This is a genomic window from Nonomuraea sp. SBT364 (genome assembly GCF_001083785.1).
In the GTDB taxonomy this organism is placed as follows: domain Bacteria; phylum Actinomycetota; class Actinomycetes; order Streptosporangiales; family Streptosporangiaceae; genus Nonomuraea.
Window position 1 is genome coordinate 1 of record NZ_LAVL01000059.1, and the last position, 48,152, is coordinate 48,152.

Genomic DNA, 48,152 nt, shown 5'->3' on the forward strand with positions numbered 1-48,152 from the left:
CTCCCGACTCCCACTCCGGCCTCCACACCGGCCTCCACGCCCACCCCGGCTCCGACGCTCTCACCGGCCGCGAAGGGCAAGGCGGCGGCCCAGCTCTTTTCGCACAAGGCGAAAGGGAGCAGCAAGACCACGGTGTGGGAGCCGCTGGTCCTCAATGTGTCCGGACATTTCGTTATCCACCATGAGTTGAGGCTCTTCGGCTTCAGCGCCACCGGCAAGAAGAAGTGGCAGCGCGAGATCCCCGAAGGGAAAGGCGACGACAACCAGTCCGCCCACACCGTGAACCTCAGCACGCCCTCCGATACGTTGATCGTCACGTACAAGAAGCCGGTCGGCAAGTCGTCGATCTGGCCCGCGCCCCGTGTGGTCGAGGCGCTCGACCCCGCCACGGGGCGGACGCTCTGGAAGGCCACCTCCTCGTGGGGCGCCACATACGGGCACATCGGGCTGGACGACACGGTCTACACCTCGGCCTGCCGAGGCACCCAGACCGGGAAACGGGACGAATGCCGGCTGAGCGCGCGGGACCCGCGGACCGGGCGGGTGCGCTGGACGGTCCCCACCGGGCAGGTCCCCTCCATCGTGACCGGAGACGCCACGACACTGGTGCTGACCACCCTGCCGCGGGGATACAGGGGGAATTCCTGGCTGACCGCGCTGGACAAGAGAACCGGGGCACGACTTGGGCTCCACGTCGCGATCCCCCGCTTCGCGGGGCGCGCGGTGACGGACTACTCGTCCAGGACCTATCTGAAGGGCCGCACAGTGGCCGTGACCCTCAGCCGTGCGAACGCCGAGGCCGAGCGGTGCGACTACGTGGCCGCCGGTCGCGACGTACGCACCGGCGACCGGGTCTGGCGCGCTGCCTGGCGGGACCCCGGCTGCGACCACGACAGGTTCAGCGGCAGCAGCGCCATTCCCGCCGTGACCGCCGACGGCAAGCTGACACTCCGTGACCCCGCCACCGGCAAGATCGTCTGGAAGGGCGCGGTCTCCGGCCGAGTCGTCACCCTGGACGGCCGGGACGTGCTGGTGGATTCCAGCGAGGGGCTCAAGCTGTACGGCAAGGCGCGTACCTGGACGCTGCCCGACCGTCCCCCTGGCCTGCCCCTGCTGACGCGGCGACGGGTCCTGCTGGCGGGTCAGCAGGAGACGCTGGTCCACGACCGGCGCACCGGCAAGCTGATCGCATCGGCCAAGGGCGACCATGCTGGGGCCGGCGACGGCTGGGTGGCGACCTTCGGCCACAACGGCGACGGGACGACGACTTTCGTGATCTACCGGGTGTGACCTCCGTCCCCGGACCGGACGGACGCCGGTTCTCTCCCTCTGACCAGGCATGACGCCTGCCTTCACAAGGGCGTTGCAGTGATCTCCAAGTGAGTTGCCAGGCGGGATCGCGACGATCTCCCCTGTCCGAGCCGCCGGCAGGGAACGGGCGGCGGATTCACAGGTATGCGTCCACTGGGGGGAGCATGACCATCAGCGCGGAGGAGACGCGTCCGGGCACGGGCCCGATGAGCGTCTGCCTGATCGGGAAGTACCCGCCGATCGAGGGCGGGGTGAGCGCGCAGACCTACTGGGCGGCGCGGCTGCTGGCCGAGAGGGGTCACCACGTCTACGTGGTGACCAACGCCGACGAGGTCGAGGAGCGGTTCCGGCTGGGGCTCGGGGACGAGGACGCCGCCGCGTACGAGCCGCGCTTCCCCGGCGGCGGTTTCGTCCGGGTCTTCCGGCCGGAGCGGTTCGGGCGGCGCATGGACCACATCCCCCAGGGCAACCCGTTCGTCAGCAAACTGGCGGGGCTGGCCCTGCAGGTGGTGCGGGAGTTCGGCTGCGACGTCGTGGTGGGCTCCTACCTGGAGCCGTACGGCGTGGCCGCGCACCTGGTAAGCGGCTGGACCGGGCTGCCACTGCTCGTCCAGCACGCCGGCAGCGACCTGGATCGGCTCATGCGCGTCCCCGAGCTCGGGACCGCGTACCAGGAGGTGTTCCGCGCCGCGCACACCGTCATCACCAAGCCCGGCCTGGTCGGCAGGTTCCTCGGCATGGGAGTGGCCCGCGACGCGATCCGCATGTCCCCGCCGTACGCGGTGCCACCGTGCTTCCACCCGGACGCCGTGCCGCTGTCGGCCGAGGAGATCGGCGCCCTGGCACACTCGCTGCCCGGCGCGCCGCCGATGCCCGCCTACGACCCGTCCCTGCCCACCATCGGGATGTACGGCAAGCCGGGCGAGTTCAAGGGCACCCTCGACCTGATCGCCGCGCTCGGCCGGGTACGGGCGTCCGGCAGGTCGTTCAACCTGCTGCTGATGTCCGGCCGCTCCCGTACGGCCATGTTGCGCGACGCGGTCGCCGCCCACGGCCTGGAAGACCGCGCCTGGCTGCTGCCGTTCGTGCCGCACTGGAAGGTTCCGCGTTTCATCCGGGCCTGCACCGCGACGTGTTTCCTCGAACGCGACTTCCCCGTGGTCATCCACGGGCCCGTGGTGCCGCGCGAGGTGCTGGCCTCCGGGACGTGCCTGGTGCTGTCCGGCGAGATCCACGACAAGCAGATCTACCGCGACACGCTCGGCGACGGTGACAACTTCGTGCTGGTCCCCGACCCCAAGGAGCATGACGTCCTGGCCGACCGGCTCCAGGGGCTGATCGACCGGCCGCAGACCGCCGCCGAGATCGGCGCGCGCGGGCGGCTGGTGGCCGCGGACTTCCCCGGTCCGGGCCCGTTCGCCGAGGCGTGGGAGGCGCTGCTGGAGGACGCCGCCGGACGCGCGCCGTCCGCCGGCCGGGCCGTCCCGCCCGCGCGGGGGACGTTCGCCGAGTGGGTGGAGGGGCGACTGCCGTGGGCCCGCGAGGTCCTCGGCGACGCGCTGGACGAGCTGACCGCCGGCTTCACCGCGGACCACCCCGGCTGCGGCCCCGCCCCGGACGGCGCCGCCGGACACGCCGACGGTCACGATCTGGCCGTGCTGGACGCGTACTGCGAGCACCTGGACAAGCGGTACGACGGTCCGGCGCTGCGCCAGGTGCGCGAGCTGGTCCGCTACCAGCGGGCCCGGCTGTGGGCGCTGCGGGCCGGCGAGACCCGTCCCGGCCCCGTCCTGTCCCCTGCCCCGGACGCGCTCGCCGGCCTGCCCATCACCGCCGAGTCGGTGGGCCCGCTGCATCCGCTGCTGAGGGCCGAGATCCGCCTCGAACACTTCGACGGGGAGACCGTGCGGCGCTTCTGCCGGACGGGCGACGCCTACGCAGCACCCGGTCGCGGCCGCGTCGTGGTGTGCTTCGCCCGCCTGGCCAACCTCGCCACCACCGAGCTGCGCATGAACGAGGCGACCGCCATGCTGCTGGACGCCTGCGACGGCGGCGTGCCGACCGCCGCGCTGGTGGAGCGCCTGGCCCGGCGCGGCGGGGTGGAGCCGGCGGAGCTGACGCCCCGGCTGCTGGCCACGCTGGCCAAGCTGTATCGGGCCGGGGTGCTGGTGTTCACCCGGCCGCCCGCGCCGCAGGACTGACCGGCGCCGTCGCACGGAGCCGGGCTCTCGCCACGCCGATCGAGCCCGGCCGTGCCCCCATGCCTCGGAGCGCGTACGGCGGGGCGCCCGCCCGTGTCCGGCGCGCCCGGCGGAGAGAAAGGAAGACACCGATGACCACCACGCAGTCACCCGCGCTCGCGGGCCTGGAGTTCGAGCTGGAGCAGCTCGCCACCCGGTTCGCCGCGGCCGAGCCGGAGGTCTCCTGCGCGGGCTGTTCCAGCTGCAAGGCCTAGCGGCCCGCGCCACCCAGGCTCCGGCCGGGGACAGCCCGGCCGGCTCCCGGACGGGTCTTCCGTCCGGGAAACCCACCTCACGAAGAGGAGAGTCACGATGAGCACCATGACCATGGAGGGCCTCGCCCTCACCGGGGCCGCGCTGGAGTTCGAGCTCGAGCAGCTCGAGTCGAAGATCGTGATGGCTCAGCCGCAGGTGTCCTGCAGCGGTTGCGGCAGCTGCTCGGGCTGCGCACACAGCGGCTGCTCCGGCTGCGCCCACTAGGCGCCGCGCACGGCCTGCCGCCCGCCCGGCGTACCGGGTACGCCGGGCGGGCGGCTGTCACATCCCCGTCCACCATGAGGAGTCACGCATGTTCGACGAACTACCGGAGCTCGGGGCCGGGCTCGGCTACCGCATGCCGCTGCACGAGCAGACGATGGCCGCCGCCGATGAGATCGACTTCCTTGAGATCATCTCCGACCAGTACCTGTACGCGGCCCCCGACAAGGTGGACCGCCTGCTCGCGCTGCGGGAGAGCTTCCCGCTGATCCCGCACGGCGTCGGCCTGTCGATCGGCACCGACGTGCTGCCCGATCCGAACTACCTGTCGCGGCTGGCCGCCCTGGTGGAGCGGACCGGCGCGCCCTGGTTCAGCGACCACCTGAGCTTCACCAAGACGCCGGAGACCAACATCGACCAGCTCACCCCGCTGTGGTTCACCGAGGAGAGCCTGCGGATCGTCTGCCGCAACGTCAAGGAGGTCACCACCAGGATCGACGCGCCGTTCCTGCTGGAGAACATCACGTACTACGCCGAGCTGCCCGGCGGGGAGATGAGCGAGGCGGAGTTCACCACCCGCGTGCTGGAGGAGACCGGTGCCGGCCTGCTGCTGGACGTGAACAACGTCTGGGTCAACTCCATCAACCTGGGCTTCGACCCGTACGAGTTCCTGGACGCCATCCCGCTGGAACGCACGGTGCAGATCCACATCGCCGGCGGCAAGGAGATCGGCGGCATGCTCGTCGACACGCACAGCGAGCCGGTGGACGAGGAGGTCTGGAAGCTGCTCGGCCACGTGCTCGACCGGGCGCCGGTCAAGGCCGTGCTGCTGGAGTGGGACCAGGGCTGGCCGGAGTTCGGCGAGATCGTGGACCACGTACGGCGGGCCAGGGACCTGATGCGCCGGGAACGGCCGGTCCCCGGCGGGACCTCCGCATGAGCATCCTGGACATGCAGCGGGCCTTCGGCAGGATGCTGACCGACAAGGCGTTCCAGCGCATGTTCCTGGACGGCGACCCGGCGGCGACCGAGCCGTACCGGCTCACCGAGGCCGAGCTGGCGAGCCTGCGCGGCCTGGACCGGGGACGGCTCGCCCTGCAGGCGGAGCTGCTCGCCAACAGCAGGCTGGAGCTGGCGCTCGGCGCGCTGCCGCTGACCTCGCTGCTGCTGCACCACCAGTTGCACGACCACGTGGACCGGTTCTGCGCCGAGTTCCCGCCCGTGCCGGAATCCCTCGGGGCGATGATCGTGGAGGCCGAGCGGCTGTGCGAGTTCGCCGTGCGGCTGCTGCGGGAGGGCACGCTGGAGCCGGTCTGGGCCGAGGACGTCGTCGCCTACGAACGGGTGCTGCTCGACCTCAGCACCAGCGGCGAGGCGTGGGCGGGGGCGGCGACGATCGCCCTGCTCAACGACGGTATCGCCGCGCCCTCCGCCGAAGATTTGCCGGGCCTCGTCCCGGTCACCGCCGCCAACACCAGGATCGTCCCGTTCTTCCACGATCTCGCGGAGCTGGTGCCCCGGCTGGAGGACGGCGAGATCCCCGCCGGGGTGACCCGGCTGGAGCGGCCGCAGCTTCTGCTGTTCGTCAAGCGGCCGGGCGCGGTGTTCGTCCGCCGGATGCGGGTGAACGCCGCCACGGCCGCGCTCCTGGAGGCAAGCGACGGGCGTCGTACCGTCGCCGAGGTGTGCGCGGCCGTGGCGGGCGCGTCGGGCCCCGGCGCGCTCAGCCCGCCGGCGCGGCAGGCCGCCCTGGACATGTTGCTGCTGCTCAGAGACCACGGCGCGATCGGCCTGCGCCCCCGAATGGACGACGCGTCCACGGAGTACGACGGGGCCGCGGCGAGCGACGGAAGGAACGGCTGAAGTGTGCGGAATCGTGGCTGTGATCGGCGAAGGTGTGGCCGGAGGGAGCGCGCCCCTGGTGACGGAGATGACGCGGACGCTGGCCCACCGGGGGCCGGACGACTCGGGCACGCACCTGTCCGGTGACGTCGGGCTGGGTTCGCGGCGGCTGAGCGTCATCGACGTCGAGCGTGGCCGTCAGCCCATCGAGTCGGCCGACGGGCGGCTGCGCCTGGTCGCCAACGGCGAGATCTACAACCACCGCGAGCTGCGCGAGAGCCTGCGGGCACGCGGCCACACCTTCGCCACGGGCTCCGACAGCGAGGTCATCCTGCACCTGTACGAAGAGTACGGCGACCGGTGCGCCGAGCATCTGCGCGGCATGTACGCCTTCGCCATCGCGGACGGCGACCGGGTGCTCCTGGCCCGCGACCCGCTGGGCATCAAACCCCTGTACCACGCCCGCCTGCCCACCGGGGAGCTGCTGTTCGCCTCGGAGATCAAGGCGCTGCTGCGCGCCCCCGGGCTCGACGCCGGACTGGACCCGCAGGCGTTCGCCGACACCCTGGTCCTGGGCCACCCGGCAGGTGACCACACCTACTTCCGGCACATCCGCAGCGTGCCGCCCGGCCACACGATGACCGTCTCCGCCGCCGGGCCCGGCACCCCGCTCCCCTTCGGCGGCGGCGAGGAGGCGGCGGCGGCCCCCGCCTCCTTCGACGAAGCGGTGGACCTGCTGATCGGCCGCCTGCGCCACGCCGTCCGCTCGCATCTGGTGGCCGACGTCGAGGTCGGGCTCACGCTGTCGGGCGGGCTCGACTCCGCCGTGCTGGCCACGCTGATGCGCCGGGAGCGGGGCGGGCCGTTCCGCGTGTACAGCGTCGCCGACTCCGACGGGCACCCCGACCTGGTGCAGGCCCGCGGCCTCGCCGCCTCGATGGGACTGCCGCACCGGGTGAGCGTGCTGGACTTCGACACCTACCTGGAGACCGTGCCCGCCTACCTGTGGTCGGCCGAGGCGCCGATCGGCCTGGGCGGGCTGCCGCTGTACCACCTGGCCGGGCTGATCGCCCACGACCTGAAGGTGTGCCTGAACGGCGAGGGCGCCGACGAGCTGTTCGGCGGATACGCGGAATACCTCGACCGGGGCACCCGTGCCCGCTACGTCGCCGCGCAGTTGCCGAAGCTGCGGCGGCTGGCCGCGTTGCCGAGCCCGCGGGCGCGGGAGATCCTCGACGGCCTGTCGGGCGAGCATCCGTTCAGCGGCTACCTGGAGCGGGTCCTCGCCGACAACATGCGCGATCAGCTCGTCCGGCTGCACCTGGAGCCGCTGGACAAGTCGTCGATGGCGGCCGGTCTGGAGATGCGGGTGCCGTTCATGGACGACTCCCTCGTGCGGTTCGTCACCTCGCTGCCGGCCGCGTACAAGGTGGACGCGCGTTTCGGGTTCCAGAAGCACCTGCTTCGGCGGGCCGCCCTGCGGTTGTGCGGCGGCGACGGACCGCTGGCCGACAGCGTCCTGCGCCGCAAGATCGGCGCGCCGTCGTCGGGGATGCGGCTGCGCGGCCGGCTGGAACGGCTGTGCGAACGGTCGCTGCCGGCCGGCTACCGCGAGAAGCACGAGTTCGGCTTCTGCTTCGACAGCAACCTGGAGCTGCTGGTGTTCGACCTCTTCACGGAGATCTTCGTGACCGGGCGGGGCGCCTACCCGCACGGCCTGTCGCTGCTGGACTTCGTCGCCGAGCGCGCGGGACGGCCGGTCGCCTCGCTCGTCACCGCCGATGCCGGCTGACCGGCCCGCCGGGCCCGCCCCGCGCACGCTGCCTCGGCTGCTCGGGCTGCTGCGGCCGTACTGGGCGCGTACCAGCGTGTCCTTCGGGCTCGGCGTGGTCATGATCGTGGCTTCTGCGCTGCTGCCGCTGGCCATCAGGGCGGTGATCGACGACGCGATCGTGCCGGGCAGGCCCGGCCTGGTCGCCGTCGGCGTCGCGGCGCTGCTGGCGCTGGCCGTGATCCGGTGGGTCTGCGGCTCGGTGCGGCGCGCCGTCGGCGGCCACGTCGCGCTCGACGTCGAGTACGGCCTGCGGTCGCGGCTCGCCCGCCGGCTCCTGGAGCTCGAACCCGCCTGGCACGACGGCGTCGCCACCGGGCAGGTGCTCTCCCGGCTCGGCTCCGACATGGCCGCGATCCGGTTCTTCCTCTCCTACGGGTTCATCTTCGCCATCCTGAACGCGCTCACCGCCGTCGCCGCCCTGACCCAGATGGTCGTCCTGTCCCCCGAGCTCACCGTGGCCGCGGTGGCGATCCTGCCGCTGTTCGCGCCGGCCGCGGTGCGTTACGACAGGACGCTGGGCGGGATGTTCCGCGGCCTGCAGCGCAAGGAGGGCGAGCTGGCCGCGGAGGCGGAGGAGAGCGCCGCGGGGATCCGCGCCATCAAGGCGCTCGGCCTGCGGCGGCAGCGCCAGGCCCGCTTCGACGACGTCAGCGCGGGCCTGATGGCGGAGAACCTGGCCATGGCCCGCGTGCGCGCCCGTTACGGTCCGCTGCTCGGCGCGCTGCCCGCCGTGGGCCAGGCCGCGATCCTGTGGTACGGCGGCCGGCTGGTCATCCAGGGCGAACTGACGCTGGGCACCCTGGTCTCCTTCACCGCCTACCTGCTGTTGCTCACCGGTCCGCTGCACGCGCTCAGCTCCCTGTCGGCCATCACCCGGCGGGCGACTGCCGCCGCCGAACGCGTCTTCGAGGTGCTGGACCGGCCGCCGGCCATCGCCGACCAGGCCGCCGCCGTACCGCTGCCCGCGCTGCCGCGCGGCGCGCACATCACGTTCGAGGACGTGAGCGTCCACCACGCGGGGGCACGGCGGCCGGTGCTGGAACGGATCGACGTGAGCGTGGCGCCCGGCGAGCGCGTCACCTTCACCGGCTCCAGCGGGACGGGCAAGTCGACGCTGCTGGCGCTCCTCCCCCGCCTGGCCGCGCCCACGTCGGGACGGATCCTGCTGGACGGGCACGACCTCGCCGACCTCACGCTCGGCTCGCTGCGTTCCCAGGTCGCGCTCGTCACCCAGGAGCCGGTGCTGCTGTCCGGCACGCTCAGGGAGAACGTCGCGCTCGGCCGCCCCGGCGCCGGCGACGACGAGATCCGCGCCGCGCTGCACGCCGCCGCGGCACTCGATCTGCTGGAGGCCCTGCCGGGCGGCTTGGACGCGGTGCTCGGCGAGCAGGGGCACAGCCTGTCGGGCGGGCAGCGCCAGCGCGTGGCCATCGCCCGCGCCCTGCTGCTGCGCCCGCGCGTCCTGCTCCTGGACGACGCGCTGTCCCAGGTGGACGCGGCGACCGAGGCGGCCGTGCTGGAGCGGCTGCCCGCCGCGCTCGGCGGCGCCACCGTGCTGGCCACCGGTGACGGCACGGCGCGCCGGTTCGCCGGCCGCGTGATCCGCCTCGGCGACGCCCCGGCCGCCGGCGCCGGGGACGAGTTGGTCACGACGATCGTGGAGGGTGCACGATGAACGATCCGTCACCGGCGGCATGGCTGCGGCCGATGCTCGCCGTCCACCGGCGGGCGCTCGCCGCCGGCTGCGCAGCCGTACTGGCGCGGACGGCCGCCGGGCTGAGCCTGCCGTACCTGGTGAAGGTCGGCATCGACGAAGGGGTGGTGCCCGGCGACCCGGACGCGCTCAGCTGGGCGGTGCTCGGCTGCGCCGCCGTGATCGCCGTGCAGGCGGCGGCCGCGCGGATCGAGACGCTGGCGCTGGCCCGGGTGGCCCAGCGGATGCTGCACGCGGTGCGCTCCCGGCTCTTCGCCCATCTGCAGCGGTTGTCGCTGGACTTCCACGAGCGCGAACGGGTCGGCGGCGTGGTGGCGCGCATCACCGGCGACGTCGCCTCGATGCAGCCGCTCGTCGCCGAGGCCCTGGTGAACCTGGTGACCAGCCTGGTGACGATGGCGGGGGTCGCCGTCGTCCTGGTGGTGCTGGACTGGCGGCTGGCGCTGGCGGTGCTGGCGGTCGCGCCGTTCCTGGCGGTGCTGGTCGCCTGGTTCAGGCGGCGTTCGGCGACGGCGTGGCGGCGGGTACGGGAAGCGTCGGCCGCCGCCTCGGCCGAGGCGAGGGAGAGCGTCGCGGCGGTGGCGGTCCTGCAGGCGTTCCGGCGCGAGGAGGTCACGCTGGGGCGGCTGGCCGGCCGCTACGGCGAGGAGCGGGTCGCCAATCGCCGGCCGATCGACCTGGCCTCGATGTTCTTCCCCGCCGTGGAGTTCGGCGGGGCCGCCGCCACCGCCATCGCCCTGGCCGTCGGCGGCCACCGGGTGATCGACGGCGCGCTGGAGATCGGCACGCTGGCCGCGTTCCTCATCTACCTGCGGCTGCTGTTCGACCCGGTGTTCCAGCTCAGCGAGCTGTTCGACAGCGTGCAGTCCGGGACGGCGGGGGCCGCGCGGGTCGCCGGCGTGCTCGCGCAACGGCCGTCGGTGCAGGACCCGCCGGCACCGGTGCCACTGCCCGCCGCCGGTGCGGAACTGCGGATGTCCGGCGTGCGCTTCGCCTACCCCCGGGCGGACGGCGAGCCGGGCCCCGAAGCCCTGCGCGGCGTGGACCTCGTCGTCCCCGCCGGTCACACGCTGGCGCTGGTGGGGGCGACCGGCGCGGGCAAGTCCACCATCGCCAAGCTGCTCACCCGCTGCTACGACCCGGACGCGGGTCAGATCACCCTCGGCGGCGTCGACCTGCGCGCGACCAGCGAGGACGAGCTGCGCCGCGCGGTCGCCTACGTCCCGCAGGAGCCGTTCCTGTTCGCCGGCACGGTGCTGGACAACCTGCTCCTCGGCAAACCCGGCCATGACCGGGCCCGGGCCGAGGCCGCGCTGGCGGCCATCGGCGCGGAACCGGCATTCCGGCGCCTGGACGGCGGCCTGGACACGCCGGTCGGCGAGCGCGGCGAGCAGCTGGCCATGGGCGAGCGCCAGTTGCTCGCCTTCGCCCGCCTGTGGATCGACGCCCCCGGGGTGCTGGTTCTCGACGAGGCCACCGGCCACCTGGACGAGGAGTCCGAGGAACGGGTCCAGGAGGCGCTGCGCAGGCTGCGGCGCGGCCGTACGGTCGTGGTCATCGCGCACCGGCTGACCACGGTCACCGAGGCCGACCAGGTGGCGGTGATCGACGGCGGCCGGGTGGCGCAGGCGGACCCGCCCGCCGAACTGCTGGCGGCGGGCGGCCCGTTCGCCGTGCTCCACGACCGCTGGCTGCGGAGCGCTGCCGCCGGCTGACCAGGGCCGGCCGGGGGCAGGGCCCGGCCGTGCGGAGGGGTGACGCTCGCTAGTGCTGTGATCGGAAACGATCACCGGGTTGGCGCGTAAGACGGTCCTGCCGGTTGGATGGTGCTGATCACGTTCGATCGGCAGTCGGGAGGCCAGGTGACGCAACCGGTCAAGGTCCGCAGGCTCACAGACCAAGAAGGGCAGAAGCTGCAGCGGATCGTGCGGCGCGGCACGATGAGCACGGTGCGCTATCGGCGGGCGATGATCCTGCTGGCCTCGGCCGGCGGCAACACCGTGCCGGTCATCGCGCGGCTAGTGCAGGCCGATGAGCGACTGGACATCGGAGCCGCCGCCCGGGTCGCTGCAGCCGAACGCGATTCAGCTCTGCGTAGCCGCGGGGCTCTGCGTGTTCTCGGAAATGAGCCAGCTCCTGGCACTCCCGGGTCGCCGCCACTGTCAGTACAGGTCGCAGGCCACTGACGTTTCCGGCCGCCGAGCAGGACCATCCCGGCGGGTGGTCGCGGCTGTGCCCGGAGATCCGCCGCGCCGCTCGGCCTCACGCCGAGCAGCGATCATCGCCTCCACATCGGCCACGTCGCAACGTCGAGCCCGCCCGCATCCACCACGAGCTTGACCTGTTCGCCGGCGAGCAGGCCGCCGCGGGCCTGTCATCGCCGTCCTCGGCCGGCCCCGGGCGGGCCGCGATACTTCTTCGTATCGAAGGACGGACGCATCACCATACGGGGGATGTGGGCGCCCTTCAGGTGGCGCGGAACTCGCCCGCGTGGTCGCTCGCCCAGGTGCGGAACGTGCGCGCCCGGGCTCCGGTCACCTCTCCCACCGTGGCCGTGGTCGCTCTCGGCTCGATCACCATCTCGGCCTGAGCCCGAAGGATGCCGTCCACGGCCGCGGGTGGCCAGCCCCGGGCGAGCATCTGCTGCCGCGCGGTCTGCGACGAGGTCTCCTCCCAGCGCACCGGGCGGCCGATCACCTCACCGATGATGCTCACCTGTTCGGCCTGGGTGAGGATCTCGGGCCCGGTCAGCTCATAGGTCGCGCCGATGTGCCCGTCGCCGACGAGTGCGTGCACCGCGACCGCAGCGAGGTCCCGCTCGTGCAGCGGGGGCATGGCGGCCGCGCCGTACGGCTCACGCACGACCGCCTCGGTACGGATCTGCTCGGCCCACCGCAGGGCGTTGGCCGCGAAGGCGTGCGGGCGCAGGAACGTCCACTCCAGCCCGGATCGCCCGATCAGTTGCTCGGCCTGACGTTCGTGACCGCGTACGGCCGCCGAGGACAGGTAGACGATGCGACGGGCCTGCGCCGCGACCACCTCCAGGACTGCGGGCATCCCCTCGGCCGTAGCGAACGGCCAGATCAGGAACACGGCCTCGACTCCCTTCAGGGACGCCTGCAGGGAGTCCGGATCCGTCAGGTCACCCCGCACAACCTCGACGCCGTCCGAAAGGCCGGCCGATTCGGAGTCGCGGGTCAGCGCACGAACCTCCGCCCCCGTCTCCAACAGCTGCGCCACGACCTGCCGGCCGACCGTGCCGGTCGCCCCCGTCACCAGAATCCTGCGTTGCCCCGGCATGAGAACTCCCAACGGTTGATCACTTCATGTGGGCTCAACCGTATGGGGACCAAGAGATACCATCAATGCGTATTAGTCTTGATTTTATATGCGTAAGTCTTCCGTAGGCTGACAATGTAGACTTTCTCTCTGTGGACGTACTCAGCGATGTGGTCGCCGCGATACGTGCCGGAGAACCCCGCTCGGCGCGCGTTCAGTGGCACGCCCCCTGGGGGCAGCAGTTCCCCACCGTGCGCGGCTCCGCCGGCTTTCAAGTGGTTCTGCAGGGATCATGCCGGCTGATCCCCCTGGACGGAGGAGGTGCCCCCATCGCGCTGAATGTCGGCGACGTGGTGTTCCTGCCCCACGGAAGCGGCTACGCGCTCGCCGACAGCCCGAGCACCCCGCTGACCGAACCCGTCTGCGACCCGCTGAACGACCCTCGATTCGAGGACCGCTATGCCTCCGCGTCCGTAGGGAGAACCGGGCAGGACGGTTCGCAGGAGGTCACCGTGACTCTCTGCGGCGGATATCAGCTCGACCCCAGCCGGGCTCATCCGCTCCTGGCAGACCTGCCCGAGATCGTCCACCTTCCCGCCCGCCTCGGGCACAGCCGCGAACTACGCGCCGCCGTCGACCTCCTCGGCGGCGAACTCGACAATCCCCGCCTCGGCGTGGACACCATCGTGCCCGCCCTGCTCGACATGCTGCTGCTCTACATCCTGCGCGCCTGGTTCGACGAACAGTCCGAACGCGGCACGACCAGCGGCTGGGCCGCGGCGCTGGGCGACAAGGCGATCAGCGCCGCATTGCACGCCCTCCACCGTGACCCCGCATTCCCCTGGACGGTCGAAACACTCGGCACCCGGGCGGGGCTGTCCAGAGCCGCGTTCTCCCGGCGCTTCGCCACCCTGATCGGTCAGCCGCCCCTCACCTACCTGACGTGGTGGCGCATGACCACCGCCGCCCGGCTTCTCCGCGAGTCCGACGCCTCGATCGGCGAGGTGGCCACCCGGGTCGGCTACACCTCGGAGTTCGCCTTCGCCGCCGCCTTCAAACGCGAGTACGGCACCGCACCCGGCAAATACCGGCGACAGAACTGAGCCGAACCCCGAACAACGAACTCGGCTTGATGGCACCACGACCAGCCGTCCGCGCCTGACGCAACACCGTGCCGGCCGCCGCCCACGCCACTCGCACCTGATGAGTACTGTGATCCAGGCATCGACGGATTCGGATCGGCAGCCGGTGGCCCGGCTGGTCGATCAGGCCCGCGCCAGGCCGGCGAACCCGCGGACGTCGTGACCGGGTGTCTGCCGGAACGGACTTCGAGCAGATCTGTTCTCGAAACTCCGTCTCGTCCGCTTCAAGAAGCGTGCAGATCTCCGCTGGTGCGCGGTCAGCCGTATCGTTCGACGAGCGCGTTGCCGATCGAGGCCAGGTGGTCTCGCACGCCCCGAGGGCCAGTCACCTCGAGCCATTCGACCAGCCAGGCGAGCTCACCGGCGAGCATGTACTCGTTGTGGCCGCGGATCACGACCTCGATGCGGCCGTCGGTCGTGGAACCTCCCACGTCGAGCCGATCGCCGAGCATCATTCGGAGCAGGCCTATCCCGTGGGGCGTGCATATCGCCTGGATCTCGAGGGGCGTTCGCCTGCGGTCGACCTCGTCGGCGATCTCGCGCCAGGTCTCGGCCAGGTCGAAGTCCTCGGGCCGGTGCACGGGATCGTCGGTCGGGCCGGCGGACGACACGCGGTCGATCCGGAAGATCCGCCGGCCGGCCTCGGTGTTGGAGACGAGGTACCACGACGGACCTTTGGCGACGATGCCCAGCGGGTGGACGGTTCTCTCGGTTTCGGCGCCTTTGCCGTCGACGTAGCCGAGCCGCACCTGGACGCCGCGGATCACCGCGTCCTGGAGTTCGTCGAGGAAGCGAGGTGGCCGGTGCTCGACGGGACTCGACCCCCATCGTTGCGGGTCCATGACCAACGACGACGCCGCTGCCTCGGCCTGCACCCGGAAGGGCTCCGGCAGGGCGTGGACGAGCTTGCGCAGAGCTGCTTTCACGGCCGGCGTCGCAGCCGAGGCCGGGCCGACAACCAGGAACAGGGCGCGGGCCTCACTCGCGGTCAGCCCTGACAGGTCGGTGCGGGCGCCGCCCACGAGGCGCCAGCCGCCCCCTCGGCCCTGCATGGAGTACACCGGCACCCCGGCCATGGCCAGGGCGTCGAGGTCGCGGCGGGCGGTGCGCTCGGAGACCTCCAGTTCCCGGGCGACCTCTGCTGCCGTCACCTGCTCGCGCCGCTGCAGCAACAGGAGGACGGCCACCAGCCGGTCGGTTCGCACGCCGACAAACTCTCACATGAAACCGGTCGCAGGGTGACCGGTTTCGGGCGACAGGATGGCGACATGACCTCAACCGGCGAGGTCTGCCGCCGGCGAACACCCCCGGCCCTTCAGGGGTGCGCCGACGCCATCTTCGGGAACCTTCGCCGCCCGATCAGCCCGAAAGACAGAGGAAACACAATGCCCAATCCAACTGATTTTCCCGAGCCCACCCTTGTTCCGGTCAACGGGGTGGAACTTGAAGTCTTCGAAGCGGGCCGGGAAAACCTGGGAAAGCCCGTCGTGCTCTGCCACGGCTGGCCGGAGCACGCCTTCTCCTGGCGCCACCAGGTGCCTGCCCTCGCCGCAGCCGGCTACCACGTCATCGCACCGAACCAGCGGGGTTACGGCAACTCATCACGTCCGACCGAAGTAACGGACTATGACATCGAACACCTGTCGGGTGACCTCGTCGCGCTCCTCGACCACTACGGGTACGAAGACGCCACCTTCGTCGGTCATGACTGGGGCGCAATGGTGGTCTGGGGACTGACCCTGCTGCACCCGAGCCGTGTGAACAAAGTGATCAACCTGAGCCTGCCTTACCAGGAGCGCGGGGAAAAGCCCTGGGTCGAATTCATGGAGGACGTGCTTGGCGGCGACTTCTATTTCGTCCACTTCAATAGGCAGCCAGGCGTCGCGGACGCCGTGTTCGAAGAGAACACCTTCCAGTTCCTTCGCAACCTGTACCGGAAGAACGAGCCCCCCAGGGAGCCTCAGCCGGGAATGGCGCTGATCGACCTCGCCAGAACGGAAACGCCGCTCGGCGATCCCGTCATGAGCGACGCCGAGCTGGCTGTTCTCGTCTCCGCTTTCGAATCGTCGGGGTTCACGGGCAGTGTGAACTGGTACAGAAACTTGGACCGCAACTGGCGCTTGCTGGCGGACGTGGACCCGATCATCCAGCAGCCCACCCTCATGATCTACGGCGACCGCGATATGGTCTCGAGGTCTGAAAGACTGACGGAATTCGTGCCGAATGTGGAGGTAGTCAGCCTGGATTGCGGTCATTGGATCCAGCAGGAAAAGCCGGAAGAAACGAACCGGGCCATTCTCGATTGGCTGGACCAGCGGGATGCCGGCTAGGTGAGGGTCCATTTCTGGTTGGCGCCGGTGTGGCAGGTCCACAGGTGCACGGGGGTGCTGTCGGCCGGGTTCGCGCCGCTGACGTCCAGGCATTTGCCGGAGGCGGGGTTGACGACGGTACCGCCGGCTTGCGGGGACCACACCTGCGCGCCGGTTCCGTTGCACGTGTAGAGCTGGATCTTCGTACCGTCGGCGGTGGCAGCCCCTGCCACGTCCAGGCACTTGCCCAGCGCGCGCAGGGTGCTGCCGTCCCGGGTCCACATCTGCGCCGCGCTGCCGTTGCAGGTGTGCAGTTGCACCTGCGTACCGTCAGCGCTCGCGCCCCCGCGCACGTCCAGGCACTTGCCCGCCAGCCCCACCACCGGGCCGGAGCCCGAGGATCTGGCAAAGGTGAAGTCGTCGACGTCGAACAACCCGGAGCCGGTCCCCGTGAAGGTCAGATGGACGTTGGCGGTACCGGCCGGAACGTTCGACAGGCTCGTCGAGACGTCCGCGAAGGTCGTCCAGCTTCCGGTGTTCGGCACCGCCACCGAGCCCAGGACCGGGCCGGTCGGTGATCCCGTACGGATCTGGATCGTGCCGCCCGGCCCGCCCGAGACCACGCGCGCCCGGAACGCGGTCGCGCCGTTCAGCGGGAGCCCGTTGTAGGCGGCCCAGTCACCCGGGTCGATGTGGCCGAGGGTCTGCCCGTTGTGCGCCCCTGCCTTGGTGAACGGCGCCACCCCGCTCTGCGCCGAGTACGACTCCGCCTGCACGGTGCCGGTGGTGGCCGACTCCTTGATCCTGATGTTGCGGAACGACACCTCGTCGCCGTCACCGTGGTTCTGGATGCCGATGTGCCCGGCCAGGCCGCGCGTCGGATCGGTGTTGGTGAAGTCGTTGATCTTCGTTCCGTTGAGGAAGACCTGGAGCCGTTCGCCCTCGACGAGGAGCTCGTAAGCGTTCCACTCCCCCGGCGGGTTCAGTGCCGCGTCCCTGGCGGCGGCGTCGGGCCCCTTGAAGCCGTAGACGGAGCCGGTGGTGCGGTCGGGAGTGTCGGTCGCGTCGATCTGGATCTCGTAGCCGTTGTTCACGGCCGACCAGGGGTCGCTCGATGGCGGGAAGCCGATGAAAACGCCGGAGTTGTCGTCGCCCGCCATCCGCCAGTCGAGCTTCAGCGAGTACGACGAGAACTGCTTCGCGCCGTACCAGAGCAGGCCGAGGCCGCCCGTCGAGGTCAGCGTGGCGTCGGCGTCGGCGAAGGAGCCCGGCCCGGCCTGCGACCAGCCGGAGGTGGAGCCGTTGTAGAGGGAGGTGTACCCGGACTCCGGCCGGCAGTCGGCCTTGGCACTGCCGGCCGCGTACCGGATGCCGCCGAGAAGGTGGCCGCGGAAGGCGGGGTCGGTGTAGGAGGCCGCGGTGTGCCCGCCGCCGGTGTAGAACGAGCGTCCGCCCTGGTAGGTCTTGCACCAGATGTGCGGATGGTCGGCTCCCATGCCGCCGCCCGTGTACGACGACTCGTCGAGGGTGGCGAGCACGCGCGCGGTGGATCGCGGGTTGGTGCGGTAGTTGTACCACTCGTCGGTGCGGGTCCAGGTCTGCGGCAGCGCGGCGGTGGCCGCGTGCCCCCGGTTCTCCACCTTGACGGCGGCCTGCTGGATGGCGGGGTGGGAGGCGAAGTAGGCGCCGACGAGCTCGCCGTAGAAGGGCCAGCCGTACTCGGTGTCGGCGGCGGCGTGCACCCCGGCGAAGCCGCCGCCCGCGCGGATGTAGCTCTCGAAGGCGCCCTGCTGGGTGTTGTCGAGCACGTCTCCGGTGGTGTTGAGGAAGACCACCGCCTCGTACCCGGCGAGGTTCGAGGCGGTGAAGGCCCCGGCGTCCTCGGTGGCGGTGACCGAGAAGCCGTTCGCCGCGCCCAGGTCGCGGATCGCCTGGACGCCCGCCGGGATGGCGTCGTGCCTGAAGCCCGCCGTCTTGGAGAACACGAGCACGTCGAAGGGGATGTCGGCGGCGGCTGCCGGGCTCACGGGAACGGAGCATCCGAGCACCACTGCGACGACGACGGCTGTGCGGAGAATTGTGGGCATGTCACGCTCCCTGGGGGGAGCGGGGACGCCGGACGCGTCCCCGCCGGGTCGCTAGGTGAGGGTCCATTTCTGGTTGGCGCCGGTGTGGCAGGTCCACAGGTGTACGGGGGTGCTGTCGGCCGGGTTCGCGCCGCTGACGTCCAGGCATTTGCCGGAGGCGGGGTTGACGACGGTACCGCCGGCTTGCGGGGACCACACCTGCGCGCCGGTTCCGTTGCACGTGTAGAGCTGGATCTTCGTACCGTCGGCGCTGGCAGCCCCTGCCACGTCCAGGCACTTGCCCAGCGCGCGCAGGGTGCTGCCGTCCCGGGTCCACATCTGCGCCGCGCTGCCGTTGCAGGTGTGCAGTTGCACCTGCGTACCGTCAGCGCTCGCGCCCCCGCGCACGTCCAGGCACTTGCCCGCCAGCCCCACCACCGGGCCGCCCGTGGTGAGGGTGAAGGCGTCCACGTCGAACAGCGCTCCGCCGGAGCCGCCGGCGAAGGTGAGGTAGAGGGAGGTGGTCCCCGCAGGAGGGCTGGAGATCGCGCCGGTCACCTGGACGAAGTTCGCCCAGCCGCCGGTCACCGGCACCGTGGCCGAGCCGAGCACCGAGCCGGTCGCGGAACCCGCCCGGATCTGCAGCGTGCCGCCCAGACCGCCAGAGGAGACGCGGGCGGAGAACGTCTTCACATCGTTGATCTTGTAAGGGTCGAAGGAGATCCAGTCGCCGTTGTGGACATCGCCGACGGTCGCGCCACCCTCCGCGCCGGACTTGGTGATCACCGAGACGCCGGAGGACGATTTGTAGTGCTCGGCCTGCCGGTGCTTGGGCTGGAGGATGACCTGCTTGTGGGTCGTGAGGCCGGCGCTGTCGGCGTACTGGGCGTCGAAGACCGCGAAGATGTTGGCGGCCTCGTCGTGCTCGCCGTCCTCGGGGACGAGGATCGCCCCCGAGCAGCCGGTCTGCGAGGTGATCTGGTGGCCGTGGCTGTCGTGCCCGAGCACGTACGTCATTTTCGCGCGGGCGCAGTCGATCGCGCCGTCCTCGGGGTCGGAGGCCGAGATCTGGAACGGGACCACGTCGCCGAAGGCGAACAGCTGCCCGTTCGCGGGTTTGGCCACGGTGACCGACGGGGCGGTGTTGCCCACGCCCACCATCGCGTTCGCGCTGCCTGTGGCCCCCTCGGAGTCGCGTACCGTCAGGGTTGCCGTGTAGGTGCCGTTCGCGGTGTAGGTGTGCGTCGGGTTGGCCGCCGTCGAGGTTCCGCCGTCGCCGAACGTCCACGCGTACGTGATCGCGTCGCCGTCGGGATCGCTCGTGCCCGCCGAGGAGAACGCCACGGTCAGAGGCACCTGACCGGAGGTCGGCGTGGCGCTCGCGACCGCGACGGGAGCGCGGTTGCCGCCCGCGATGTAGTCGAATCTGTAGAGGGCCGAGTTGACGTCGCCGTGGAAGTAGCCGGTGCCGTAGTCGAGGACGTACAGGGAGCCGTCCGGACCGAAGGCCTGGTCCATGACCTGTTTGCCGACCCAGGGGAAGGTGTTGATCTCGCCGGGCGAGCCGTCGGAGGCGACGTGGATCGGCTTGATCCAGCCGCGGCCGAACTCGCCGGCGAAGAAGTGTCCTTCGAAGCTCTGCGGGAACTTGGTGGCCGACGGGTTCGCGGCGTTGTAGCGGTAGACCGGGCCGGCCATCGGCGACTCCGAGCCGCTGCCGAACTCCGGCGGGCTGCCCGCGTCCCCCGCGTACCGGATCCAGGCGGGCTTGGCCGCCGGAAGGGTCGTCAGGCCGGTGTTGCGGAAGGAGTTGTTCGTCGGCCCGCCCGCGCAGTTGTACTTGGCCCCTCCGGTGTTCGTCGCGAAGTTCCACTCGTTGTAGGTTTCCGCCGAGGTGTTGGTCCCCGTGCAGTACGGCCAGCCGTAGTTGCCCGGCGCGGTGATCCGGTCGAACTCCACCTGACCGCTCGGGCCCCGGGTGGCGCTGGACGAGCCGGCGTCCGGACCGTAGTCGCCGACGTAAACGGTGCCCGTGGCCTTGTCCACGCTCATGCGGAACGGGTTGCGGAAGCCCATCGCGTAGATCTCCGGGCGGGTTCCCACGGTCCCCGGCGCGAAGAGGTTGCCCGAGGGGATCGTGTACGTTCCGTTCGCGTTCACCTTGATCCTGAGGATCTTGCCCCGCAGGTCGTTGGTGTTGGCCGAGCTGCGCTGCGCGTCGTAGGCCGGATTCTGATTCGTACGCTCGTCGAGCGGCGAGTACCCGGCGGAGGCGAACGGGTTGGTGTCGTCCCCGGTGGACAGGTAGAGGGTGCCCGCCGCGTCGAAGTCGATGTCGCCGCCGACGTGGCAGCAGGTGCCCCGGTCGGCGGGCACGTCCAGCACGGTGACCTGGCTGGCCATGTTCACGGTGTGATCGGCGTTGAGGGTGAACCTGGCCAGCCGGTTGACACCCTTCCACGCGGTCCAGTCCGTGCCCGTGGCGGGGGCGTCGCCCGCCGGCGTGGACAGCGGTGGTGCGTAATAGAGGTAGATGTGGCGGTTCGAGGCGAACCCGGGGTCGACGCCGACGCCCTGCAGACCCTCCTCGTCGTGCGTGTACACGGGGATGGTGGCGATGACGGCGGTGTTGCCGGCGGCGTCGGTGCGTCGCAGCGTGCCGTCGCGGGCGGTGTGCAGCACCGATCGGTCGGGGAGCACCGCGAGCGACATCGGCTCGCCCATCTCGGCGACGCCCTTGGCGAGGGTCACCTGCTGGAAGTCGGCCGCGTTGATGGGGTGCGCCCGGGCGGGGCCCGCGATCACGGAGAGCGAGGCGGCCACCAGTGTGAGCGCGGCGGCGACTCGCAGACGTAAGCCTGAGGGCTTCGAGGCTGGCATGGAGAAGATGCCCCTTCCTGACAGTGCGGCGCCAGGCGGAAGCGCGTGCGGGCGCAAAACGCTCGGGCCGATGGGATGGGTCAGGGAGACGCGTGCGCCGATCGCGTCGATGGATGTGCCGTGTCCCCGGCGTGCCACCGCCGTCAGCTGAGACGACGTCAACGTGTCACGCGGACCGAAGGCCGTCAAGACGCGCGACCGCCCCGATTTTCATGATCATAGGAAGTTGAGATACGACGGGACGCATAGAGGCTTTTGCTTGACGGTCGAAATAACTTCGTTCTATCATGCCGAAATATCAGCCTGTTAAGTCGAAATTCGTCCTAAATGCTGATTTATGGTCGGGTGGTAAACCTGCAGCGGTCAGGTCCTTCACCGACCGGCGGAAAGGATCGCGCCAGCTTTCGGGGCGCCCGGCGTTATTCCGCCGCCCGGTTCACTTCGGTCCGGTCGCCGGATCGCCCCGCCGCGCCGAGGCGGGTCGTGCTCGCGAGTGCCACCCGGGCAGCATGTCCGGGCGGCGGAGCACCTCCGCGAATCTCGCCATGATCCCGCCTCTTCCGCACCTGCCGCCTTTGTGGCAGCCCGCAATGCGAATGGGGTGACCTCACCGGCATTGTGCAGATTGCGCGCATTGGTCGGCGAGCCGTTTGCCAGGCAATAGGTCAATATCTTATGGACATTCCGGCGACCGTTCAGAGAGAGCGCTCTCTCACCGTAAGCCCTTACCCCACCGCCGTCAACAGGTCCGCGGCCATGCTCGGCAGGCCCTCTCTCCCGCACCGTGCTCCACCAGCCAATCCTCGACCCCCAAGTGACACTGCCGACTACTCGGACGCATATCTTCACATTTCCTGTTGACAAGCAACGGCGCTCGTCCGACTATCCGAGCAACCCCCCGTAGACAACGTTGTCTACAGTTCGGCGCACAATGGTCGCGCCTGAAGAACGTAGGAGGCACATTGTGCGTGCCCTTATTTCGTTCGCCATCCCCCTCGCCTTCTTCGGGGTGGCGGCTCCCGCTCATACCGCCGTCCCGGCATCGAGCGCCGTCGATGATCCAGCCCAGTACGTCAACGCCTTCGTCGGCACCGAACCGGGCGGTCCCGACTTCGGTCACGGTGGCGGCGGGGGCAACACCTTCCCCGGCGCCGACGCCCCGTTCGGCATGCTGCAGTGGAGCCCGGACACGGTGACCCACCAGCACGGCGGATATCACTACGACGACAACCGGATCAGGGGATTCAGCTTGACCCACCTGTCCGGCCCAGGGTGCAGCGACTTCGGCAACATCCCCTTCATGCCTGTCGCGGGGGCGTCTCCGGTCGCCTACTCGACCTTCACGCACGCCAACGAGTCCGCCTCTCCCGGGTACTACTCGGTCAGCTTCGACAACGGCCTTCGGACCGAACTGACCGCGACCGCCCGGTCAGGGATGGGCCGGTTCACCTATCCGGCGGGCCGGCGGGCCTCGCTCTCGGTGGACGTCGCGAAGGCGTTCAACGCGGCCAGCGGCTCGCTGACGATCGGCACCGACACGCTGTCGGGATATAGCGACGGCGGCGGCTTCTGCGGTACCGGCAACCGGTATCGGCTCTACTTCCACGCCTCCTTCGACCGCCCCTTCAGCTCCGCGGGCGTGGCAGGGGTGGACGGCAAGGTCGACTCGGGCCGGCGGACGATCGAGGGCAGCAGCCCCGGCTCGGCCCCGCCGGCGGCGAAGACCGCCAGGCAGCGGAGCACACCGCGGCCGGCCGCCACCGTGGAGGACGTCCGGCCGCTCGCCGCGGCGGCGTTCGTCTCCTTCGACACCAGCACTCAGCGATCAGTCACGGTCCGGGTGGGCATCTCGTTCGTCAGCCTCGACGGCGCCAAGGCGAACCTCGCCGCCGAGCAGGGCTCGCGCTCATTCGACGAGGTCGAGGGCGAGACCAGGAAGGCCTGGAACGGGCTGCTCGGGCGTATCTCGGTGACCGGCGGGACCGACCCGCAACGGCGCACCCTGTACACCTCGCTCTACCATTCACTGTTGCACCCCAACGTGTTCAGCGACGTGGACGGCCGCTACATCGGCTTCGACCGGCAGATCCGCACCGTTCCCTCCGGCCGCGCGCAGTACGCCAACTTCTCCGGCTGGGACATCTACCGGTCCCAGGCGGCTCTGATCGCGTTGATCGCGCCGAAGGAGGCTGCCGACATCGCGCAGTCCGCGATCAACCAGGCGGCGCACGGCGGCTACTTCGATCGATGGACCGTCGCCAACGGCGGGACCGGGGTGATGAACGGCGACCCGCTCCCGATCATCGTCTCGACCATGCACGCCTTCGGGGCAACGGGGTTCGACGCGGCCGATGGCCTGCGCAGGATGGTCGCCGGCGCCAAGGACGTGCGCGAGCGTCCGGGCTGGCTGCAGTACGACAGCTACGGGTACGTGCCGACCGGGCTCGGCGACGTCTGGGGGTCGGCGGCGACCACCCTTGAGTACTCCAGCGCCGATTTCGCCATCTCACAACTGGCCGCCAGGCTCGGAGACACGACGACCGCTGAGACGTTCCTGCGGCGGGCACAGAACTGGCGCAACTTGTTCAACTCCGGCAGCAAGTACCTCCAGCCACGCAACAGCGACGTCTCGTTCCCCGCGTTCGACCCCGTGCAGCACAACGAGTACGTCGAGGGCAACGCCGCCCAGTACACCTGGATGGTGCCCTACAACCATCGCGGCCTGTTCGACGCGATGGGCGGCAACGCCGCCGTCCTGTCGCGGCTGGACGACTTCTTCACCGAGCTGAATGCCGGGCCGAACAAGGCGAAGGCCTATCTCGGCAACGAACCGACCCTGAGCACGCCGTGGGCGTACGCCTACGCCGGAGCCCCGTACAAGACCCAGGATGTCGTGCGTCGCGCGCTGACGACGATCTTCAAACCGACGCCGGACGGTCTGGTCGGCAACGACGACCTCGGGCAGATGTCGTCGTGGGCGGTCTGGGCCGCGCTCGGCATGTACCCGCAGGCGCCGGGAAGGGCCGATCTGGTGCTGGCCAGCCCGCAGTTCCCGGCGACCACCATCAGCAGGGGCAACGGCACGACGATCACGATCACCGCGGCGAACGCCTCCGACAGCGCCAGATACGTCCGGAGTCTCCGGGTCGATGGGCAGATCTCGACCCGGGCATGGCTGCCGGAGTCGTTCGCGGTCAATGGCGGAACGCTCGACTTCACCCTGGGCACGGCAGCGAACCCGGAATGGGGCAGCTCGGCGGCCGACGCGCCGCCGTCCTACGATGTCGGCCCTCAGCCGTCGCGGTCCGGCGCGATCAGGGGGCTGGCCGACAGGTGCGTCGACGGCGATCCGAGCACCGGCGCGAACGGCGCTCCCGTCCGGCTCTGGGACTGCAACGGCTCGCCCGCGCAGCAGTGGACGTTCGCATCGGACGGGACGATCCGCGCCCTGGGCCGCTGCCTGGATGTCAACCAGAGCGCGCGGACGAACGGCACGAAGGTGCAGTTGTGGGATTGCAACGGTACGGGCGCACAGCAGTGGTGGCCGAGACCCGGCGGCGTCCTGGTGAACCCGCCCTCAGGTCGCTGCCTCGATGTGCCGGGCGCCGATCCCGCGCTCGGCATCCGGTTGCAGATCTACGACTGCAACGGCACGGCCGCCCAGGCGTGGCGCGTGCCGTGAGATGTCGCAGCCGCTACCGGTGCCGATCTGACCGGTGAAACCCTCCGGCGAGATACATCCCTACGGAAGTCACGGCAGGCCGCTCAAGGTCAACCCGGCCCCGGGGCCGAGTAAAGCCGATCGGATTCGATCGTAGATTGACATTGTTGGTCTCGAAGTATTCACTTTTGGTCATCACCTGTTGTCGGGCGCGAACCACGCCGGCGCATGGCAGGCGTTCGCGGCGCACGTAGTAGGGAGACCGCCGTGGCAATGGAACGTCGAGACTTCCTGCCCGCCATCACCGCCGACCACCTGTGGCGCTTCCGCCGACCCGCCACTTCGCGGACAAGCACGTCGGGATGCCCTCGCCGAGGATTCCACCACCCGCCTCGAAGAACGCCACACCATCCAAAGGAGATCCCGTGCAACGATTACGTCCTCGACGGCTGCTGACCTGCGTCGTCGCCGGCATCGTCGCCATCGCGGCGTTCGCCGTCGGCACGCCGCAGGCGAGCGCCGCGCCCGCCCGGCCCTCGCCGCTGACCACCCCCTGGACGGCCCAGGCGCTCGACGGCACGCCGCTGCCGGAGTACCCCCGCCCGCAGATGACCCGTCCGGACTGGCTGAACCTCAACGGCGAGTGGCAACTGCGCCAGTCGGCCACCAACGACGCCCCCGTGTTCGGCCAGACATTGCCGGAGCGGGTGAACGTCCCCTTCCCCGTCGAGTCCGCCCTGTCCGGGATCAAGCGGGCAGCCGATGACACGCGCTACTACCTGTTCTACCGCCGGACGTTCACCGTGCCGGCCGGCTGGAACGGCCGCCGCGTACAGCTGCACTTCGGCGCCGTCGACTGGCAGGCCACCGTATGGGTGAACGGCGTACAGGTCGGCGGGCACACCGGCGGCTACGACCGGTTCGAGTTCGACATCACGCCGCAGCTCAACGGCGGCACGAACGAACTGGTCGTCCGCGTCTTCGACCCCACCGACTCCGGGGCGAGCGGGAGCGGTCCCGCCCGGGGCAAGCAGGTGCGCAACCCCGGCGGGATCATGTACACGCCCTCCTCGGGCATCTGGCAGACGGTATGGCTGGAGCCCACACCGGCTTCGTCGATCTACAGTGTGGACACGTACCCGAACCTGGCGAACAACACGCTGAGGGTGCGGGTCTTCACGCGCGGGAACGTCTCGGGCCATTCGGTGCTCGCCGAGGCGCTGGACGGCTCGACCGTCGTCGGCACCGCGACCGGCGGATTCACGGACTTCACCGTGCCCGTTCCGAACGCCCGGCACTGGTCACCGGACGACCCGTACCTCTACAACCTGCGGATCTCGCTGCGGAACGCGGAGAACGCGACCGTCGACCGGACCATGCACTACTTCGGGATGCGCCAGGTCGGCACCGCCATGGTCAACGGGCGCCTGATGCCGACGCTCAACGGCCGGTTCGTGATGCAGAACGGCGTGCTGGACCAGGGTTTCTGGCCTGACGGCGTGTACACGGCGCCGACCGACGCCGCTCTGGCGAGCGACCTGCAGAAGATCAAGGACCTGGGTTTCAACATGGTCCGCAAGCACATCAAGGTGGAGCCGCAGCGCTGGTTCTACCACGCCGACCGCCTCGGCCTGCTGGTCTGGCAGGACATGCCCAGCATGGGGTCCGGCACCGCCGCACATCACACCCAGTGGGAGAACGAGCTGCGGGAGGTCGTGGACGAGCACCGCTCGTCACCCTCGGTCATCGCCTACGTCCCGTTCAACGAGGGCTGGGGTGAGTGGAACCTGGCCGACACCACCAGAATCGCCCAGAACGTCAAGAACCAGGACCCCACCAGGCTGGTGAACGCGCACAGCGGCTACAACTGCTGCGCGTCCAGGGGCGACCCGGGCAACGGCGACATCATGGACTGGCACGTCTACGTCGGGCCGGACTCCCCCACCCCGACGAGCACCCGCATCGCGACACTGGGCGAGTACGGCGGGCTGGGTCTGCGCACACCCGGGCACGAATACAGCCCGAACGGGCAGTTCGGCGCCTACGAGATGCATCCGACCGCGCAGTCGATGACCGACCGATACGTGAGCCTCGTCAACCAGTCCGCGAAGCTGATGTTCACGCGCGGGCTCGGCGCGCTCGTCTACACGCAGCCGTTCGACGTCGAAGGCGAGGTCAACGGCCTGTGGACGTACGACCGGCAGGTGGTGAAGTTCGAGGCGGCCCGCATGCGGGCGGCCAATCTCGGCATCATCACGGCGTCCGAGCGGCTGAACACCGCGCCTCCGCCGCCCGGCCGGGCGATCAACGGTCCGGGCGGGAAGTGCGTGGACGTCGCCGCCGACGACACCGGCGGCAACGGGGCGGCGGTGCAACTGTGGGACTGTCAGATCCATGCGGCCGACCAGCACTGGTCGTGGAACGGCTCGACGCTGCGCACGCTGAACCGCTGCCTGGACGTGACCGGTAACGGGACGGCCAACGGCATCCAGGTCCAGCTGTGGGACTGCAACGGAGGCGGCGCCCAGCAGTGGGTGCCGCAACCCAACGGCGCCCTGCTCAACCCGCAGTCCGGCCGCTGCCTCGACTCACCCGGCGGCGCGACGGCGAACGGCACCCGCCTGCAGATCTGGGACTGCAACGGCAGCCCCGCGCAGGTGTTCCGCCTGGGCGGCGGTTCGCCTGGGGCCACGTTCGTCAACGGCCCCGCCGGGAAGTGCGTCGACGTCGCCGCCGACGACACCGGCGGCAACGGGGCGGCGGTGCAACTGTGGGGCTGCCAGGTTCACGCCGTCGACCAGCACTGGGCCTGGGACGGCCGCGCGCTGCGCACGCTGAACCGCTGCCTGGACGTGACCGGTAACGGGACGGCCAACGGCATCCAGGTCCAGCTGTGGGACTGCAACGGAGGCGGCGCCCAGCAGTGGGTGCCGCAACCCAACGGCGCCCTGCTCAACCCGCAGTCCGGCCGCTGCCTCGACTCACCCGGCGGCGCGACGGCGGACGGCACGCGGTTGCGGATCTGGGACTGCAACGGCAGCCCGGCACAGTCCTTCTGGAAGCAGTAACCCGGCCTGACCTCGGGGTGCGGGACCCACGACTCCCGCACCCCGGGAAGGTCAACCTGTGGCGCAGGACAGGTGAACGGGGACGCCGGCAGGGCCGGTGGCCAGGAAGCCGAAGGTGGTCGTTGCGCCCGGGCGGAGGGTGGCGTTGTATCGGGCGTCGCCGGCGGTGATCCGGCCGGCGGAGACGGAGAGGGCGGTGTTCCAGTACCGCGTGACGGTCTGGCCAGCGGGGGGACGCCAGCCGACGGTCCAGCCCTTCGCCGTGGCCGCGCCGGTGTTCCTGACCTCCACCTCGGCGAGGAATCCGGTTCTCCAGGAGCCGAGAACCCGGTAGGCGGCGGTGCAGCCGGAGCCGTGGTTCTTGAAGTCGCCCAGCTCGTCGCGAGTGATGACGTGCGGGTCCCGGTAGACCCGCGTCAGGAAGTCCAGTGAGTTGTGCTGACCGTCCTGGACGAACGGTCCCGACCAGGTGACGAAGAAGCTCCAGTGCGCGTGGTACGCGCGGGTCAGGGCCGGGTCGGGGATGGAGCCGACCTCTCCGAGCGCGACGAGCTTGCGGTTGCCGCTCAGGTCGACCAGCTTCTCGTACTGGCCGCTGAGCGGACCGTGGTCTCCGGCGGGCGGGTAGGAGTCGACGCTGACCACGTCGACCACGTCGTCGCCGGGATACCAGGCAGGTGAGACCGAGTTCCACACCCAGATGAGGTTGTTCAGCCCGTGGTGGCCGGTCAGCCGGTCGTACAGAATGCGCCACAGCTCCTTGGCCGCCTCCGGGCCCTTCGCGCCCCACCAGAACCAGCCGCCCTCGGCCTCGTGCAGGGGACGCCACAGCACCGGCACGTCCGCGTCGGCGAGTCGCTTGAGCTGGACGGCGACGGCGTCCATGTCGCGGATCAGCAGCCGATAGTCCTGTGACTCCTTGTCGGCGAGGGCGGCGGCCAGATCGAAGGTGGTCGCGTCGGTGTAGAAGCCGCGCCACCACTCCTTGCCCGGCTCGTCGATCAGCCCGCTGGGGGCGTTCCAGTGCCACACGAAGGTGGTGATGCCGCCCTCGGCGTCCCATCGGAGGGCCCGCTCGACCTCTTCGCTGGTGGCGCCCCGTTCGACCCGGCTGGGCGAGTAGTCCATCATGTCCAGCCCGGCGATGGCGGGCGTCGCCCCGACGTTCTCCCGCACCCACTCGATGCTCGGCATGTCCTGCTGCCCGGAGATCACCTTCGTGCCGAAACTGCCGGCGAGGTAGCGCATCAGCCCCTTGGCCTCAGGCGTGGCATTCGGGTTGACGAGCGCGCCGGTGACCTGGTGCGGCGGCGGCGGTTCCACGGGCTCGACGGTGATCGCGTCGATGTAGTACCAGCCCCAGTTGTTCACGATCGTCACCGTGTTGTCGCCCTCGCGCAGCAGCACCTTGCCCGCCGCCGCGCCGGTGAACGCCGTGGTCTCCGTCAGCACCACGTCACCGTGGCCCGCGCCGTTCAGCCGCAGGGTGGCGGTCTTGGTGCCGAACGGCGCGCTGTAGCGCACGGTGAGTGAGTGCAGGCCGCCGGGGCTGTCCGGGATCGTCATCGTGAGGGTGTCGGTGGCGGCGTCGAACCCGGCGACGTATCCGGTCCCCGAGTATCCGGCCGCCCCGGACTCGACGACGACGCCGTCCAGCACACCGTCCTCCGCCTCGACCGTCTGCGCGGCCAGGACGGCGTGAGCCGCCGTCACCGGTACGGCGAGCAACGCGGCGACCAGCGCGAACAGGGCGATCAGCCGGACCTTCATGGCACCGCCTTGACGAGACGAGGAGGCTGGGGGCGCCTCACTCTAAAGGCGCGGCGCGGACCGGGGAATCTCACCAGCCGGCTGCGGCCACGCGTGCGCCGCCTGCCAGCGCCGATCCCCGGCCCGGCGGTGAAACGTTCACACCCGGACAGCGCTGCCACCTCCGCCTCAGCCCGTGTACGCGACATCACTCCGGCGTCTCGGCGACGAGGCCCTCCTGCCCGGTGCGGAGCTCCACCGTGGCGCGGATGCCGTCCGGCCATGCCACGGTCAGCCGCCCGTCCGGGGCGACCCGTACGGAGGGGTCGGCGTCGTCTCCCGCGCCGTCGAGGACGGCCAGCGCCACCGCCCAGCCGTCGCCGGTCAGGCCGTCCAGCACCGGGACGAGCGCCGGGCTGCCGAAGGCGGTGCCGGGGGTGCTCTCGTGAGCCGATGCCGACGCGTACCCGTGCAGCCCCACCAGCCGGGAGCGGGAGCCGCCGGGAGAGGTGAGGCAGACCGCCCGGCCGTCGGCGACGGCGCCGGCGCCGGGAAGGGCCCAGCCGCTCTGGCGCACGCGCGTTCCCGGCGCCACCCGGTGGACGCGCACCTCCGCCCCGCCTCGGATCACGGTCAGGCTTTCCACGGCTCCGGCCGCCGAGGACGCCCAGGCGAGGTCCCCCCTTCCGGGCAGGGCGCCCGCGCCGCGGGGCTGAATGCGGCCGCGGGAGGTGAGCGTGCCGTCTGCCTGGACAAGGCCGAAGTGGTTGTCGGGAATCTCGCCCGGCGCGGTCGGCCCGGTGTGGGACGAGTAGGCGTAGCGGTCGTAGAGCGGATCGCCCGGTTTGTCCTGGCTGCCGTGGTTGATGACGCGAGCGATCCCGCCGGTGTTGACGACCAGGAGGCCGGGGCCGGGAAGGACGGCCGTGCCTTCGGGCCCGGCCTCCTCGGTGGCGGTCCAGAGGGGGTGATCGGCCGGGGCGAGCAGCCCGGCGAACGCCTTGGCGGCCCAATACGGTGAGGCCGAGCCCGAGTACGGTGGCAGGGTGGCCTCGTGCGGCCCGTACCAGCCGAGGGTGAGCAGGCCGTGCTCCGACAGGGCGCCGTGTTCCAGGGCGTGGCGCAGCGCGCCGGAGGTCAGCCGCCGGGTCGCGCCAGGGGAGAGCGGGGTGTGGCCGGTCACCGCCCCCACCATCAGGGCGGCCGCCGTGGCGAACCGGTAGGTCATGGACCGTCCCTGGTAGAGGGGGCGGCCGTCGGCGGCGAAGGTCAGCGCGAAGCTGTCCAGGAACTCCCGCAGCCGAGCCTCGTGGACGGACATCGGCGTGCCGGACAGCAGCCCGTACAGGGCTGGGTAGAAGTGCAGGGCCCAGCCGTTGTAGTGGTCGAAGGCACGGTTGGGGCCGTCGGAGTACCAGCCGGAGCCGGCGTACCAGGGCTCGATGCGCGCCAGGCCGTCCGCGACGGCGGCGCGCGAGGCGTCCGCGTGGCTGCCGGCCGCCGTGAGGAAGCCGCCGACGGTCACGGGGAAGAGCCGCCAGTTGTTGTCGGCCGGCTCGTGGTCGAACACGGTGGCCAGGTAGCGGGCCAGCCGCACGCGCTCGCCGCCGCTCAAGGTGTCCCACAGGTGCTCGCGGGTCAGCCAGAGCCCCAGGGCCAGCGAGGCGCACTCCACCATCGGCTGGAAACGGTCGGCCACCGCCGGCCAGACGTCCGGGCCGTTGACGAACCCGCTCCGGTACGGCGCGAGCGACTCCGGGGGGCCGCCGCCTGCCACCCGGAAGGCCGCGATCAGGAACGTGCGGGCGAAGCCCTCCATCCCGTCGCAGTCGGACCAGCTCGCCCGCCCGGGCAGCCGGATCGACGCGCCGTCCGGCGACCGGTACGGCTCGGCAGCCGCGAGCAGCCCGTCGGCCACGGCCTCCCAGTGCCGGCGGGTCCAGCCGGTGTACGGGCTGAGACGGCGGTCCTCATCGGGCAGGTCGAACACGGGAACTCCAGGAAGACGGGAACGGGCCGTTCGTCCGGCGACGTTAGCGGTGTGCGGGAACGCGACACAAGACGAAGTGATCGAATGAAAGAAAATCGTTCATAACGAAAGTCGCATCGGCTAGGATCTGCATCACCCACGTCCGGCCGAAGGAGCGCCCTTGTCCGTCGAACAGCGCCACAGACTCATCCTCCGCCAGGTCCGCGACCGGGGCTCGGTGCGACTCACCGACCTGGTCGAGGAGCTCGGCGTCTCCGCGGTGACGCTGCGCAGAGACGTGGAACATCTGGCCGCGCAGGGCCTGCTGGCCCGCGTGCACGGTGGCGTGACCCTGCCGCCCTCCGAGGACCCCGACGCCGCCGCGGCCCCGGCGGGCCCCGCGCCCAAGCTGACCATCGGCATGCTGGTCCCGTCGGCCCACTACTACTACCCGGGCGTGATCAAGGGGGCTCAGGAGCAGGCGGCCAGGGCGGGGGCGCGCCTGGTGCTGGGCATCTCGCGTTACGAGGACGAGGAGGACCGCGCGCAGGTGCGCCAGCTCATCAAGGGCGGGATCGACGGCCTGCTGCTGACGCCGAGCAGGCAGCCCGACGAATCCCACGTGGAGTGGCTGGCCGGGCTGCGCGTCCCGGCCGTGCTGGTGGAGCGGCGCACCGAGCTGGCCGGGGCCGCCTCGATGCTCGACGCGGTCGCCTCCGACCATGCCCACGGCTCCTATCTCGGCGTACGGCACCTGGCCGAGCTGGGGCACCGCAGGATCGCGCTCGTCGCCTATCCGAGCCCGACCACGCCCAGGATCAAGGCGGGGATGCTGGCCGGCACCTCGGCGCTCGGCATGGACGAGCCCCGGGAGATCGTCATCGACCGGGAGCAGCCACTCGACCTGTTCATCGCCGACGTGCTGCGGCTGGTGCGCGACGACGGCGTGACCGGCCTGGTCGTACACAACGACGAGGACGCCCTGTCGCTGGTCAGGAACCTGGCGGCCGCCGGCGTCGACATCCCGGCGGAAGTGTCCCTGGTCGCCTACGACGACGAGGTGGCCAGCTTCTGCTCGCCGTCGCTGACCGCGGTGGCGCCGCCCAAGACGGAGGTCGGCCGTTGCGCGGTGAACATGCTGGTCAGGAGGCTCACCCAAGGATCGTCCGCCTCGGGGCGGCATCTGGCACTGCTGCCCGAGCTGAGGGTGCGGGAGTCCTCGGTCCCGCCGCGCTGAAAAGTGTTCGTCGCCATTTCGTTATGATCGTTTCGATCATATCTCTAGACACATCTTCGCTTGTGAGCGAATGATGCTCTAACGATCGAGGCGGAGGTTTGTGATGAGAGGTAAGCGTGTCGCCGGTGTGGCGAGTCTGCTGGCCACGGCTGTCCTGCTGGCGGCCTGCGGAGACGGCGGGGGTGACGCCGGGAAGGAGGCCGCCGGGAGCGCGCCCGAGCAAGTCGTCTTCTGGGGGTGGGCGAAGGGCACCAAGGAGGTCGTCGACGCCTTCAACGCCGCGCACACGGACATCAAGATCAAGTTTGAGGAGATCCCCTCGGGCAACGCCGGCGGATACGCCAAGTTCGCCAACGCCGTCAAGGCGGGCAACGCCCCCGACCTGATGTCCGTGGAGTACCCGCAGGTGCCCGACTTCGTCAGCCAGGGCGCGCTGCGCGACATCACCGCGGAGACCGCCGACATCAAGGCGAAGTACCCGGCCAGCGTCATCACCTTGGTCGAGCTGGGCGGCAAGACCTGGTCCATCCCGCTCGACGCGGCGCCGCAGGTCTTCATCTACCGCAAGGACCTGTTCGAGAAGAACAAGATCGAGGTGCCGAAGACCTGGGACGACTTCCGGTCCGCCGCCGAGAAGGTGAAGAAGGCCGATGCGAAGGCGCGCATCGGCAGCTTTCACCCCGATGACCCCAACCTGCTGGCAACCTACGCCTGGCAGGCGGGAGGCCAGTGGTTCAGCTCCGCCGGCGGCTCGTGGAAGGTCAGCATCGACGACCCGGCCACCCAGAAGGTCGCCGCCTACTGGAACGACCTGATCAAGGACGACCTCGTCAAGGTCCAGCCCACCTTCAGCCAGGAGTGGATCGCCTCGCTGGCCGAGGATCAGGTGTGGGGCTACCTCGGCGCCAACTGGGCCGCCGGCATGATCAAGAGCAACAACGCCCCGCAGAGCGGCAAGTGGACGGTGGCGCCCGCGCCGAACTGGGGAACGCCTGCCAGCGGCATGTTCGGCGGCACCACCTACGCCGTGAGCAAGGACAGCAAGCACGCCGAGGCGGCGGTCGAAGTGGCCAAGTGGCTGACCGGGGCCCCCGAGGCGTGGACCGCCCGCCTCGGCTCGGGCACCTCCAGCTCCTTCCCGGCCATCGCCGACCTGGTGCCCGTCGCCGCGAAGACCTTCGACACCGGCTTCTACGGAGGCCAGGACATCTACCAGGTGTTCTCCGAGGCCTACCAGACGATCAAGCCGGGCTGGACCTGGGGGCCGAGCATGGTCCAGGTGCTGACCTCGTTCAAGGACCGGCTCGGCCAGGTCTCCTCCGGGGCGACGACCGTACCCGACGTCTTGACCGCGGTGCAGGCCGACACCGTCGAGGAGATCAAGGGACGCGGGCTCGCCGTCACCCCGTAGCGACCGCACCCGGCCGCCGCCGGCTTCCTCCCCTCGGCAGGCACCCCTTCGGAAGGAAAGACCTTGACCACCACCCTCGCCGGACGCGAGCGCGGGCGCTGGGCGATCGTGCTGTTCACCGCGCCGTTCTTCGTCCTGTTCGCGGCCGTCGTCGTCGCGCCGCTCGGATACGCGCTCTGGCTCAGCCTGTTCAGGGAGCAGTCGTCCGGGCTCGGCTTCGGTGGCGCGCAGAGCGTCTTCAGCGGCCTGGAGAACTACCTCAGCACCCTGGCCGACCCGGCGTTCCGCGACGGCTTCTGGGTCATCGCGGCCTACGCCGCGCTCTACATCCCGCTGATGCTCGGCGGCGCGCTCGCGCTGGCCCTGCTGCTGGACTCCGGCGCCGCCCAGCTGCGCAGATTCTTCCAGCTCGCCCTGTTCATGCCGCACGTCGTCCCCGGCGTGATCGCCGGGCTGATCTGGCTCTACCTCTACCTGCCAGGCATCAGCCCCATCGTGGCGGCGCTGGCCGACGGGGGGATCCACTGGGACTTTCTCGGCGACCGGGTGCTGAGCTCGGTGGTCAACGTCGCGGTCTGGGAGTGGACCGGTTACAACATGGTCATCTACTTCGCCGCGCTCCAGGCCATCCCGCGCGAGGTGCTGGAGGCCGCCACGATGGACGGCGCCGGCCCGGTCCGGGTCGCCCTGCGCATCAAGGTGCCCCTGATCAGGGGAGCGGTGATCACCACGCTGCTCTTCACGATCATCGGGTCGCTGCAGCTGTTCAACGAGCCGGTGGTCATGGACAGCGTCAGCGACGGCATCGTCAGCACCTGGACGCCCAACATGTACGCCTACGCCGAGGCGTTCGGCAAGAACGACTACGGCCAGGCCGCCGCCGCGTCCATCATGCTCGCCGCGCTGGCCGCCGTGCTGTCCTACTTCGTCACCAGGTGGGGGAACAAGAAGTGACGTCACGCCTGATGTCCAGGGGCGCCGTCAACGTCCTGCTGCTCATCGCCACCGTCTACATGCTGCTGCCGCTGACCTGGCTGCTCTTCGCGGCCACCAAGTCGCTGCCCGACCTGTACGCCACGCCCGGCTTCGCCTTCGCCGATCTCAACCTCGGCGCCAACCTCTCCGCCGTGGCCGAGGAGGGTGACGGCGTCTTCTTCCGCTGGTATCTCAACAGCCTGCTGTACGCGGGCCTCGGCGCCGCGCTCGGCGGCCTCATCAGCGTCGCCTGCGGCTACGCCTTCGACAAGTACGACTGGCGGGGCAAGGAGAAGCTGTTCGGCGTCGTGCTGCTCGGCGTGCTCGTGCCCACCACCGCCACGGCCGTGCCGCTCTACCTGCTGGCCTCGAAGATCGACCTGGTGAACACGTTCTGGGCGGTGTTCATCCCCTCACTGGTACATCCGTTCAGCGTCTACCTGGCCAGAGTCCTGTCGTCGGGCTACGTGCCCGGCGAGGTGCTGGAGGCCGCCCGGTCCGACGGGGCCGGCGAGGTCCGCACGTTCGCGTCGGTCGCGCTGCCCATGCTGACGCCGGCGTACGTGACGATCTTCCTGTTCCAGTTCACCGGCATCTGGAACAACTTCTTCCTGCCTCTGGTCATGCTGTCGGACCAGCGGCTGTTCCCGCTCAGCCTGGGCCTGTACTCGTGGAACACCCAGGTGACCGCCTTCCCCGAGTACAGCACGCTGGTGATCACCGGCTCGCTGCTCTCGGTGGTGCCGTTGCTGCTGGTGTTCGTGCTCCTGCAGCGGTTCTGGCGGGCCGGGATGACCGCGGGCAGCGTCAAGTGACGGGGGACGAGATGATCGGGACCAAGCCGGCGACGCTGCTCGCCATGGGCCGCGGCGTCGCCGGACGGCTGATCACCGCCGAGGTCCGCGACCGCCTGACCGAGATCGCCGACGTGGACCCCGAACTGGTGGCCCACGACTTCGCCGACCCGCGCGTGGCCGCCGCGCTCGAGCGCGCCGAGGTGCTCTGGACGAGCTGGGAATGCCCGCCGATCACCGCGGACGTGCTGGCCGCAGCCCCCCGGCTGAAGGCCGTCGTCCACGCGGCCGGAACCGTTAAGCACCACATCACCGCGGCGTGCTGGCAACGCGGCATCCGGGTGTCGTCGGCCGCCGCCGCCAACGCCGAGCCGGTCGCCGAATACACCCTCGCCGCGATCCTGTTCGCCAACAAGCGGGTGCTCGACATCGCCCGCCTCTACCGCGACCACCGGACCGCCCTCGACTGGGACCGCCGGTTCCCGGGCTTCGGCAACTACCGGCGCACGGTCGGCATCGTCGGCGCCTCCAGGATCGGCCGGCGCGTGGTCGAGCTGCTGCGCCCCTTCCAGCTCGACGTCCTCGTCGCCGACCCGTACCTGTCCGACGACCTCGGCGTCCCGCGCGTCGAGCTCGACGAGTTGCTCGCCCGCAGCGACGTGGTCAGCCTGCACGCCCCCTCCCTGCCGGAGACCAGGCACCTCATCGACGCCGCACGGCTGGCGCGCATGCGCGACGGCGCGACTCTGATCAACACGGCCCGCGGGGCGCTGGTCGACCAGGAGGCGCTGACCGCCGAACTGGCCCGCGGCCGGCTGTTCGCCGTCGTCGACGTGACCGAGCCCGAGGTGCTGCCCGCCGACTCGCCCCTGTACGACGAGCCGCGCGTCCTGCTCACCCCGCACATCGCCGGATCGCTCGGCGGCGAGCTGGCCCGCATGGCCGACCTCGCCCTCGACGAACTGTCCCGATACGCCCGCGGCCGGCCCTTCGCCTACGGCGTCGAAGCCGAAGCTCTGGCCAGGATCGCCTGAGCCCGGGCCCGGACCGTGCCCGGCCGACTTCGGTCACGGCCGTCTCGGGGATCTGCCGCTTGCCCGGGGAGATGGCGGCAGGGGGGAGTGCCGGTGCAGGAGACGTCCGGTTCCCGAGGTCCGGCCACTGGACTTCGCGGCCGCCCCTCAGTGGGGAACGAGTCTGGCCAGGTCGTCCTGGACGTGCTGCCGGGCGGTCAGGCGACGGGGACCCAGGTGAATCGGCCGTCGGGCCCGCGTTCGGCTCGGCCGAAGACGACGTCGGCGAAGTGGCCGCCGTAGCCGATGGTGCCGGGGCGGCTCAGTTCCTCGACGAGGCGGCGGCGGTGCCCGGCGGATTCGACGGGGTCGTGGTCGATCCCGCAGGACCATTCGGGGTGGGTGACCTGGACCGGCGCGTGCAGGGCGTCGCCGAACGCGATCAGGCGCCGGTCGCCGCCGGTGATCGTGTAGGCGGTGTGGCCGATCGTGTGTCCGTGCGCGAAGGAGGCGTGGACACCTGGGAAGATCTCCTCGCCGTCCCCGATCGTGCGGACCCGGGGTTCCATGACGGCCAGTCGCGGGTCGGCGGCGAGGTCACGCCGTTCCCATTCGGGCGCTGCGACCAGGATGGCGGCGTGCGCGAACGGCGGCGCGTCCTGGCCGGGGGCGCTGCTCCAGGACCAGCCCAGGTGGTCGGAGTGCAGGTGGGTGATGGCGACGGTGTCGATCTGTTCCGGCGTACGGCCCAGCCGCCGCAGACTGTCCAGCAGCTCACCGCCGGACAACTCCCCCAGCAGCGGGTTGGCCGGGTCGTCGGGGTGGGACTCGGGCCCGAATCCGGTGTCGACGAGCATCGCGCGGTCGCCGCGTTCGATGAGCAGGGCGCCGATCCCGGCGGCCAGGAAGCCGTCGGCGTCGAGGTGGTCGCGGTGGTCGGCCCAGTCGGCGGCGGTGGCGGCCGGCAGCCAGCCGCGCGGCTTGAGCCGGGCCATTCCGTCCGGGACGAAGGTGATCGTCACATCACCCAGCTGGAGCGAGCGGGTGCGGGGGGCACGGCTCAGCCGTGCGCGGTCGAAGACGGTCGTCATGGCCAGGATTCCTGCCTCTTGCTCCGCGAAGGGATGCCGTCGGGCGACAGCACAGGCAGGACGTTACAGCTAGAATCATTCTAATTGCAATCATTCGAGTTGTAGTAGAATGGGGCGCGTGATCGACGAGCGCGAGCCTCAGCCCCAGGCCGAACGGGTGCTCTGCGGCTTGATCAACGGCCTGGCCAAACAGATCGAGGCGCACGTACGGGTCCGCGCGGCCACCCTCGGCCTGACCACCTCGCAGGGCGTCGCGCTGCGCGAACTGACCGGCCCCATGACCTTGCGCGAGCTCGCCGAGCGGATGAGCTGCGAGCCCTCCAACGCCACCTTCGTCGCCGACCGCCTCGAGGAACAGGGCTATCTCGAACGCCATCCGCACCCCGGCAACCGCCGTGCCAAGCAACTCGTCCTGACGCCCGCCGGCACCGAACTCCGCGAGCGCCTGCTGCGGCTGCTCTTCGAGGAGTCCCCGCTGGCGCCGCTGTCTTCCGCGGAGCAGGAAACCCTGCAGCGCCTCCTCGCCCGCGCCGTCGTCGACCGCTGAACCGTGCGCCGGACGCGTACACCCGGGGCGGGCCCGGGGCGTGATCTTGACGGGTTCGCCCCGTCCTCGGTAGATGATGTTCATCGTCATGGTGTGCGTGTCGCCGCCGTCCGGTGGGTGAAGCGCACGATGGCGTCCCAACCCCCTCGAACGTTCCGCCCGTAGCTCCATTTTCCCGCCGTCGACGGCGACTTCCAGGTGTGCTTGCCATTCCTGGCACGCAGGTAGTCCTGTGAGCAGAGCTCCCGGCCGATGCTGACCCCCGGGACCGGCCCGTCCCCCCTGGTTTCTGGGTGATCTCCGTGGTGTCGGCGGCGTACCCGCCCGAAGCCCTGAACCGGTACGCACCGGACCCTTTCCTGTCCCAGGCGGCCGGGGGCCCGCCGCGCGATCATCACCACTGATGATCTCCATCTCATCACGGCGACCTGAACGCGTCGGTCGCTCGTGCGCTATTTCGACGGGGTCGCGAGGTGCAGGGCGGCCTGCATGAGTGCCGCCTTGGCCGATGCGGGCGTGCTTGAGCTGTCGGCGTGCATCATGCGCGCCATCTGCGGTACGGCGTACCACCAGCCCGCGAGGGCGAGGACGAGGAAGGCGAGGTCGGCCGCGGGAAGCCGGTCGCTGATCGCGTTGCTCTGCTGCGCCCGCGCGAACGCGGCGACCTTGGTGCGGTAGTAGTCGGTGCGGGACGCCTCGTCGGGGACCTCGGGGAGGTCGAGCAGCCCTTCCCAGAGCAGGAGCCTGGTCAGCTCGGGGTGTTCGGCGTGGTATTCGTACACCGAGCCCGCGTACCGGGCCACGGCCTCGGGGCCGTCGAGGTGGTCGAGCGGGACGGCGGCGGCGACCTTGTTGAGCTCGTCGGCGAGCACGGTGGCGAAGAGCTGGGGCTTGTCGCCGAAGTAGGTGTACAGGCGCTCCTTGTTGACTCCCGCACGCCGGGCGATGCGTTCCATGGTCGTGCCGCCGAGACCATGGGCGGCGAACTCGGCGACGGCGGCCTCTTTGAGTTTGCGCTTGGTCTCCTCGGTGTTCCATGCCATGCCGGCCAGCATATCCAACGCTCCCGTTGCAGTTTGCTCGCCGGTCTGCCTACACTGCATCTCCAACGCAACCGTTGGAGATCTGGAGAAGCGCCATGCCGGCCATCGCGACCACCCCGCACGCACCCGTCCTCACCGGGCGCGCACCCCGCGGCGGCGTCGTCGTGCTGCTTGTCGTCACGGCCTTGATCGTGCTGACGCAGCTGTACGTGTCGATCCCGCTGCAAGAACCCGTGGGCGCCGAGTTCGGTCCGGCGGGAGTGACCGCGGCGCTCACGGCGGGCTACTCGTTCTTCTACGCCGTGGGATTCCTGGTCTACGGGCCGTTGTCGGATCACCTCGGACGTCGCCGTGTCCTGGTGTCAGGTCTCGCCGTGCTCACGATGGCCACCGTCGCGGTGGGGCTCGCGCCGTCGCCGGCCGCCCTGGGGGTGCTTCGGGCAGTGCAGGGCGCCGCGGCCGCGACGTTCGCGCCAACGGCGCTGGCCTACCTCGGGGAGGCCCTCCCGCCACGACGGCGTACGGGGGCGATCGGGGCCATCTCCGTGGCCTTCCTCGCCGCGGGGATCGTCGGGCAGGTGGCCGCCACAGCCATCGGCGCCGCCGGCTGGCGCTGGGTCTTCTTCCTCGGCGGCCTGGCCCTGGCCGTCCTGACCTTGATCTCCGCCGCGATGATCCGTGAACCCGCTGCGGAGCGGCCGCGCCAACCGCTCCCGAGTCGATACGCAAGCCTGGTCCGCTTCACCGTCCGGCCCCGCTCACTCGTTCTCTGCGCCGGGCACCTTGTCGTCCTCGGCGGCTTCGTCGGGATGTACACCCTGCTGGGTCCCCATCTGGCCGACGCCGGGCTCTCCTCCGCCGAGACCATGCCGGTCCGCGCGGCGGCGCTGCCCGCGATGTTCTGTTCGCTGCTCGCCGGCCCCTTGTCGGACCGCTTCGGCGTCACGAGGTCCGCGCTGATCGGATTCGTCGTCGCCGCCCTGGGCCTGGCAGGCGAAGCCGTACTGGGCGGGAACCTGATCGGTGTCACCGCGGCGAGCGTCGTCTTCGTCGCGGGAGTCGCCATCCTCGTGCCGACCATGATCACCGTATGGGGCGACGCCGCCCACCCGGCCCGAGGGATCGGGATGGCCGTCAACGGATTCGTCCTCTTCCTCGGCGCCGGCCTGGGCTCCTACGCCACCGAGCTGCCGGGCGGCTTCTCCACCGCCCTCCTCATCCTCGCCGCCCTCTATCTGGCCGCCGGAATCGTCATCTCCGCCGCGACCGGCCGCACCCGTCCGGCTCGATGAACCACCAGGACGTACGCCACTTCCATCACCCGAAGGAGTAACGCCGTGCCACGACCGAGAACACTCATCTTCCCCGGCATCGCACTCGCGGTTCTCGCGACCGCGGGAAGCGCCATTGCCGCCAACGCCGGAGAAGAGACCGGGTCCGTCGCCGTCCGGCCACTGCCGAGCCAGCCACGCGAGGCTTCCGCGACGCCGTCCCCCACCGCCGACAGTCAGGCCGACAGCCGGGCCGACCTCCGTGACGCGCGACGGCTGGCGAGCGGCGCGCTGCGCGGCACCGGGCTGAGCATCCCCGCCGGCTGGGACGTCGTCGACGTACGACGTGAGCGACACGACGACCGCCAGGTCACCGTGATCCGTCACCAGCCCGGCGGCTACGTCCTCGGCGGCCCTCACACCAGCCTCGTGCTCGACGAGGACGGCACCCTCCTCGGCTACACGCGACTCACCGGGCAGGGCGGCGCCGCCGCCCTGCCCGGCGCCGCCGCGAGCGAACGGACCGCGCTCGAATTCCTGGGACAGGTGGCCCCCGGGTACGTCGGCGGCCTCCGCGTCGAATGGGTCGACCGACACGACGAGACGGTGACCCGGCCTGACGGCAGCACGGTCACCGTCTCAGGGATGAAGGTGAAGATGCACCACGACAACGGCCTCTACGCCTGGGTCATCGTCGGCGCCGACCGATCCATCCTGACCTACGAACGAGACATCGCCTGGGACTCCGGCCGAGGGCGACGCGGCACCCAGATGTGGCTCCACGACTCCTGGATCGCCGCCCACGACAACACCGGCCCTCAACCTGACCCGCCGTACGCGCCGGCCACGTCGTAACGCAGCTCCAGCACGGTACGGGTGACCGGCACGAACTCCGCCGAGCGCAGCTCCAGCGGCCATCGGCGCGTTCGTGCCCCCGGGGACACGTACACGGGCGCGTCCCGTGCGAACGGCAGCAGGCGCAGCTCGATCTGCCCGTGCTCCAGCAGCTCCTCACGGAAACGGCGCAGTCCGATCTCCCAGGACGGGCCGTACCAGAACTGGTCGGCCACCAGGCGCCCGCCGATGTAGGCCCGGCCCACGTCACCGGACCAGTCGAGGCGCAGCAGCACCTCGTCCTCGCCGTCGAGCAGCGCGTCGGGCACGGTGACCCGGTAGACGGCGGCCTCGCCGAAGTCCTCGTCGCCGGGGGCGGAGGCACGGCCCGACGCCTGGTCGATGACCGGCCGCCTGGCAGGTCCCGCCGTTGCCACCAGCTCAACCTCCGCGGCCACCGTCCCGGTTGTCCCGGACGGCGGCGTGGGCGGCTCGATGACGTCGCAGCCGTCGTTCCCCTGGGCGAGGGCAGGGTAGACGCGCAGCGGTTCCCCGGACCCGCCGCCGTACAGGACCAGCCGGTCGCCGTCCGCGACGGCCGGACGCGAGCTGAGGATCAGCCGGTCCGCGCCCCACGCCTCGGCGCGTGTGGCGGTGAGCGCGCTGTCCTCGTCCAGGATCAGGACCCGGGCGCTCGACCCGTCGGAGGCGGTGACGCGCAGCAGGCAGTCGACGCCCGGGCGCAGGTCACGCACGCTGAGCCGGTCGCCGTCGACGGCGGTCACGGTCGCCGGGCCGTCGATCGCCGCGACGGTGGCGCGGTCGAAGACCAGCTCGACCGGGATGTCCGCGACCTGGGTCAGGACCTGCACGGGTTCCGCGCCGCCGAGGACACACACCGGCTGAGCGGAGGCGGTCAGCAGCAGGCTGCTTCCGATCGGCCTGGCGAGCGGCCAGACGAAGAAGGCTCCTGAGGGCACGGTCACCGGCGCGGCCGGGACGACGAGCTCGCGGCCGTCCAGCTCGACGGCGAACTGGACGCCCTGATGCTCGGGCAGTGTCTCGACCGGCTGGTGATTGTTGACGAACAGGAACCCCGAGCGCCCGTCGGAGCGCACGGCCCAGCGCAGGGAATGCCGGTCGGCGGTGTCGTCCGGCGCGCCCGGCGGCATCGTCAGCGTCATGGTGGCCAGGTCGGACCCGTCGGAGGCCAGCCAGAGGTGCTGCAGGCGCAGGTAACGGTAGGAGTCGCGGAACTGCCCGTACTCCCCGAGTGGCGCCTGGAAGTCGTAGTTGATCACCGGGCAGTCGTTGGGGTAGCCCGTGGCGTGCGACTCCTGCAGAGTGGACAGCTCGCCGATCTTCTGCGAGCCGCCGTGGTACATGTAGTAGCCCTGCCACACCGATCCGCTGCCCAGCTTGACCAGCGCCAGCGCCGCGACGTCCGCGGCCGGCACGATCGGCCGGCGGTGGTAGGAGGTGTACATGCCGCCGCCCAGCTCGCAGGTGGCGAACGGGTAGCGCGCCAGATGGCTCTCGTCGGAGCCGGTCGCCCCGGCGGCACGCAGGTCGGCGCCGATCGAGTCGTCGTCCCGCCCGTGGCCGAAGAAGTAGTGGGCCCGGCTCTGCCGTGGCCAGCCCTCGTGCGCGGTGTCCCAGGCTGCTTCGGGATAACCGCCGAACAGCGGGATCAGCTCGTCCGGCGGGAGCTGCGCATGGCCCCACCCGGTCGCCGTCCACAGCGGCGCGTCGATGCCCGCCGCCACGGCCATGCGTTTCAGCGTGAGGAGGTGCTCCGGCTGGTCGTACAGCTCATTCTCCACCTGCACCGCCACCACGGGGCCCCCGTCCCGGCGAGTCAGGCCCGCGAGCTGGGCGCCGATCTGGGCGAACAAGGGCCGGACCAGCTCGAGGTAGCCGGGATCGTCGGTGCGCGCCACGCAGTCGGCCCCGAGCACCCAGTCCGGGAAGCCGCCGTTGCGCGATTCCCCGTGCCCCCACGGCCCGATCCGCGCCACCACGTCGAGCCCCAGCTCGGCACAGGTGATCACAAAGCATCGCAGATCCCGGTCACCGCTCCAGTCGAAGACGCCGCGGCGCTCCTCGTGCAGGTTCCAGAAGACGTACGTGGCGACCGCGGTCACACCGCCGGCCCGTACCTTCAGCAGTTCCTCCCGCCATTCCCCCGCCGGGTAGCGGCCGTAGTGGAACTCCCCCATGATGGGGAACCACGGCTTGCCCGCCCTGCTCAGATGTCGCGAGTTCACCGTGATCGCGCCGGGTTCGCCAGGCAGATCGCCGAGCCGCAGCCGTCCCTGCGCCGGCGGAGGGACCTGCCCCGGAACGCTCAGTCGCCGCACAGTCGCACCTTTCCGTCAAGTCGCACAACGCACTGGACAGTACCGGTGGCCCTGAGGCGGAAAGGGAGGGCCTCGCACGCGGCGGCGCGTTCGCGCCCGTCTTCGCTTACTGTCCAAGGCGGGAGCGCTGCTTGCACAAGGAGGAAGACGTCGGGAATGAGCACGCGGACGCAGGAGCATCTGGGCCCGTACCGGCTGATCGAGAAGATCGGCGAGGGCGGCATGGGGGTCGTCCACCTCGGACTCGACGGCGCAGGCCGGAAGGTCGCGATCAAGGTGTTGCACCCGCACGTGGCGGCCGACCTGAAGGCGCGCGACCGGCTGGTCCGCGAGGTGGAGACCATGCGGCGGGTGCGCAGCCCGTACGTGGCCGAGACGATCGACGCCGAGCTGACGGGCAGCAGGCCGTACGTGGTGACCCGGTTCGCCCCGGGCCGCACGCTGGAGGCCACGGTCCTGGACCGGGGCCCGCTCGGGGCGCGTGAGGTCGTCGCGCTGGCCCGCAAGCTGTGCCAGGCGCTGGTGGACATCCACGAGGCCGGCGTCGTCCACCGCGACCTCAAGCCGTCCAACGTCATGCTGACCGGGGACGAGCCGCTGGTCATCGACTTCGGCATCGCCCACCTGGTGAACGCGGCCCGGCTGACGCAGTCCGGGATGTTCGTCGGCACCCCCGGCTACCTGGCCCCGGAGGTCATCCGGGACTCGCGGATCACCCCGGCGGCCGATGTGCACGCGCTGGCCTCGACGGTCTTCTTCGCCGCGACGGGGCTGCCGCCGTTCGGGACCGGGACGTTCGAGGCGGTCTGCTTCAACACGCTCGAAGGACGAGCGCAGATCGACCGGGCGCCGGCGTGGCTGCGGGGCTGGCTGAGCCGCGCGTTGCAGGTCGATCCCGCGGCGCGGCCCGGCGCGCGGGAGCTGCTGCGGATGGCCGGCGCGCTCGATCCGGCCGGGCGGGCGGAGCCGGTGCTCACGGACCGCACGCTGACCCTGAACACGGTCTCCGATCTGCTTCCGCCGGTCCAGTACGCCCCGAGCGGCCGCCCCTCGGCCGCTCCCGCGCCGACCCTTCATGCCGAGCGGCCGGAGCCGAAGCGCCCGTCGCCGCCCCGGGAGCCCTTCGACCTGCGGCGCTTCCTGGCCGGCAGCGACTTCGCGGGAGTGCTCCTCCTCGTGGTGCTGATGGCGCTGACCGTGCTCATGCCGGTCGCCGTGGGACTGGCCTCGGCGGCGCTGTCGCTGGCGTTGCGCGCCGGCGCGTACTTCCTGGGCGAGAACCGGCGTACGTTGTCCAGGGTGGTGCTCGTGACGGCCGGGCACATCGTGCTGTCGCTGGCGCTGGGCATCGCCGCGTCGAGCTTCCTGAACTGGTCCGGCCGGTTGGGCACCAGCCATGTGGAGCCGCTGGCGGCGAGTATGTTCACGCTGGGCCTGTTCGTGCTGCCCGGCGCGGGGACCGTACGGCAGGCGGCGTCACACACGCTCGCCCGGCTGCTGCCCGGTCACAGGGCGATGGTGGTGTCGTCGGCCGTGCTGGGGCCGGTGGCGCTGATCTCGGTGATCACGGCCGTGATCGAGCTGCTGTAGCGGACGCCGAGCTCCGTTACGGCCCGGGGTGACGTTGATCTATGACTTCGGGTGCAGTTGAATGAGCGGGTGCGTGCTGGGCGGGTGGTCTCCCCGGTTCTGGTGGGGCGGGAGAAGGAGCTCGCCCGGCTCGGCGCGCTGGTCGCCCGGGCGCCCGCCGTCGCCGTCGTCGAGGGCGAGGCCGGCATCGGGAAGTCGCGGCTGACGGCCGAGCTGCTCGGAGGTCCGGCGGTGGCGGGCCTGCGGGTGCTGGCCGGGGCCTGCGTGCAGATCAGGGAGCCGTTCCCGCTGGGTCCCGTGGTCGAGGCGCTGCGCGGGCGCGCGTCCGAGCTGGCCGGGGTGACGCTTTCTCCGGTGGCGGGGGCGCTGCGCGAGCTGCTGCCGGAGCTGGCCGGGGTGCTGCCGGAGACGCCGCCGCCGCTCGACGACCGCGCGGCCGAGCGGCACCGGGTCTTCCGGGGGCTCGCCGAGGTGCTGACCGCGCTCGGTCCCGCCGTCCTGGCCGTGGAGGACCTCCACTGGGCCGACGGGCAGACGGTGGAGTTCCTGACGTACCTGATGTCGGTGTTGCCGGGCACCTTGCGGGTGGTGCTGACGTACCGGGGCGAGGAGGCGTCCGGGGCGGTGCGGGCGATCACGGCGCGCGCCCCCGACACGATCGCGGCCGAGCATCTGGTGCTGCCCCCGCTCGACGCGGCCCAGACGCGGGTGATGGCCTCGGCGATCCTCGGGGCCGAGGAGGTGACCGCCGAGTTCGCCGAGCACCTGTGCGTGCGGGCCTCCGGCCTGCCGCTGGCCGTACAGGAGTTGCTGGCGCTGCTGCGCGACCGCGGCACGCTCATCCGGTGGGAGGGCGGCTGGGCGCGGCGGGCGCTGGAGGAGCTGGACGTGCCGAGCGGCGTGCGCGCCTCGGTGCGGGAGCGGGTGGCCCGGCTGTCCCCCGGCGCCAAGGAGGTGGCCGAACGCGCCGCGGTGCTGCAGGTTCCGGTGCCGGTCGCCCTGCTGTCGGGGCCCGACGTCGGGGCGATCGACGAGGTGCTCGGCTCCGGGCTGTTCGCCGACACCGGCGGGCTGGTCGGGTTCCGTCACGTGCTGGCGGCGCAGGCGGTCTACGAGGCGATCCCGCTCGGCCGCCGGCAGGCCCTGCACGCCGCCGCCGCCGGCACCGTACGCGGCCTGCGCCCGGTGCCGCTGGGCCGCCTGGCCCACCACCTGCGCCAGGCGGGCCGGGCCGGGCAGTGGGTCGAGGCCGCCATCGAGGCGGCCGAGCAGGCGTCACGGCTGGGCGACGACGCCGAGGCCGCGCGCCTGCTGGAGGACGTGCTGCGCGCCACCGACCTGCCTGCGGAGCAGCGGGCGGAGCTGACGGTGAGGCTCGGCTGGGCCGCCCTGGAGCTGCTGCGCCCGCCGCCGGTCGCCGACCTGGTCACCGGGGCGCTGGAGCAGGACGTGCCGACCCCGCTCCGCGGCCATCTGCGTCTGCTGCTCGCGCTGCACCTGGAGCGCACCCGCACCGACGGCGCCCGCATCGGCGAGGCCTTCGCCCGGGCAGCCGAGGACCTGTCCGAAGAGCCGGGGCTGGCCGCGTGGGCCATGGCCGGGGTGGGCCGCCCGCCCAGCGGCCTGCCGCCCGAAGAGAGCAGGTCCTGGCTGGAGCGGGCGCTGGCGACCCTGCCGGCCGTCGCCGACCCGGCCATGCGCATGCTGGTGCTCGGCAAGATCGCGATGATCTTCGTGGTGATGGGCGACCCGCGCTGGGCCGGGCTGGCCGGCGACCTGCGGCGGGAGACCGGCGGGCGGCGGCTGCTGCGCCGCGAGGTCAACGCCTACCGCTCCATCGGGGGCGCGGCCCTGTTCAGCGGGCACCATCGCGAGGGCCGCCGCCTGCTGACCTCGGCGGTCGAGGACGGCGCCGAGCCCGACCTGCGCGGACGGCTCGAACTGCGCTGCCTGGTCAACCTGGCCGCGGCCGACTACTTCGAGGGCTCCTGGCAGGGGCTGCCGGCGCGGATGCAGGAGCTGCGGGACCATTTCGGCGACGAGCCGCACGAGCGCATCCTCGTCGACATCGTGACCGCCTGCCTGGCCGCGGTGCAGGGCCGCCAGGAGGCCGCGCTGCCGCCGCTGCTCGACGCCGCCGCCGAGGCCCGCGCCCGAGGGCAGTTCGACGACCTCGTGCTGCCGCTGGCGATGCTGCTCAGGCTGTCGGCCGCCCGGGGCGAGCCGGAGCCGGCGATCGAGGCCGCCGCCGAGGCGGGCCTGCACTGGGAGGCGGGCGAGCTGTGGCCGGTGGCGGTCCGGGCGCTGCCCGCGCTGACCGAGGCGCTGCTGGCGGCGGGCCGTCCCGGCGAGGCCGCCGACGTCGTCGCGCGGCACGCCGCCCGGCTGGCCGGGCTCGACGCGCCGCTGGCCGCGACCGCGCTCGTGCACGCCCGGGGGCTGCTG

32 protein-coding genes and 1 pseudogene are annotated in these 48,152 nt (G+C 71.1%); 24 read left to right on the forward strand and 9 right to left on the reverse strand.

Annotated elements, in window-relative coordinates:
* The first annotated feature begins 186 nt into the window (after positions 1-186).
* The 10 genes and pseudogenes from ADY59_RS24675 to ADY59_RS53740 all read left to right on the forward strand — a co-directional run.
* Entirely contained in the window at positions 187-1,290 is a 1,104-nt protein-coding gene (locus tag ADY59_RS24675) for an outer membrane protein assembly factor BamB family protein (protein ID WP_049566169.1), read from the forward strand.
* Between the two features lie 185 nt (positions 1,291-1,475).
* The gene (locus tag ADY59_RS24680; protein WP_049566171.1) at positions 1,476-3,512 is read left to right on the forward strand and encodes a glycosyltransferase; all 2,037 of its coding nucleotides are present in this window, start codon (positions 1,476-1,478) and stop codon (positions 3,510-3,512) included.
* Positions 3,513-3,643: 131 nt separating this feature from the next.
* Positions 3,644-3,766 (forward strand): hypothetical protein, encoded by a 123-nt coding sequence (locus ADY59_RS53445; protein ID WP_269433639.1) that lies wholly within the window; start codon positions 3,644-3,646, stop codon positions 3,764-3,766.
* 97 nt (positions 3,767-3,863) lie between these two features.
* Positions 3,864-4,031: a hypothetical protein gene (locus ADY59_RS50260; protein WP_156325711.1), complete on the forward strand. Its 168-nt coding sequence runs from the start codon at positions 3,864-3,866 to the stop codon at positions 4,029-4,031.
* A gap of 88 nt (positions 4,032-4,119) precedes the next feature.
* Positions 4,120-4,968 (forward strand): DUF692 domain-containing protein, encoded by an 849-nt coding sequence (locus tag ADY59_RS24685; protein ID WP_049566174.1) that lies wholly within the window; start codon positions 4,120-4,122, stop codon positions 4,966-4,968.
* Positions 4,965-5,891, forward strand: a complete 927-nt coding sequence (locus tag ADY59_RS24690; protein WP_049566177.1) for a hypothetical protein — start codon at positions 4,965-4,967, stop codon at positions 5,889-5,891. Before ADY59_RS24685 ends, ADY59_RS24690 begins: the two co-directional genes overlap by 4 nt.
* Positions 5,892-5,904: 13 nt before the next feature.
* On the forward strand, positions 5,905-7,662 hold the full coding sequence (gene asnB / locus ADY59_RS24695) for an asparagine synthase (glutamine-hydrolyzing) (protein ID WP_197093828.1): 1,758 nt from the start codon (positions 5,905-5,907) through the stop codon (positions 7,660-7,662).
* Positions 7,652-9,379, forward strand: coding sequence for an ABC transporter ATP-binding protein (locus ADY59_RS24700; RefSeq protein ID WP_049566180.1), 1,728 nt, complete (start codon positions 7,652-7,654; stop codon positions 9,377-9,379). The genes asnB and ADY59_RS24700 overlap by 11 nt, the downstream gene beginning before the upstream one ends.
* Complete coding sequence (locus ADY59_RS24705) at positions 9,376-11,133, forward strand: ABC transporter ATP-binding protein (RefSeq protein ID WP_063780767.1); 1,758 nt, start codon at positions 9,376-9,378, stop codon at positions 11,131-11,133. The genes ADY59_RS24700 and ADY59_RS24705 overlap by 4 nt, the downstream gene beginning before the upstream one ends.
* A 108-nt stretch (positions 11,134-11,241) precedes the next feature.
* A pseudogene (locus ADY59_RS53740) lies at positions 11,242-11,457 on the forward strand (hypothetical protein); the annotation flags it as partial.
* A gap of 427 nt (positions 11,458-11,884) precedes the next feature.
* On the opposite strand, the gene ADY59_RS24710 reads toward ADY59_RS53740, so the two are convergent.
* A complete protein-coding gene (locus ADY59_RS24710) occupies positions 11,885-12,718 on the reverse strand; it encodes an SDR family oxidoreductase (protein WP_049566185.1) in 834 nt (277 codons plus the stop codon).
* Positions 12,719-12,867: 149 nt separating this feature from the next.
* On the opposite strand from ADY59_RS24710, the gene ADY59_RS24715 reads away from it, so the two are divergent.
* Positions 12,868-13,800: an AraC family transcriptional regulator gene (locus tag ADY59_RS24715; protein ID WP_442937718.1), complete on the forward strand. Its 933-nt coding sequence runs from the start codon at positions 12,868-12,870 to the stop codon at positions 13,798-13,800.
* Between the two features lie 296 nt (positions 13,801-14,096).
* Here the strand turns inward: ADY59_RS24715 and ADY59_RS24720 are convergent, their stop codons facing one another.
* Positions 14,097-15,044: a helix-turn-helix transcriptional regulator gene (locus ADY59_RS24720; RefSeq protein ID WP_049566189.1), complete on the reverse strand. Its 948-nt coding sequence runs from the start codon at positions 15,042-15,044 to the stop codon at positions 14,097-14,099.
* Between the two features lie 63 nt (positions 15,045-15,107).
* Between ADY59_RS24720 and ADY59_RS24725 the strand changes: the two genes are divergently transcribed.
* Positions 15,108-16,169: an alpha/beta fold hydrolase gene (locus ADY59_RS24725; RefSeq protein ID WP_197093829.1), complete on the forward strand. Its 1,062-nt coding sequence runs from the start codon at positions 15,108-15,110 to the stop codon at positions 16,167-16,169.
* On the opposite strand, the gene ADY59_RS24730 is transcribed toward ADY59_RS24725, so the two are convergent.
* The gene (locus tag ADY59_RS24730; protein ID WP_049566195.1) at positions 16,166-18,235 is read right to left on the reverse strand and encodes a ThuA domain-containing protein; all 2,070 of its coding nucleotides are present in this window, start codon (positions 18,233-18,235) and stop codon (positions 16,166-16,168) included. The two genes, ADY59_RS24725 and ADY59_RS24730, sit on opposite strands and share 4 nt — an antisense overlap.
* Before the next feature lie 51 nt (positions 18,236-18,286).
* Positions 18,287-21,037, reverse strand: a complete 2,751-nt coding sequence (locus ADY59_RS24735) for a PQQ-dependent sugar dehydrogenase (protein ID WP_231618864.1) — start codon at positions 21,035-21,037, stop codon at positions 18,287-18,289.
* A 1,021-nt stretch (positions 21,038-22,058) separates the two neighbouring features.
* On the opposite strand from ADY59_RS24735, the gene ADY59_RS24740 reads away from it, so the two are divergent.
* Positions 22,059-24,776, forward strand: a complete 2,718-nt coding sequence (locus tag ADY59_RS24740; RefSeq protein ID WP_197093830.1) for a lectin — start codon at positions 22,059-22,061, stop codon at positions 24,774-24,776.
* Positions 24,777-25,180: 404 nt separating this feature from the next.
* Positions 25,181-27,823, forward strand: coding sequence for a ricin-type beta-trefoil lectin domain protein (locus tag ADY59_RS24745; protein ID WP_197093831.1), 2,643 nt, complete (start codon positions 25,181-25,183; stop codon positions 27,821-27,823).
* 51 nt (positions 27,824-27,874) lie between these two features.
* Here the strand turns inward: ADY59_RS24745 and ADY59_RS24755 are convergent, their stop codons facing one another.
* A complete protein-coding gene (locus ADY59_RS24755) occupies positions 27,875-29,593 on the reverse strand; it encodes a glycosyl hydrolase (RefSeq protein WP_063780768.1) in 1,719 nt (572 codons plus the stop codon).
* 187 nt (positions 29,594-29,780) lie between these two features.
* Positions 29,781-31,562: a DUF2264 domain-containing protein gene (locus tag ADY59_RS24760; protein ID WP_053175110.1), complete on the reverse strand. Its 1,782-nt coding sequence runs from the start codon at positions 31,560-31,562 to the stop codon at positions 29,781-29,783.
* 160 nt (positions 31,563-31,722) lie between these two features.
* Here ADY59_RS24760 and ADY59_RS24765 point away from each other — a divergent pair, with 160 nt between their 5' ends.
* From ADY59_RS24765 to ADY59_RS24785, 5 genes are all read left to right on the forward strand, one after another.
* Positions 31,723-32,778 carry a substrate-binding domain-containing protein gene (locus ADY59_RS24765; protein ID WP_049566202.1) on the forward strand — a complete coding sequence of 352 codons (1,056 nt, stop codon included), beginning with the start codon at positions 31,723-31,725 and terminating at the stop codon, positions 32,776-32,778.
* A 103-nt stretch (positions 32,779-32,881) separates the two neighbouring features.
* The gene (locus ADY59_RS24770) at positions 32,882-34,189 is read left to right on the forward strand and encodes an ABC transporter substrate-binding protein (protein WP_049566205.1); all 1,308 of its coding nucleotides are present in this window, start codon (positions 32,882-32,884) and stop codon (positions 34,187-34,189) included.
* Positions 34,190-34,252: 63 nt separating this feature from the next.
* Positions 34,253-35,143 carry a carbohydrate ABC transporter permease gene (locus ADY59_RS24775; RefSeq protein ID WP_049566207.1) on the forward strand — a complete coding sequence of 297 codons (891 nt, stop codon included), beginning with the start codon at positions 34,253-34,255 and terminating at the stop codon, positions 35,141-35,143.
* A complete protein-coding gene (locus ADY59_RS24780) occupies positions 35,140-35,979 on the forward strand; it encodes a carbohydrate ABC transporter permease (protein ID WP_231618865.1) in 840 nt (279 codons plus the stop codon). Before ADY59_RS24775 ends, ADY59_RS24780 begins: the two co-directional genes overlap by 4 nt.
* Before the next feature lie 11 nt (positions 35,980-35,990).
* Positions 35,991-36,992, forward strand: coding sequence for a hydroxyacid dehydrogenase (locus ADY59_RS24785; RefSeq protein ID WP_049566230.1), 1,002 nt, complete (start codon positions 35,991-35,993; stop codon positions 36,990-36,992).
* Positions 36,993-37,189: 197 nt separating this feature from the next.
* On the opposite strand, the gene ADY59_RS24790 is transcribed toward ADY59_RS24785, so the two are convergent.
* Positions 37,190-38,062, reverse strand: coding sequence for an MBL fold metallo-hydrolase (locus ADY59_RS24790; protein ID WP_049566210.1), 873 nt, complete (start codon positions 38,060-38,062; stop codon positions 37,190-37,192).
* 118 nt (positions 38,063-38,180) lie between these two features.
* On the opposite strand from ADY59_RS24790, the gene ADY59_RS24795 reads away from it, so the two are divergent.
* Positions 38,181-38,609: a MarR family winged helix-turn-helix transcriptional regulator gene (locus tag ADY59_RS24795; protein ID WP_231618866.1), complete on the forward strand. Its 429-nt coding sequence runs from the start codon at positions 38,181-38,183 to the stop codon at positions 38,607-38,609.
* Positions 38,610-39,061: 452 nt separating this feature from the next.
* Here ADY59_RS24795 and ADY59_RS24800 read toward each other — a convergent pair whose 3' ends face one another.
* The gene (locus ADY59_RS24800; RefSeq protein ID WP_049566234.1) at positions 39,062-39,652 is read right to left on the reverse strand and encodes a TetR/AcrR family transcriptional regulator; all 591 of its coding nucleotides are present in this window, start codon (positions 39,650-39,652) and stop codon (positions 39,062-39,064) included.
* A 95-nt stretch (positions 39,653-39,747) separates the two neighbouring features.
* On the opposite strand from ADY59_RS24800, the gene ADY59_RS24805 reads away from it, so the two are divergent.
* Complete coding sequence (locus tag ADY59_RS24805; RefSeq protein WP_053175113.1) at positions 39,748-40,944, forward strand: MFS transporter; 1,197 nt, start codon at positions 39,748-39,750, stop codon at positions 40,942-40,944.
* Positions 40,945-40,989: 45 nt separating this feature from the next.
* Positions 40,990-41,778, forward strand: coding sequence for a hypothetical protein (locus tag ADY59_RS24810; protein ID WP_049566214.1), 789 nt, complete (start codon positions 40,990-40,992; stop codon positions 41,776-41,778).
* Here ADY59_RS24810 and ADY59_RS24815 read toward each other — a convergent pair.
* A complete protein-coding gene (locus ADY59_RS24815; protein WP_049566215.1) occupies positions 41,742-44,117 on the reverse strand; it encodes a beta-galactosidase in 2,376 nt (791 codons plus the stop codon). The two genes, ADY59_RS24810 and ADY59_RS24815, sit on opposite strands and share 37 nt — an antisense overlap.
* A gap of 156 nt (positions 44,118-44,273) precedes the next feature.
* On the opposite strand from ADY59_RS24815, the gene ADY59_RS47650 reads away from it, so the two are divergent.
* Together ADY59_RS47650 and ADY59_RS24825 are read left to right on the forward strand one after the other, a co-directional pair.
* Positions 44,274-45,707 (forward strand): serine/threonine-protein kinase, encoded by a 1,434-nt coding sequence (locus tag ADY59_RS47650; protein WP_053175116.1) that lies wholly within the window; start codon positions 44,274-44,276, stop codon positions 45,705-45,707.
* 69 nt (positions 45,708-45,776) lie between these two features.
* On the forward strand, positions 45,777-48,152 hold a 2,376-nt coding region (locus ADY59_RS24825), incomplete at its 3' end, for an ATP-binding protein (protein WP_053175119.1).

Bases quoted from the DNA above. Each gene is read 5' to 3' on its own strand.
- ADY59_RS53445 (WP_269433639.1), top strand. From the start codon at position 3,644: ATGACCACCACGCAGTCACCCGCGCTCGCGGGCCTGGAGTTCGAGCTG.
- ADY59_RS24730 (WP_049566195.1), bottom strand. From the start codon at position 18,235: ATGCCCACAATTCTCCGCACAGCCGTCGTCGTCGCAGTGGTGCTCGGA.
- ADY59_RS24785 (WP_049566230.1), top strand. From the start codon at position 35,991: ATGATCGGGACCAAGCCGGCGACGCTGCTCGCCATGGGCCGCGGCGTC.
- ADY59_RS24790 (WP_049566210.1), bottom strand. From the start codon at position 38,062: ATGACGACCGTCTTCGACCGCGCACGGCTGAGCCGTGCCCCCCGCACC.
- ADY59_RS24685 (WP_049566174.1), top strand. From the start codon at position 4,120: ATGTTCGACGAACTACCGGAGCTCGGGGCCGGGCTCGGCTACCGCATG.
- ADY59_RS24700 (WP_049566180.1), top strand. From the start codon at position 7,652: ATGCCGGCTGACCGGCCCGCCGGGCCCGCCCCGCGCACGCTGCCTCGG.
- ADY59_RS24800 (WP_049566234.1), bottom strand. From the start codon at position 39,652: ATGGCATGGAACACCGAGGAGACCAAGCGCAAACTCAAAGAGGCCGCC.
- ADY59_RS24680 (WP_049566171.1), top strand. From the start codon at position 1,476: ATGACCATCAGCGCGGAGGAGACGCGTCCGGGCACGGGCCCGATGAGC.
- ADY59_RS50260 (WP_156325711.1), top strand. From the start codon at position 3,864: ATGAGCACCATGACCATGGAGGGCCTCGCCCTCACCGGGGCCGCGCTG.
- ADY59_RS24805 (WP_053175113.1), top strand. From the start codon at position 39,748: ATGCCGGCCATCGCGACCACCCCGCACGCACCCGTCCTCACCGGGCGC.
- ADY59_RS24690 (WP_049566177.1), top strand. From the start codon at position 4,965: ATGAGCATCCTGGACATGCAGCGGGCCTTCGGCAGGATGCTGACCGAC.
- ADY59_RS24710 (WP_049566185.1), bottom strand. From the start codon at position 12,718: ATGCCGGGGCAACGCAGGATTCTGGTGACGGGGGCGACCGGCACGGTC.
- ADY59_RS47650 (WP_053175116.1), top strand. From the start codon at position 44,274: ATGAGCACGCGGACGCAGGAGCATCTGGGCCCGTACCGGCTGATCGAG.
- ADY59_RS24725 (WP_197093829.1), top strand. From the start codon at position 15,108: ATGACCTCAACCGGCGAGGTCTGCCGCCGGCGAACACCCCCGGCCCTT.
- ADY59_RS24755 (WP_063780768.1), bottom strand. From the start codon at position 29,593: ATGAAGGTCCGGCTGATCGCCCTGTTCGCGCTGGTCGCCGCGTTGCTC.
- ADY59_RS24770 (WP_049566205.1), top strand. From the start codon at position 32,882: ATGAGAGGTAAGCGTGTCGCCGGTGTGGCGAGTCTGCTGGCCACGGCT.
- ADY59_RS24705 (WP_063780767.1), top strand. From the start codon at position 9,376: ATGAACGATCCGTCACCGGCGGCATGGCTGCGGCCGATGCTCGCCGTC.